The sequence below is a fragment of the Streptosporangium longisporum genome, from assembly GCF_039534895.1.
Taxonomy (GTDB): Bacteria; Actinomycetota; Actinomycetes; order Streptosporangiales; family Streptosporangiaceae; genus Streptosporangium; species Streptosporangium longisporum.
Genome location: NZ_BAAAWD010000033.1, coordinates 1 through 43,395, shown reverse-complemented (window position 1 = coordinate 43,395; position 43,395 = coordinate 1). Strand labels below are relative to the sequence as shown.

Below are 43,395 nucleotides of genomic sequence, written 5' to 3'. Positions count from 1 at the left end.
CGGACCAGCAGGCTGAGCGGGATGGCCAGCAGCGCGCCCAGCGGGCCGAGCAGGAACGCCCACAGGATGAGGGACAGCAGGGTCACCGTGGTGGACAGGCCGACGGCGTCCCCGAGGAACTTGGGCTGGATCAGCGACTGCACCACGAAGTTGATCACCATGTAGGCCGCGATCACGAAGATCATGGTCTTGATCCCGCCCTCCAGGAGGGCGAGCAACGCGGGAGGGACCAGTCCCAGCACGAAACCGACGTTGGGGATGTAGTTCGTGATCAACGCCAGCACGCCCCAGAGGAGCGGGAGCGGCACACCGAGGAACCACAGGGCGCCCACGTCCAGTACCGCGCAGATCAGCCCGAACACCGTCGAGACCAGGAGGTAGCGGCGGGTCTTGCGGGCGAAGTTCCGGAGCGCCTCGATCAGCAGGGGCCTGCGCGCCGCTCCCGCCTTCAGCACCCCGGAGAAGGCCCGCGCGTCCAGGCACATGGCCAGGACCAGGACGACGATGAGGATCAGACCGGAGAACGCCCCCAGCAGGCCGCTGACGAACCCCTGGGCGAGCGCGAAGATCTTGCCGGGATCGAACGACTTGATCGCCTGGTTCATCTGATCGGTGCCGATCCCCAGCCCGGCCGCGAACTGCTGCGCCTGCACGACGAGCTCGCCGAACTGTTTCTGGTACGTGGGCGCGAGCCCCGCGAGCTGCGCGACCGCCAGGATGAGGATGGCCATCATGCCGAGCAGGATCAGCAGGACCAGCACCAGCGGGGCCGCGACCAGCGTCCATCCCGGGGCCCCGCGCCCGCGGAGCCAGGTTCTGACCGGGGAGACCGCCAGGACCAGGACGAGTGCGAGCAGCACCGGCCCGACGATCGATCCGACCTCCCGGATTCCCGCCAGGGTGACCACCGCGCCTGCGGTGCAGAGAAGCACGACGAGTGCCCTGGGCAACACTCTTTGGTCCGTCATGTTCGATCTCTACCCAGCAGGCGGAAAACACGTCCGCGCAGGGAGCGCACTTCGATTTGACGGACCCCGGCGTCGTACATAGAGTTCACAGGCCCGAGGGAGCCGGTGAAGATCACCAGCACTTCGGGACCATCCCTCTGATCATCTCCCTTCGTCGGGGCGTTCGCGTCACGACGGAGACCGGTTGGACATCGACCGGATGTTGGAGTAAGTTAGAGGGGTTGCCCTGGAAGCAGGGCGGTCGACATCCTAGCGGTTGCGACGGGTTCGGGTCGAGGGTCGGGAAAACCGACAGTTTGACACGAATCACGCGGATTCACTAGAATGGTAGTACGAAATGGAACGCCCCTGGCGGTCGGCCCGAACGGGTCCGGGTGGCCGGGTGTACGCGTCCGTTTCTTGAGAACTCAACAGTGTGTTAAAAGCCAGTGCATGAAGCACAACCCTGTCCTAACCACTCCTTTGCGGGGTGGGGGACGGATTCCTTTGGTTGAACATCCATCGCGTTCCCGGGCCTTGTGGTCGGGGATGGTGGTGGGCTTTCAGCCGGGTAAGGACTGTTCAGACATTGTTTGGAGAGTTTGATCCTGGCTCAGGACGAACGCTGGCGGCGTGCTTAACACATGCAAGTCGAGCGGAAAGGCCCTTCGGGGTACTCGAGCGGCGAACGGGTGAGTAACACGTGAGTAACCTGCCCCTGACTCTGGGATAAGCCCGGGAAACTGGGTCTAATACCGGATATGACACATGTCGGCATCGATGGTGTGTGGAAAGTTTTTTCGGTTGGGGATGGACTCGCGGCCTATCAGCTTGTTGGTGGGGTAATGGCCTACCAAGGCGACGACGGGTAGCCGGCCTGAGAGGGCGACCGGCCACACTGGGACTGAGACACGGCCCAGACTCCTACGGGAGGCAGCAGTGGGGAATATTGCGCAATGGGCGAAAGCCTGACGCAGCGACGCCGCGTGGGGGATGACGGCCTTCGGGTTGTAAACCTCTTTCAGCAGGGACGAAGTTGACGTGTACCTGCAGAAGAAGCGCCGGCTAACTACGTGCCAGCAGCCGCGGTAATACGTAGGGCGCAAGCGTTGTCCGGAATTATTGGGCGTAAAGAGCTCGTAGGTGGCTTGTCACGTCGGGTGTGAAAGCTTGGGGCTTAACTCCAGGTCTGCATTCGATACGGGCTGGCTAGAGGTAGGTAGGGGAGAACGGAATTCCTGGTGTAGCGGTGAAATGCGCAGATATCAGGAGGAACACCGGTGGCGAAGGCGGTTCTCTGGGCCTTACCTGACGCTGAGGAGCGAAAGCGTGGGGAGCGAACAGGATTAGATACCCTGGTAGTCCACGCTGTAAACGTTGGGCGCTAGGTGTGGGGACCTTCCACGGTTTCCGCGCCGTAGCTAACGCATTAAGCGCCCCGCCTGGGGAGTACGGCCGCAAGGCTAAAACTCAAAGGAATTGACGGGGGCCCGCACAAGCGGCGGAGCATGTTGCTTAATTCGACGCAACGCGAAGAACCTTACCAAGGCTTGACATCGCCCGGAAAGCTTCAGAGATGGAGCCCTCTTCGGACTGGGTGACAGGTGGTGCATGGCTGTCGTCAGCTCGTGTCGTGAGATGTTGGGTTAAGTCCCGCAACGAGCGCAACCCTTGTTCAATGTTGCCAGCAACATCCTTCGGGGTGGTTGGGGACTCATTGGAGACTGCCGGGGTCAACTCGGAGGAAGGTGGGGACGACGTCAAGTCATCATGCCCCTTATGTCTTGGGCTGCAAACATGCTACAATGGCCGGTACAGAGGGTTGCGATACCGCAAGGTGGAGCGAATCCCTAAAAGCCGGTCTCAGTTCGGATTGGGGTCTGCAACTCGACCCCATGAAGTCGGAGTCGCTAGTAATCGCAGATCAGCAACGCTGCGGTGAATACGTTCCCGGGCCTTGTACACACCGCCCGTCACGTCACGAAAGTCGGCAACACCCGAAGCCCGTGGCCCAACCAGCTTGTCTGGGGGGAGCGGTCGAAGGTGGGGCTGGCGATTGGGACGAAGTCGTAACAAGGTAGCCGTACCGGAAGGTGCGGCTGGATCACCTCCTTTCTAAGGAGCACCGGCCCTTCACCGATCCCTTCGGGGATCGTGGGGGTCCATGTCGTGTTCGTGAGCGAACGTCTCACGCTCGGCGCGCTCATTAGTGGAGCACTGGCTACTCAACCGGGCCTGATCGGCCGGATCTTGCTAGTACCGCCCCTTGGTTCGCTAAGGGAGTGGGAGCGTGAGAGTCGGGGGTCGTCCTGGGTTGAACACACTGTTGGGTCCTGAGGAAACGGACACCAAGGCTGGCCCGCTGAGGCGGGCTTGCTGTCTGTTTGACCCTCATGCAGGACCGATCATCTGCCAGACCAGCTCGTCACGCGTGTCGTGAGGGGTGTTGGTGGCAGGTTCGAGAGGTTGCTGTTTGTTGTTTGAGATTTGCATAGTGGACGCGAGCATCTTTGTGGCCAAGTTTTTTAGGGCACACGGTGGATGCCTTGGCATCAGGAGCCGATGAAGGACGTGGGAGGCTGCGTTAAGCCCCGGGGAGTCGCCAACCAGACTTTGATCCGGGGATGTCCGAATGGGGAAACCTAGCACCAGTCATGTGGTGTTGCCTCCGCCTGAATGTATAGGGCGGTTGGTGGTAACGCGGGGAAGTGAAACATCTCAGTACCCGTAGGAAGAGAAAACAAATAGTGATTCCGTGAGTAGTGGTGAGCGAAAGCGGATCAGGCTAAACCGTAGGCGTGTGATAGCCGGCAGGCGTTGCGTTTACGGGGTTGTGGGACCCTCTTACGGTTTCTGCCGAGACCGTGAACAGTAAGAAATCCTTCCGATAGTCGAAGCTTCTGGGAAGTGGCGCCGTAGACCGTGAGAGTCGGGTAGGCGAAATTGGTTGGACTGTTGGAGGGGATCCCAAGTAGCACGGGGCCCGAGAAATCCTGTGTGAATCTGCCAGGACCACCTGGTAAGCCTAAATACTCCCTGATGACCGATAGTGAACAAGTACCGTGAGGGAAAGGTGAAAAGCGCCCCGGTGAGGGGTCGTGAAATAGTACCTGAAACCGTGTGCCTACAAGCCGTAGGAGCGTAAACACTTTTCGGAGTGTTTGTGATGTGACTGCGTGCCTTTTGAAGAATGAGCCTGCGAGTTATGGTGTGTGGCGAGGTTAACCCGTGTGGGGGAGCCGTAGCGAAAGCGAGTCTGAAGAGGGCGTTTGAGTCGCATGCTGTAGACCCGAAGCGGAGTGATCTAGGCATGGGCAGGTTGAAGCGCGGGTAAGACCGCGTGGAGGACCGAACCCACCAGGGTTGAAAACCTGGGGGATGACCTGTGTTTAGGGGTGAAAGGCCAATCAAACTCCGTGATAGCTGGTTCTCCCCGAAATGCATTTAGGTGCAGCGTCGCGTGTTTCTTGCCGGAGGTAGAGCACTGGATGGCTAATGGGCCCGACAAGGTTACTGACGTCAGCCAAACTCCGAATGCCGGTAAGTGAGAGCGTGGCAGTGAGACTGCGGGGGATAAGCTCCGTAGTCGAGAGGGAAACAGCCCAGACCACCGACTAAGGCCCCTAAGCGTGTGCTAAGTGGGAAAGGATGTGGAGTCGCAGTGACAACCAGGAGGTTGGCTTAGAAGCAGCCACCCTTGAAAGAGTGCGTAATAGCTCACTGGTCAAGTGATTCCGCGCCGACAATGTAGCGGGGCTCAAGTACACCGCCGAAGTCGTGGCATTCACACTTTTAGTCTGGCAGCTTGTCTGTCTAGGTGTGTGGATGGGTAGGGGAGCGTCGTGCGGCCGGGGAAGCAGCGGAGTGATCCAGCTGTGGAGGCCGTGCGAGTGAGAATGCAGGCATGAGTAGCGAATCAGAAGTGAGAAACTTCTGCGCCGGATGACCAAGGGTTCCTGGGGCAGGCTAATCCGCCCAGGGTAAGTCGGGACCTAAGGCGAGGCCGACAGGCGTAGTCGATGGACAACGGGTTGATATTCCCGTACCCGCTACGATGCGCCAATACTGAATCCAGTGATACTAAGGGTCCTTAAGTCCCCTGTTGGCCTTCGGGCTTGGGGTGAGGCTGAACGCCTGGCCTGAACTGGTAGTAGGTAAGCGATGGGGTGACGCAGGAAGGTAGCCCAGCCCAGGCGATGGTTGTCCTGGGGTAAGCATGTAGGACGTGTTGTAGGCAAATCCGCAACGCATTAAGTCTGAGATGTGATGCCGAGCCGATTGTGGCGAAGTGGGTGATCCTATGCTGCCGAGAAAAGCCTCTAGTGAGTGTCGTGGCGGCCCGTACCCTAAACCGACTCAGGTGGTCAGGTAGAGAATACTAAGGCGATCGGGTGAACTGTGGTTAAGGAACTCGGCAAATTGCCCCCGTAACTTCGGGAGAAGGGGGGCCTTCGCTGGTGATCACACTTGCTGTGTGAGCTGGTGGGGGTCGCAGAGGCCAGGGGGAAGCGACTGTTTACTAAAAACACAGGTCCGTGCGAAGTCGTAAGACGATGTATACGGACTGACGCCTGCCCGGTGCTGGAACGTTAAGGGGACCGGTTAGTTGTTCTTCGGAGCAGCGAAGCTGAGAACTTAAGCGCCAGTAAACGGCGGTGGTAACTATAACCATCCTAAGGTAGCGAAATTCCTTGTCGGGTAAGTTCCGACCTGCACGAATGGCGTAACGACTTCCCCGCTGTCTCAACCGCAGACCCGGCGAAATTGCACTACGAGTAAAGATGCTCGTTACGCGCAGCAGGACGGAAAGACCCCGGGACCTTCACTATAGCTTGACATTGGCGTTTGGAACGTCTTGTGTAGGATAGGTGGGAGACTGTGAAGCTGTCACGCTAGTGGTGGTGGAGTCATTGGTGAAATACCACTCTGGTCGTTTTGAACGTCTAACTTCGGTCCGTGATCCGGATCAGGGACAGTGTCTGGTGGGTAGTTTAACTGGGGCGGTTGCCTCCTAAAGAGTAACGGAGGCGCCCAAAGGTTCCCTCAGCCTGGTTGGCAATCAGGTGTCGAGTGTAAGTGCACAAGGGAGCTTGACTGTGAGACCGACGGGTCGAGCAGGAGCGAAAGCTGGGACTAGTGATCCGGCGGTGGCATGTGGAAGCGCCGTCGCTCAACGGCTAAAAGGTACCCCGGGGATAACAGGCTGATCTTCCCCAAGAGTCCATATCGACGGGATGGTTTGGCACCTCGATGTCGGCTCGTCGCATCCTGGGGCTGGAGTAGGTCCCAAGGGTTGGGCTGTTCGCCCATTAAAGCGGTACGCGAGCTGGGTTTAGAACGTCGCGAGACAGTTCGGTCCCTATCCGCTGCGCGCGCAGGAGACTTGAAAGGAGCTGTCCCTAGTACGAGAGGACCGGGACGGACGAACCTCTGGTGTGCCAGTTGTTCCGCCAGGAGCACGGCTGGTTGGCTACGTTCGGAAGGGATAACCGCTGAAAGCATCTAAGCGGGAAGCTCGCCTTGAGATGAGGTCTCCCACCACGAGAGTGGGTAAGGCTCCCGGGAGACGACCGGGTTGATAGGCTGGAAGTGGAAGCGCAGTAATGTGTGGAGCTGACCAGTACTAATAGGCCGAGGACTTGACCACAAAGCAACATGGCTTGGTCTGTGCAGCGCTCTGTCCCTTCGCCGGGTCCGGAGCAGCGCCAGACCAAGGTATTGCTCGCGTCCACTATGCAATTCTGAGACAGCAAACAGTGTTTGTGTGTTTCATAGGGTTACGGCGGTTATGGCGAAGGGGAAACACCCGGTTACATTCCGAACCCGGAAGTTAAGCTCTTCAGCGCCGATGGTACTGCACCGGGGACGGTGTGGGAGAGTAGGTCACCGCCGGACAATCTTTTGAAGGCCCCCACCGTTGGTGGGGGCCTTCGTATTTCCAGGTTGCTTCATTTCCCCCGAGTAACCTTTCCGGGGTGATTCTTCTGGCCCCGGTGTGGCTCTTCTCCTGCGAGCTTCTGGCGTGCTGTCAGCCGTCAGGTCTTTCATCCGTCGGCGGCACCAGAAGGCACCAGGGACGCCGATTGAATCGATGTCAGGAACCGGCGCCGGTCACCGGCACATGAGTCTTCCCGCTGCGGCGATGGCCTGTCCCACCGCCGGGGAGTTGAGCTGGATCACCACCTGCCGGCGGCCGTCCTCGCTGGTCATCGCGATCCCGGAGTACCCGTAGATCAGCCCGGAGTGGTTCCACACCTGGGTGCCGCAGGTCAGCTTGTCGGCGTACACGCCCATCCCGCCCGCGCGCTTGAAGTCGGCTCCTTCAGGCAGGCGTCCCGGTGCAGCCACTTCGACCGTCCCCTTGCCGGGGGGCCGCGTCCGTGTGCCGGAGGAAGAGCCCGCACCCTTACCGGAGCCTGTTCTGAAGATGGCCTCGTAGAGGGCGCCCACGTCCCGGGTGGTCGACACCAGCCCTCCCGCGGCCCAGAAGATGGAGGAGCTCACGGTCGTCGACCCGGGGCCGTCGCCCTGCCTGCCCCGGGCGAGTCTCTGTGGCAGAAGCTCCCGGGGGAGCTCGGTGTCACGCAGCCGCAGGGGGCCGGTGATGCGCTCGGACAGCGCCTCGGAGTAGCTCTTGCCGGTGACCTTCTCTATGACCAGGCCGAGAAGGATGAAGTTGCTGTTGGAGTAGCGGTTGACGCCCCTCTTGCCGGGCTTTCCGCCGTAGCCGAGCAGCTCGCTTGGCGGCCAGTCACGGGTGTGCAGGCCACGGTCCACGACGGCGTCCGTGAAGCGCGAGTCGGTGAGGTAGTCCGGTATTCCGCTGGTGTGGGTGAGCAGCTGCTCGACGGTCACCCCGTCCGCGCCGGGAAGGACACCGGGGAGGAGCTTTCCGAGCGTGTCGCCGAGAGTCAGCCGCCGCTCGCGTACCAGCTGCAGCACGATCGCGGCGGTGAAGGTCTTGGTGACGCTCGCGATCCGGAATCGGTGATCGACCCGCATGGGAGTCCTCGTCGCGAGGTCGGCGAACCCGGCGGCGGCCTCCCGGATCCTTCCGTCGTCACGGACGTGCACGACGGCTCCGGGGGACCCGGCCGACACCAGGTCGTCCGCCATGGCCTGGACCTCGGGAGCCGCTCCGGGCGAGCCGGCCGAGGGGGAGCGTGGCGTGCCGGAGGGCTGTGGCGTGCCGGGGGCGGCGGTCGTGGTCGTACGGGTGGAAGGGGAGCAGGCGGTCACCGCGATCACGAGTGAGATCGCGCCCAGAAGGGCCGCACGCATCCGATGTCCCCTTCCCGTACCCCCGCACCGTCGAGGTCCTGACGGTACAAGCCCGCGGACCGGAAGGGAACATCGCGGTGGAGCGGAGGAGGGAACGGCTCCCGTGAACCGGCACGGGGCCTCCTCGCCGCGGAGAGACGGCAGGAAGGCCCCGTGTGATGGGGTACCTGGTAGAAGCCCTGGGGTCGCGGGTACAGGAACCTGAGGCCCCGGGCGCAGGGGCCCCAGGTTCCGGACGCGAACCCCGGAAGGCCGCGGTCAATGGCGAGCCCCGGAAGAGGCCGCGCCAGTGGCGCGAGCCCCGGGAGAGGCCGTCAGTGGGGAGCGAGATCCAGGTCCTTGATCCTGGGGTCGCCCTCGTCGGCGAAGTAGTGGTCGGGCTTGGTGGTGTCGTCCCCGTCGTGCGCCTTGGCGGCGCGCGCGATGAGCGTGCCGATCGCGGCGACGGCCAGGTTGACCGCCAGCGCGACGATGCCCGCGTAGATCGTCATCTTGGTGTCCAGGCCCAGCTTCTCCAGCGGGAACGCGGACCCGGCGAAGTGCAGCTTGCCGGTGACCGGGTTGCCGATGTTGTAGAGCATGAGCATCCCGGCCCCCATGCCCGCGGCCCATCCGGCGATCAGGCCGATGCGGTGGAACCAGCGGGTGTAGAGGCCGAGCGCCACCGACGGAAGCGTCTGCAGGATGATGACACCACCGATGAGCTGCAGGTCGATGGAGAAGCCGGTGTCCAGGAACAGGATGCACAGCACCGCGCCGACCTTGACGAGCAGCGAGGTGATCTTCGAGACACGGGCCTCGTCGGCGTCGCTCGCGTCCGGCTTGAGGTACTCCTTGTAGATGTTGCGGGTGAACAGGTTCGCCGCGGCGATGGACATGATGGCCGCGGGGACAAGTGCGCCGATGCCGATCGCGGCGTACGCGACGCCGGTGAACCAGTCGGGGAACATCTTGTCGAACAGCTGCGGCACGATCGTGTTGTTGTCCTTGCCGATGGGCGTGATGCCGGCCGCGATGGCCATGAGGCCGAGCAGCGCGATCAGGCCGAGCAGCAGGCTGTAGGCCGGCAGCGCCGACATGTTCCGCTTGATGACGTCGCGGTTCTTGGACGCGAGCACACCGGTGATGCTGTGCGGGTACAGGAAGAGCGCGAGCGCCGAGCCCAGGGCCAGCGTGACGTACTGGAGCTGGTTGTTGGCGTTGAGCAGGATGCCGTCACCGGGAGCGGGGCTGGCGGTGAACTTGGCCTGGGCGGCGTCGAAGATGCCCGACCAGCCGCCCTCGATCTGGGCGGGGATCGCGAAGATCGCGACCAGGATCACGATGTAGATCAGCGTGTCCTTGACGAACGCGATCAGCGCCGGGGCACGCAGGCCCGACTGGTAGGTGTACGCGGCCAGGATCGCGAACGCGATGATGATCGGCAGATGGCCCGTCACGCCCATCGACTTCAGCACGGCCTCGATGCCGACGAGCTGGAGCGCGATGTAGGGCATGGTCGCCACGATGCCGGTGATCGCCACCAGCAGCGCCAGCGTGGGGGAGCCGAACCGGGCCCGTACGAAGTCGGCCGGGGTCACGAAGCCGTGCACGTGCGAGACCGACCAGAGACGGATCAGCACCAGGAACACGATCGGGTAGACCACGATCGTGTACGGCACCGCGAAGAAGCCCATCGCGCCCGCGCCCCAGAGCAGGGCGGGCACGGCCACGAAGGTGTAGGCGGTGTAGAGGTCGCCGCCGACCAGGAACCAGGTGACCCAGGAGCCGAAGTTCCGGCCGCCCAGGCCCCACTCGTCGAGGCTGGCCAGGTCGTTCGGACGCCGCCAGCGCGCGGCCATGAAACCCATGCCGCTGACCAGCAGGAACAGCGCCGAGAAAACGATGATCTCAGTCAGATGCGCTTCCATCGGGTCACCGCCGCCGCTTCGTCATCTGGTAAACGATCGTGGTGCAGGTGACGCCGATCAGGATGAAGGCGAGCTGGAGCCAGTAGAACAGCGGAAAGCCGAGAAGCCGTGGTTCATCGGAGTTATACAGGAACGGCAACAAAGGTAGGATGATCGGTACGATGAGCAGCCAGTTCCATGGGCTGTGATCGCTCCGGCCACCGTCTGGAGTGGTCAACACGGTCTCCTCGTAGTGGAGAAGGGACGTCCGGACAGGATCGTCCCGTTCGGCTGACCGGCAGCGTAATTACACGACCATTTCATTGAGGTCACCGAGCGCCGAGCGGATCGGTTCACGCGACGAGCGGTAGGTGAGCCATCACATTCCGCCCTTTGCTGACGTCACGGCGACCTGTCCCGACGGCACCTGCAATTCGGCGACGGATTCTTACCGGTCACCGCGCGGGATATTCCACCTCTTGACACGGGAGCGGGCGCCCCGAAAGCGCAGGCCACACCCGATCGCGATCTTCCGCGCTACCTCCACCGGCCGCGACGGCGACACCCGGCCGTACACTCTCCGCGCGGCCGGCTCCCGCTCGGACGTCCACCCGGACGTCCTCCGCCGGCCTGGTCCCCGCCGGTCGTGCGGAGGCGCCGAGCAGGACCGCGCCGAGAACCCCGGCCGCCCCGGCGAGCTGGCCGGCCGACAGGGCCTGCCCGAGCACCGCCCAGCCGAGCCCGGCGGCCACCACCGGGCTGAGCAGCCCCAGCAGGGTGAGCCGGATCGGGGCCAGGGAGGTCACCCCGCGGAACCACAGGAAGTACGCCAGTGCCGTGCCGACGACGGACAGGTAGCCGAAACCGGCGAGGTTCGTCCCCGTCAGGGCGGGCGGGGGGCCCTCGACGACGAGCGTGGCGGGCAGCAGGAGCAGCCCTCCGGCGGCCAGCTGCCACCCGGTGAGGGCCAGCAGGGCGGTGCTCCGGTTCGCGTACCCCTCGGGGGTGCCCCAGCGCCGGCCCAGGACGGTGCCCAGCGACATGGTGACCACCCCGCCGACGGCGGCGGCCAGCCCGAGCGGGTCGAGGACGACGGCCGAGCGCAGCACCAGCAGGGCCACCCCGATGATCCCGATCACCGCGGCCACCATGGCCCGGGGGGCCGGGCGCTCCCCGAGCAGCGGGAACGCCATGGCTGCGACCGCGAAGGGGGCCAGGCCGCCCAGCACGGACGCGACCCCGCCGGGCAGCCGGTACGCCGCCACGAAGAGCAGGGCGAAGAACAGGCCGATGTTCAGGGTGCCGAGAACGGCCGAGCGCCACCACCAGGCCCCCCGCGGCAGCGCGAGCCGCCCGGCGAACACGGCGACGGCCGCGCAGAGGAGCAGCCCGGCCGGCAGTGCCCTGACCGCCCCCGCCAGCAGCGGGCGGTGGGCCGGCAGCAGCTCCGTGGTCACCAGGTACGTCGTGCCCCACACCACCGGGGCGACGGCGCTGGTGACGATCGGCCGAATGTCTCTCATGAATAAGTATCTTATCACTAAGCTAATTATCGGCAAGCTAACATGGCGGCATGGCAGGGGACACGGCCCGCGACGACGTCGACCGCATCGTCACGCAATGGGCGCGCGAGCGCCCGGAGCTGGAGACCGGGGCGATGGAGGTGTTCGGCCGCATCAACCGCCTCGCCCGGATCGCCGGCGACCTCCAGGAGGAGGTGTACGCCCGGTTCGGGATCAACCGCGGGGAGTTCGACGTGCTGGCGACCCTGCGCCGGTCGGGTGAGCCCTTCCAGCTCTCGCCCAAGGAGCTGTCGGCCTCGCTGATGCTGACCTCGGGCGGCATGACGGGACGGCTCGACCGGCTGGAGCGCGCCGGGCTCGTCACCCGCTCGCCCGACCCGGACGACCGGCGCGCCCTGGTGATCACCCTGACCGGCCGCGGGCGCGAGGTGGCCGACGAGGCGGTGGTGGCGGGCCTGGCGGCCCAGCGTGAGCTGTTCGACCGGCTCCCGGTCCGCAGCCGCGAACGGCTCGCCGACCTGCTGCGCGACCTGCTCGCGGCGGCCGGTCCCGGCTGACCGTGCCGGCCGGGGCCGGGCCCTGCCTTCCCGCTCCCGTCCGGCCCGCCTCTCCCGTGCGACTTGACCGGTAGGACATTTCCTACCTATTGTCGGCGCATGACGATAACCCATGTCCAGCTGCTCTCCCTGCCCGTCGCGGACCAGGACCGGGCGAAGAGCTTCTACGTCGACACGCTCGGCTTCGACCTCGTCTCGGACAACCCGATGGGCCCCGACCGCCGCTGGGTGCAGGTTGCCCCCAAGGGCGCCCGTACCTCGATCACGCTCGTGACCTGGTTCGACACCATGCCGCCCGGCTCCCTCAAGGGCCTGGTGCTGGAGACCGACGACCTCGAGGGCGACGTGGCCGCGCTGAGCGACCGCGGCGTGGCCATCGAGGGCGACATCCAGCGGTCGCCGTGGGGGCGCTACGTCACCTTCGACGACCCCGACGGCAACGGGATCGTGCTGCAGGCCACCGCGGCGGACGCGTCCGCCCGTGGCTGAGGCGGACGTGTTCGCCGCGGTGGCCAGCCCCACCCGGCGCAGGCTCCTCGGGCTGCTCCTGGAGAACGGGCCGAAACCGGTCCAGGAACTGGCCGAGCACTTCGACATGCGCCGCCCGAGCCTGTCGGAGCACCTCAAGGTGCTCAAGGACGCGGGCCTGGTGGTCGAACGCAGGGCGGGCAGGCAGCGCCTGTACTCCCTGCGCCCCGAGCCGCTGCGGGAGATGTCCGCCTGGCTCACCCCGTACGAGCGCTTCTGGCGGGAGAGACTCTCCAGCCTTCGCGACCTCCTGGACGCCGAGGACGACGACCTCCCGGACACCGAGGACGACGATGGCCTTTCGAGCACCGAGGACGATGACCGCGATGTCTGACCCCACACTGATCAGGACCGACCAGTACCTCGCCCACCCGCCGCGCAAGGTCTGGCGCGCGCTCACCGACCCCGGCCTGCTGGCGCGCTGGCTGATGCCCGGCGACTTCAAGCCGGTCGTCGGCCACCGGTTCACGTTCCGGACCGAGCCTCGGCCGAACCGGGGGTTCGACGGCGTCGTGCACTGCGAGGTCCTGGACCTCGAACCGGAGCGGCTGATGCGGATCTCCTGGTGCGGCGGAGGGCTCGACACCACGGTCACCTGGACGCTGGAGGCCGAGGGACGGGGCACCCGGCTCCTGCTGGAACACGCCGGGTTCGACCCGGACGACCCGATCCAGCAGAGCACCTACGTCATCCTCGACGGCGGCTGGCGCTCGCACGTCCTGAGCCGGATGGAGAAGGTGCTGGCGGACGCCTGAGTCCCTCCCCGCGGCCTCTCCTTCCGGGAAGCCCGGAAAACCGCCCTCCCCGGGAGCCGCGAAAACATGACAAGAGGTGTCCCCTTTTCCTGCCAGGCTCGCCGCATGAACAGAACGCTGGAAGGAAAGGTCGCCCTCGTCGCGGGGGCGACGCGGGCGACGGGCCGGGGGATCGCGGTCGAGCTGGGCGCGGCGGGCGCCACGGTCTACTGCACCGGCAGGAGCACCCGGCAGGGGGCCTCGGAGATGAAACGGCCGGAGACGATCGAGGAGACGGCCGAGCTGGTCACCCGCGCGGGCGGGCAGGGCATCGCGGTCCAGGTGGACCATCTGGAGAGCGAGCAGGTACGAGCCCTGGTGGAGCGGATCAGGAGCGAGCGGGGAAGGCTCGACCTGCTCGTCAACGACATCTGGGGCGGGGACCCGTTGACGGAGTGGAACGTCCCCGTCTGGAGCCACTCCCTCGACGACGGCCTGCGGATCCTCCGGCTGGCCGTCGACACCCACCTGATCACCAGCCACCACGCGCTGCCCCTGCTGATCGAGAACCCCGGTGGCCTGGTGGTCGAGGTGACCGACGGCACCCTGGAGTACAACCTCGCCAACTACCGGCTCTCGGCCTTCTACGACCTGGCCAAGCTCTCGGTGAACCGGCTGGCGTTCATCCAGGACCACGAGCTGCGCCCGCACGGCTGCGGCGCGGTCTCACTGACCCCGGGCTGGCTCCGCTCGGAGAGCATGCTGGAGGGCTTCGGCGTCACCGAGGAGAACTGGCGGGACGCTACGGTCGCGCAGCCGCACTTCGTGATCTCCGAGTCGCCCGCCTACACCGGCCGCGCGGTCGTCGCCCTGGCCACCGACGAGGACCGGACGCGCTGGTCCGGGCAGGCCGTGTCCAGCGGTCAGCTCGCCCAGGTGTACGGCTTCACCGACCTCGACGGCAGCAGGCCCGACGCCTGGCGCTACATCGAGGAGGTGGAGAGCAAGGGCAAGCCCGCCGACGCGACCGGCTACCGCTGAGCGACGACCACCCCCACGGGCCGGCCCCACCGGCCCTGCCGTCCCCGTCGATCTGACCGGCTCCGTCGACCCCACCGGCTCCGTCGCCCTCCGGCGGCCGCCACCGCCTCCCGGCACCGCAGGCCGTGACGGCCCCGTCAGCCGTACAGGTCGCGCAGGCGGGTGGCGGCGTCGGCGAAGCGGGCGCGCAGGGCGGGCGGGCCGAGGACCTCCGCCTCCGGGCCGAAGCGGAGGATCTGGCCGAAGGCGACCTCCAGTGACTCGACGGGCAGGCGGATCGTGACCCACCCCTGCCCGTCGGGCTCGCCCGCGGACGCCAGCGCCTCACCGAGGGCCGCGGGGTCGGCGAAGATCGGGAGCAGGCGGTGCCCGGCCGGGCTGAGCCGGACGACGACCCGCTCGGCCAGCAGGGAACCGGCGAACCGGGCGGCCCTCTCGCTCCAGAACGCGGCCAGGTCGAAGGTCTCGTCCCGCTCGAAACGCCGGTCGGAGTGGATCTCGATCTCGCCGAAGCGATCCACCCGGTAGATCGCGAACCGGGTCGCCAGGTACCAGACCCCCGCCTTGAGCACGAGCCCGTACGGCTCCATGGGCCGCCGGTCGGCCTCGGGGCGCCCGGCGGCCGTCGCCGGTGCGGCCGTCCCGTCCCGTACGGGACGCCGGTAGACGGCGGTGATCGGATGGTCGCCCCAGACCGCCCTGGCCAGCGGGGCCAGTGCCGCGGGCGGGGGCCGCTCGCTCACGAACCAGCCCGGGGCGTCCAGGTGGAAGCGCTGCGCCGCGGTCGCGGGGGCGTCCCGCAGGCCGGGGGACAGCGCGGCCGAGGCCTTCAGCCGTGCCGTGGCGGCCACCTCGCCCAGCCCCATCTCCCGCAGGGCCTCCGGAACGCCCGACAGGAACAGCGCCTCGGCCTCGGCGCGGTCGAGCCCGGTCAGACGGGTGCGGTACCCGTCCAGCAGCCGGTAGCCACCGCCGCGCCCGCGGTCGGCGTAGACCGGCACGCCCGCCTCCGACAGGGCCAGCACGTCACGGTGGACGGTCCGCTCGGAGACCTCCAGCTCCCCGGAGAGCTCCGCCGCGGTCATCCGGCCGCGCGCCTGGAGCAGCAGCACCAACGACATCAACCTGGCCGCGCGCATCCCCCGACCCTAACGCGGCGCGTCCCGCGCGCGAGCGGGGAGCACCGGGGCCCGTCCGGTACCGGAGCGCGGGACGGCGCGGCCATCTTGCATGATCACCGCTGACGCGGGTACCCTGGCCCCATGCGACACCCTCTCACCCAGCAGTGGTGGCGCCGCTTCTAGGCGGCGCAGGTTTCGCATTTTCGCGAGCAGACAGACGGCCGCCCGGAGAGGCGGCCTTTTCTGCGTCCGCTCCCTCTGGGCATCAGTAGATCAAAGGGGCGATACCGCAGTGGAGACGAGCCGATATACCACCGCCGGCGGCATAGGGGTCGAGGTCACCGCGTCCGACGTGCCGGAGACGGTGCTCGAGGACGTCGTCACGACCCTCGGGGAACGCCGTGGCGGCGTGCTCTCCTCCGGGATGGAGTATCCCGGCCGCTACAGCAGATGGCATCTCGCCTACGTCGACCCGTGCCTGGAGATCGTCGCGCGGGGGCGCAGGATCTCCGCCAGGGCGTTGAACGCCCGCGGCAGGGTGGTCCTCCCGGCCATCGTCTCCTGCCTGCTGGCGGCCGGAAAGCCGGTCGAGGAACCGACCGCCGACCACGTCGAGGTCCACGTGGCCGAGTCCGAGGAGATCCTCCCCGAGGAGATGCGCAGCCGCCGGCCCACGGTCTTCACCGCGATCCGCGAGGTCATCGCCGCCTTCCGCGGCGAGAACGAGCACCTCGGGCTGTACGGCTCCTTCGGCTACGACCTGGCCTTCCAGTTCGAGCCGATCCGGCAGGTCCTGCCGCGCGCCGCCGACCAGCGCGACCTGGTGCTGCACCTGCCCGACCGGATCATGGTGATCGACCGGAAGCGGGAGACCAGCAAGGAGTTCCGCTACGAGTTCACCGTGGACGGCGTCTCCACGCACGGGCTGGACCGCGAGGGAGAGGTCGTGCCGCTGCCCCCGGCGCCGTCCGAGCTCCCCGCCGACCCCGTGAAGGGCTCCTACGCCGAGGTCGTCGCGGCGGCCAAGGAGAAGTTCGCCCGCGGTGACCTGTTCGAGGTCGTCCCCGGCCAGGTCTTCCACGCCCCCTGCGCCGACCCGGCCGCCTTCTACCGGGGACTGCGCAAGGTCAACCCGGCGCCGTACGAGTTCCTGTTCAACCTCGGCGAGGGCGAGCACCTGGTCGGCGCCTCCCCGGAGATGTACGTCCGGGTCAGCGGCGACCGCGTCGAGACCTGCCCCATCTCCGGCACCATCGCCCGGGGCGGCAACCCGGTCGAGGACGCCGACGCGATCCGCACCCTCCTGTCCAGCGTCAAGGAGGAGTCGGAGCTGACCATGTGCACCGACGTGGACCGCAACGACAAGTCCCGCATCTGCGTGCCCGGCTCGGTCCAGGTGATCGGCCGCCGCCAGATCGAGATGTACTCCCGCCTGATCCACACCGTCGACCACATCGAGGGCCGGCTGCGGCCCGGATTCGATGCGCTCGACGCCTTCCTCACCCACATGTGGGCCGTCACCGTCACCGGCGCGCCCAAGACCTGGGCGATGCAGTTCATCGAGGACCACGAGGCCACCACCCGCCGCTGGTACGGAGGGGCGGTCGGCTACATCGGGTTCGACGGCTCGATGAACACCGGCCTGACCCTGCGGACCGCGCAGATCCGCGGCGGGATCGCCACCGTCAGGGCCGGGGCCACGCTGCTGTTCGACTCCGACCCCGAGGCCGAGGAGCGCGAGACCGAGCTCAAGGCCAGCGCCCTGCTCGGCGCCCTGGCGGCGGTCGGCGCGGCCCCGCAGGAGCAGGCCGCGCCCGCCCCGGCCGCCGAGAGGCCGGGCGAGGGCATGAAGGTGCTGCTCGTCGACCACGAGGACTCCTTCGTCAACACCCTCGCCGACTACTTCCGCCAGCAGGGCGCCGAGGTCGTCACCCTGCGCCACGGCTTCCCGGCCGAGATGATCGACGAGATCGACCCGTCCCTCGTGGTGCTCTCACCCGGTCCCGGCTGGCCCTCCGACTTCGGCCTGCCCGGCCTGGTCGGCGCGCTCTACGAGCGCGACCTTCCGGTGTTCGGCGTCTGCCTCGGCCTGCAGGGCATGGTGGAGCAGGCCGGCGGCGAGCTCGAACTGCTCTCCTACCCCGAGCACGGCAAGCGCGGCAGGGTGCGCAGGCTGGGCGCCAGCGCGCTGCTCGACGGGCTCCCCGAGGAGTTCACCGCGGCCCGCTACCACTCGGTCCACGCCAAGCAGCCGGGTGTGCTCGGCTTCACCGCCACCGCCCTGACCCCGGACGGCGCGGTGATGGCGATCGAGGACGTGGAGCGGCGCCGCTTCGCCGTGCAGTTCCACCCCGAGTCGATCCTCACCGCCGAGGGGGACGCCGGGGCGAAGGTCATCGCCAACGTCCTGCGGCTCTGCCGCACGCCCGGGTAAAGAACCCGTACAGCCCGTCCCTTCCCCGCCCGGCCCTCACCCGGGGCGACCGTAGAGTTCTCCCGGACGAGAGCCGGGCGGGGACGACGGGCGTACCGGCGGATCCTGCGGGATGCTGCGAGATGCGGCGGCGCGCCGCGGGCGGGGAGGAGCGGGCATGAGGCCGGACGGCGTGCTGCCCGTCGAGCTGCCCGACGTCGTCCGGGAGGCGCTGCTGGCGCCGCTGGTCGACCAGAGCTGCCACGGCGTGCGCCGCGACGACCTGACCCGGGCCCGGTTCGAGACGCTGCTGTCCGAGACGGGCGTCCCGGCGCCCCCCGGCACCACGCACTTCGACACCCCGGCCGGTGCCGCGGTCCGCCGCTGGTGCGCGCCCGTCCTCGACCTTCCCCCGCACGTGCCGCCGGCCGTCTACCTGGCCCGCCGGGCCGAGCTGGGAGCCGCCGAGGTGAACCGGCGGCTGCTGGGCGCCGCCGGGATCGCCACCTTCCTGTTCGACGACTCCGCAGCCCCCGGCGGGCCCGAGGTGCTGCCGCCGGACGAGATGGGCCGGACGGGCGGGGCGGGCACCGTCGCGGTGGCGCGGATCGAGCGGGCCGAGGAGGAGGTCGCCGCGAGCGCGGTCTCCGCGGTCGCCTACGTCTCCGCCCTCGCCCAGAACCTCGCCGCCCGCGCCGCCCGCGCCGTCGCCCTGAAGTCGGTCAGCGCCCACCGCGCCGGCCCGCACCCCGACGAGGCCAGGCCGAGCCGGGGGACGGTCATCGCGGCTGCCGCCCGCAGGCTGGCCCGTCCCGGGGAGCGCCTCACCGACCCGGTGCTGCTGCGCCACCTGCTGTGGACGGCCGTGGACGTGGCCAGGGAGTACGGGAGGCCACTGCAGTTCCACACCGGGCCCACCGGCTCGGGCACCGGTTTCGTCGTGGCCGTGCAGCCGATGGGCGTGCCCGTCGTCCTGCTGCGCTGCCACCCCTTCCACCGCCGCGCCGCCCACCTGGCGAGCACCCTTCCGCACGTCTACGTCGACGTGGGAGCCGCGCCGGCCCGCGGCGCCACCGGCTCGGCCACCGTGATGGCGGAGCTGCTGGAGTCGGTGCCGTTCCACCGGCAGGTGTTCGGCTCCGGCGGCCACGGCGTGGCGGAGACCTGCCACCTCGGCGCCCTGCACTACCGGCGCGGCCTGGCCGGGGCACTGGCCGCGCGGCTGGCCGACGGCGAGTGGAGCGTCGCCGACGCCGCCCGGGTGGCCCAGATGATCGGCTCCGGCAACGCCCGCAGGCTCTACCGGCTGTGACGGCTCCCGGGGGGAGCCCGCGGATCGCGGGGACGCGCGGATCCGGGGGTCTTCCCGGGCCCGCGGGCCTGCCCCGTTACGATATGGCGCGACCGACGACGTGATGAGGGGGACGCAGGTGGCGGGCGACGAGACGGGCGACGGCACACAGGCACGTTTCCTCGACGACGTGAGCGTGGAGCTGGTCAAGCACAGCGCCTCCGACTCCGACGTGCTCTGGGCCGCGCGGGTCTCGACCGCGGGGGAGCAGTCGCTGGAGGAGATCGGCAAGGACCCGGCGCGCTCGAAGGGCCTGATCAACTTCCTGATGCGCGACCGGCACGGCAGCCCCTTCGAGCACAACTCGATGACCTTCCTCGTCTCCGCGCCGATCTTCGTCTTCCGCGAGTTCCACCGTCACCGGGCCGGTTGGTCCTACAATGAGGAGAGTGGGAGGTATCGCGAGCTTCGTCCGTTCTTCTACGTGCCCGGCCCGGAACGCAGGCTCGTCCAGGAGGGCAAGCCCGGGCAGTACGTCTTCGTGGAGGGCGACGCCGGGCAGCACAAGCTCGTCACCGAGGTGATGGAGGGGTCCTACCGCGCCTCCTACGCCGCCTACCGGGAGATGCTGGAGGCCGGGATCGCCCGGGAGGTGGCCCGGGCCGTGCTGCCGGTCGGCCTGTTCTCCTCGATGTACGCCACCTGCAACGCCCGCTCGCTGATGCACTTCCTGTCGCTGCGCACCAGGAACGAGCAGTCGGCGGTCCCCTCGTTCCCGCAGCGCGAGATCGAGATGGTGGCCGAGAAGATGGAGGCCGCCTGGGCGGAGCTGATGCCCCTCACGCACGCGGCCTTCGTGGCCGCCGGCCGGGTCGCCCCCTAGGGTTCCGTACGGCGTTGGTAAGGAGAGTGGCGGGCCCGGTCAGCCGGTGGTCTCCTGGCGGCGGGACAGGGCAGGCAGGACGAAGATCTCGGCGGCGGGGGGCAGCGCGCAGTCGAGACCGCCGAGGTGAAGGGCGTTCTCGCCGCAGACGAACATGGTGATGTGGCGCCGGATGCCGCCGTAGTCGTCACGCAGGCGCTGTTCCAGGGACGGGTGGACGCGGCGCAGCGTGTCCAGGGCGGAGCCCAGCGTCGGCTGGCCCCCCTCCCGGTCGGCGACGGCGAAGACGCGGATCTCGGTGCTCTCGCCCGCCCAGTGCCGGAGCGCGACGGGGAGCACGAAGGTCACGAGCGTGACGGGGCGGGCCATCGGCTCAGCGCGCCGGAGCGGGCGGGACGGGTGACGGGCCCGCCGGGCGGGTGCGACGGCCGCGAGGCGGCGCGTACCGGGGGAGGGGAAGGTCCCGGTCTCGCGCGGGCCGTCGCCGCGGGGGGCCGGGGGCGGGCTCACGCGGTGGAACGCCTCCCGCCGGGACCCGGTGCGGGCGGCGGGATCCGTGCGGATGGCGGTCGTGAGGGGGACACGGGCTGGGAGGGGGGCCCTGGCGCATGACCATCTCCTTTCGGATTGGGCCTCATGCTGCCATGCCGTGCCGCGTCTCGCCGGGCTCTGCGAAATTTGCGTGAGTGATTCGCGGTGTTGATCCTGGTTGTCGCCTGGGACTCACGGTGCGGGGTCACCGCTCGGGGTCCGTCGTGCGTGACGTGTGCGGGGTCGCCGCTCAGGGGTCCGTCGTGCGTGACGTGTGCGGGGTCTGCTCAGGGTTCGTCGTGCGTGACGTCCCGGTGGATGTTCGCCGGTGGCATCCCGCCGCGTACGAGCCGCTGGACCGTCTCGCAGACCATCGCGGGCGGGCCGCAGACGTAGGCGTCGTGGTCGGCCCAGGAGTGGAAGCGTTCCATCGCCTCGGCCACCCGGCCGCGCATGCCGTCGTAGCCGGGCTCGTCCGAGACCACGGGGATCACCCGCAGCCAGGGGAAGCCCTCCTCCATCCGGGTCAGGTCGGTCAGGTCGTAGAGCTCCCGGGCGGTACGGGCGCCGTGCAGCAGATGCACGTTCCGGCGGCGGCCGGAGGCGATCACGTGCTCCACGATCGCCTTGATCGGCGCCAGCCCGGTGCCGCCCGCCACGCACAGCAGGTCACGGCCGGAGTCGGTGGGCACCATGGTGCCGATCGGGGGACCCAGCGTCAGGGTGTCCCCGATCCGGGTGTGCTGGACCAGCGTGGTGGAGACCCAGCCGCCGGAGATCGCGCGGACGTGCAGCCGTACGGTGTGGTCCGGCCGGGGCGCGTTCGCGATGGAGAACGTGCGCCAGACGCGGGGCCAGCGCGGGGTCTGCACCGTGACGTACTGGCCGGGCAGATAGGGCATCTCCTGGGCGAGCCGCAGGGTGATCACCGCGATGTCCGGCGTGCGGCGCTCGTGGTCGATCACCTCGGCGGGCCACCAGGCGGGTGACACCCCGGAGGCGGCCTCGGCCGCCTCGATCATGAGGTTGGCCGCGGCGGTGTACGCGGACACCCAGGCCGCCTCCACCTCGCTGTCCCAGACCTCGGCGGCGAAGCGCCTGACCGTGGCCAGCAGCGCGTTGCCGATGGCGGTGTAGTGCTCGGGGAGCACCCCGTACTTGCGGTGGTCGCGGCCGAGCTGGCCGAGGAACGAGGCCATGCCGTCCGGGCTGTCCAGGCTCCACACGATCCTGGTCAGCGCCCCGAACAGGCGGTCGCGCTGGACGTCCATCGCCGGCGGGAACATCGCCCGCAGGTGCGGGTTCTCGGCGAACAGGCGCCCGTAGAAGTACGCCGCGGCCTTGCTCGCGACGGGTTCGACGAGGGCGAAGCTTTCCTTGACGAGACGCGGATTCAATGACATTTAACGAACCCACCCTAATTGATCGGATCAGCGTCCGACCATGAAGATCCACCTCCCTGACGGTTCCGGGTGACGAGCGACCGGCGGCCCCGGCGCACCTGGTCACTCGATATTTGAGTCTTCCATCACCATGCGACTGTCACAACCGTTTCTCGTCAATATAGTGGGAAATCTAACTTTCCGTAATTGGAAAGTTATTTTGTGTCATTACCGAATCCGGCTCGCCCGATAAACTTGAAAAGGAATCACGTTCGCCTTTACAGGCGTCTTTACAGGTGGTGAGGGGATTCGTCGGCTCTGCGTTCCCGGTGGCCGGAGGGGTGAACGCGCCCCGCGGTGACGGTCAAGGGCTCCGGGCGAGACGACACTGATACCTCTGATACATGACATGACCGAAATACGGTGCGCCATGATAGGGGATCTGCTGGAGATGGGATCGGTACCGTCCGAAACAGGGGTGCCGGCTCGCGTACGGCCCTGGGGAGAACGCATGTCCCGACCCTTGATCGGTATCACCGCCCACCTGGAGGCCGCCCGCTGGGGTGACTGGGTCAGGGAGGCCGTGCTGTCGCCGGCGTCGTACGCGCGGGCCGTGGAGAAGGCGGGCGGCGCGCCGGTGCTGCTGCCCCCGCTCGGCCCGGCCACGGCCGACGACCACGTCCGCGGCCTGTCCGGCGTGATCCTGGCCGACGGGGGCGAGCTGGACCCGGTCCTGTACGGGGCCGGCCGCGAGGAACGCGTCGACGCCCCCCAGCCGCACCGCGACCGCTTCGAGCTGGCACTGGCCCGCGCCGCCGTACGGGACGGCCTGCCGCTGCTCGCGGTGGGCCGGGGCATGCACGTGCTGAACGTCGCCCAGGGCGGCACCCTGATCCCCTGGCTGCCCGACGTGGTCGGCCACGACCGGCACGCCGCCCCCGGCGCGCACCTCGTCCGGATCGGCGCCTCCAGCAGGCTCGGCACGGCGCTGGGCGACCAGATCGAGGTGACCGCCCCGCACCACCAGGCGATCAGGCGGCTGGGCACCGGGCTGCTCGCCGTGGCCTGGGCCGACGACCAGATCGTGGAGGGCGTCGAGCTCCAGGGGCACCCCTTTTGCGTGGGCGTGCAGTGGCCGTCCGCGCGCACCGGGGACGACCGGCTCGTCGAGGCGCTGCTGCGGGCCGCCCGTCCCTGACCGCGCGCGGATCGGGCGGGTAGGGTGCGTCCATGCCCTTGCACCCGCAGGCCGAGGCCTACCTGAACGCCTTCCGGACCGACCTCGGGGTTCCCCTGTCGACCCTCACCCCCGAGACGATCGCGCAGCTGCGGACGATGGACGCCTTCGCCGAGCAGCGCGGCCCGATCGTCCCCCTGGCGCGGGTCAGGGACGACGTGGCCGCGGGCGTCCCGGTCCGGGTCTACCGGCCCGAGGAGGGGGACCGCCCCCTTCCCGCGCTCGTCTACCTGCACGGCGGAGGCTGGGTCTTCGGGAGCGTCGACCGCAACGACGCCCTGGGCCGCGACCTCGCGGCGCGCACCGGCGCGGTGGTGGTCTCGGCCGACTACCGGCTCGCCCCCGACCACCCCTTCCCGGCCGCGGCCGACGACGCCTGGAGCGTCGTGCGGGACGTGTTCGAGCGCCCGGACGCCTACGGGGCCGACCCCGCCCGCGTCGCGGTCTGCGGCGACAGCGCCGGGGGCAACCTCGCGGCCGTGGCGGCCTGGCAGGCCAGGGACGCCGGGCTGCGGCTGGTCCACCAGGTGCTCGTCTACCCGATCGCCGACGTGGCGATGGACACCCCGAGCTACCGTGACCACGCCACCGGCTTCGGCCTCGGCGCCGACGAGATGGCCTGGTTCATCTCCTGCTACGCCGGGGACCCGGCCGATCCCCGGCTCGCGCCGGTCCGGCTGGCCGACAAGAGCGGGCTGGCCCCGGCGACGGTGATCACGGCCGAGTGCGACCCGCTGCGCGACGAGGGCGAGACCTACGCCGCCCGGCTCGCCGAGGCCGGGGTGCCGGTCGAGACCAGGAGGTACGAGGGCGCCATCCACGGCTTCTTCGGCCTGCCCGGCTTCTTCGACCAGGCCGCCGAGGCGCGCGAGTACGCCGCGGCCCGGCTGAAGGAGGCGTTCCGGTGAGGGAGTACGAGAAGCTCAAGACCGACTGGGCGGCCCCCGGCGTGCTCAGGGTCGTGATCAGCGAGCCGCGCAGGCTCAACGCGGTGGACATGACCGGTCACCGCGAGCTGGCCGAGATCTGGCGCGAGGCCGACCGCGACGACGAGGTGCGCGCGGTGCTCGTCCGCGGCGAGGGCGAGGCGTTCTCCGCGGGCGGGGACCTGTCCATGATCGAGGAGATGACACGCGACCACGCCGTCCGCATGCGCGTCTTCACCGAGGCCCGCGACATCGTCTACAACGTGATCAACTGCTCCAAGCCCGTCGTCTCGGCCATCCACGGCCCGGCGGTGGGCGCCGGGCTGGCCGTAGCCCTGCTGGCGGACATCTCGGTCGCGGGCCGCACCGCGCGCATCATCGACGGCCACACCCGGCTGGGGGTCGCGGCCGGGGACCACGCCGCCATCGTCTGGCCGCTGCTGTGCGGCCTGGCCAAGGCCAAGTACCACCTGTTGCTCTGCGAGCCGGTGACCGGGGAGCAGGCCGAGGCGATGGGCCTGGTCAGCCTCTGCGTCGACGACGACCTGGTGCACGAGCGGGCCCTGGAGATCGCGGTCCGGCTGGCCGAGGGCTCCGCCGAGGCGATCCGGCTGACCAAGTACTCCCTCAACAACTGGCTCCGCCTGGCCGGTCCCTCCTTCGACGCCTCGCTGGCCATGGAGTTCCTCGGCTTCACCGGGCCGGACGTGGCCGAGGGCGTGCGCGCCCTGCGCGAGAAGCGCCCGCCGTCCTTCGGCTGAGCCTGGAGCGCGTGCCCCGGGTCGTCTCCCCGGGGCCCGGTGGCGGGCCGCGTACCGGCACGCGCGGGGCCGGGGCCATCGTGCCCGGGGCGTCGTGCGGGACCGGGTCACGCGGGACCCGGTCAGGTGCCGGGACGGAACCGCCCGTGCAGAGCGGTCAGCCCGGGTTCGAAGACGCCCTTGACGATGACCCTGTTCATCTTCGCCACGTCGTCGGCGGCGAAGGTGGCCGACCACTCCACGAACGCCCGGCCGCTGTCGGTGACCGGCGACACCCGGTAGACCGCGCGGTAGTCGCTGACCGGCAGCGGCCCCTCCAGGATCTCGTACGTCGCCGAACGGGAGTCGTCGTCGAGGGTGAGCAGGCGCTCCCTGAAGACCCCGCCGAGCCCCTCCAGCCTGCGCACCGTACCGGGCCGGGAGCCGCCGCCCTCCTCGACCTCACAGCGGTCGATCCCCGGCAACCACTCGGCCACGTTGCCGAAATCCCTCAGATAACCCCACACCTCGTCGGCGGAGGCGTCGACCACCGTGCTGGCGTACGCGGACATCGGCCACTCCTTCGTGCTCGTCCGGATACCGACCGTGGTCATGCCCGCCCGTCCCGCCCGGCAACCGGTCAGAAGCTCCGGGGGAGCCCGAGCACCTGGGTGGCCAGGTGGTTGAGCAGCAGTTCCTCGGTCACCGGGGCGACCCTGCCGATGCGGGCGTCGGCCAGCAGCCGGGCCACCGGGTACTCCAGCGAGTAGGCCATGCCCCCGTGCGTCTGGAAGGCGTGGTCGGCCGCCTCCCACGCCGCCTGGGAGGCGGTCAGTTTGGCGATGTTGGCCTCGGTGCCGCAGGGCAGCCCGCGGTCGAACAGCCAGGCCGCCTTGTAGAGCATCAGCCTGGCCAGCTCGATCTTCGCCTTGACCTGGGCGAGCGGGAAGGCGATGGCCTGGTTGGCGCCGATCGGGCGGCCGAAGACCTCGCGCTCCTTCGCGTACCGCACGGCGACCCGCAACGCCACCTCGGCGCCGCCGAGCGCGGACGCGGCCAGCAGGATGCGCTCGGGGTTGAGGATGTCCCACAGCACCCGCGCGCCCTGGTCGACCTCGCCCACCACGTTGCGCTCCGGCACCCGCAGCTCGTCGATGAAGACCATGTTGGACGGGGTGGTGTTGGCCCCCATCTTGGGGATCGGCCGGAAGGACAGCCGCCCGGCGGCGACCGCCTCGGGGACGTTCACCAGCAGGACGGTCATGCCGTTGCTGCGCGGCCTGGCCTCGGCGGCCGGGACGGTCCGGGTGACCAGCAGCATCCAGGTGGCGCGCTGCACGCCGGTGATCCAGATCTTCTGGCCGGTGACGACGAACTCGGCACCGTCGCGGCGGGCGAAGGTGGAGATGCCCAGGGCGTTGGACCCGGCGTCCGGCTCGGTGAGCGCGAAGCAGGTCTCCAGCTCGCCGGTGGCCAGGGAGGGCAGCAGCTCGTCGCGCTGCCACGCGCTGCCGTGCCTGGTCAGGGTGAGCGCGCCGAACCCGGGGGTGAGCACGTAGGTGAAGGCCGACCCTCCGGCCGAGCCGGAGGCCGAGAGGGTCTCGGTGGCCACGGCCAGCTCCAGCAGGCCCTGGCCGCCGCCGCCGTACTCCTCGGGGACCGCCAGGCCGAGCCAGCCGCCCGTGGCCAGGTCCCGCCACACCTCCTCCGGCCAGCGCTTCTCGCTCTCGCAGCGCTGCCAGTAGTCGAGGTCGTAGCGGGCGCAGATGTCGCCCACGCCGCGCTGGACCGCCAGGGCGCTCTCCGGAAGGGTGAAGTCCACGGTGTTCAACTCCGTTCTCGTCGGGGCGCAATGATAGAACCAGATTCGGTTCCCTTCCGGGGACACGCCTCCCGTTCCGTCAGGTCCCCCGGGTCACGCGCCCGTCCGGCAGGCCCTTCACGGGCCGTCCCTTCACGGCCCGCCCCGCGCCGACCGTGAGCCTTCCCGTCCCCGAGCCCCGTCACCGCCCCTTCGCCGTCCCGCCGTCGCGACCCCGCGCCGTCCCGTACCGTCCCCGGTCCGCGCCGTCACCGCTCCGCGACCCCGCGGGGCTGCGGATCACCGGGTCAGGCCGGTGAGCCCGATGAACCCGGTGAGGCGGCCGAGACCGCCAGGCGGGGCCGGCGCGCGTGGTAGACGAAGGCCGGGGGCACGTTGCGCCAGACCGTCCGGCCCGGCACGACCTCCTCGAACGTCTCCGTCAGCCGCCTGCGGAAACGCCGCGCCGGGGGCAGGCGCTTGGCGAAGCTGTAGGCGAAGGTGGTGAAGGCCGTGTGCGGCGTCATGACCGCGGTGACCGCGTCCAGCAGCAGGGTCTGCGTCTCCTCGGAGAACGCGGCCCAGGGCAGCCCGCTCACCACCACGTCGGCGCCGGCCAGGCCGCGCTCCCGCAGCAGCTGCGGCAGCCGTGCCGCGTCGTCGACCACGACCTCCACCCCGGGGTTCCTGGAGGCCAGGAAGTCGGCCATCCGCGGGTTGATCTCGATGGCCAGGTGGTGGCCCCGCCCTCCCAGCCGGCGCTGGATCTCCGCGGTGAACGCCCCCGTGCCGGGGCCGAGCTCGACGATCACGGGGTCGCCCCGGTGCGGGACCGGTGAGGTCACCGTCTCGGCGAGCCGCCGCGAGCTCGGTGCGACCGCTCCGACCGTGCCCGGTGAGCGGATCCACTGCCTCAGGAAGAGCGCGGTGTCATTGGTCATGGTGTGAAGGCTAAGGGGTCGGACGGGAGATCTGGCGCGTCATCGGCGGTTGTTTCGGTCGTACCCGGAGGATCCCCTCCTTTCAGGAGGATCGGCCCGTTCCGCTTCCGACCTCCTGTTCCGCTCCCCGCCTCCGGCCCGGCGCCCGTCCCCGTCGCCGGCGGAGCCCTCCGTCCCCGTCCGTTCCGGGGCCGAAGCGGGGGTGGCCGTAGGGCCGTGCGGGCCCCGCACGGGTAGGGTCGGCATCAGGCGCGGGGGAGGGAGACAGCCGGTGAATCCGGAGGCATCGGGAGCCGAAGATCGTATCTGGACGGTTCCCAACGCGTTGAGCCTGGCCAGGCTCCTGGGCGTGCCCGTCTTCCTCTGGCTGGTGCTCGGCCCGAAGGCCGACGGCTGGGCCGTCGCGCTGCTGATGCTGGCGGGCTTCTCCGACTGGCTGGACGGGAAGATCGCCCGTGCCTGGAACCAGACCAGCAGGCTCGGGCGGCTGCTCGACCCGCTGGCCGACCGGCTCTACATCCTGGCCACCCTGTTCGGCCTCGCCATGCGCGAGATCATCCCCTGGTGGCTGGCCCTGGCCATCCCGCTGCGTGACGTGATGCTGCTCGGCATCCCGCTCATCCTGCGCCGTCTCGGGTACGGCCCGGCGTTGCCCGTGCACTTCCTCGGCAAGGCCGCGACCGCCAACCTCCTCTACGCCTTTCCCCTGCTCTTCCTCGCCTACCACGACCTCTGGTACGCCACGTTCGCCGGGATCGTCGGCTGGTCCCTGGCCATCTGGGGCACCGGCCTGTACTGGTGGTCGGGCGTGCTGTATTGGGTACAGGTGCGTCAGCTGGCACGCGAGGCCAAACGCCTTAAGAGGTGATCTGTGAAGGCCGTCGTCATGGCGGGCGGGGAGGGGACACGGCTCCGGCCGATGACCGCGAACCAGCCGAAACCCCTGTTGCCCGTGATCAATCGGCCGATCATGGAGCATGTGCTGCGCCTGCTGAAGCGGCACGGCTTCACCGAGACCGTGGTCACCGTGCAGTTCCTGGCCGCCCTGGTCCGCAACTACTTCGGTGACGGCGACGAGCTCGGCATGAGCCTCTACTACGCCACCGAGGACACGCCGCTGGGCACCGCGGGCAGCGTCAAGAACGCCGCCGACCGGCTCCGCGACGACCGCTTCCTGGTCATCTCCGGCGACGCGCTCACCGACATCGACCTGACCGACATGATCCGCTTCCACCGTGAGAACGGCGCGATGGTCACGATCGGGCTCAAGCGCGTCCCCAACCCGCTGGAGTTCGGCATCGTCATCGTCGACGACCAGGGCCGGGTGGAGCGCTTCCTGGAGAAGCCCACCTGGGGCCAGGTCTTCTCCGACACCGCCAACACCGGCATCTACGTGATGGAGCCCGAGGTCCTCGACGAGATCGCGGCCGGGGAGTCGGTGGACTGGTCGGGTGACGTGTTCCCCCGGCTGCTGGAGCGCGGGGCCCCGCTCTACGGCTACGTGGCCGAGGGCTACTGGGAGGACGTCGGCACCCACGAGAGCTACCTCAAGGCCCAGGCCGACGTCCTGTCGGGACGGGTCAGGGTCGACATCGACGCCTTCGAGGTCTCGCCCGGCATCTGGGTCGCCGAGGGCGCCTCGGTGGACGCCGACGCCGTCCTGAAGGGCCCGCTCTACATCGGTGACTACGCCAAGGTCGAGGCCGGGGCCGAACTGCGCGAGTACACCGTGCTGGGCAGCAACGCGGTGGTGCGGGAGGGGGCCTTCCTGCACCGCGCGGTCGTCCACGACAACGTCTACGTCGGGCCCAGCGCCCACCTGCGCGGCTGCGTGATCGGCAAGAACACCGACCTGATGACCGCGGCCCGGGTCGAGGAGGGCGCCGTCGTCGGGGACGAGTGCATCATCGAGGCCGAGGCGTACATCTCCTCCGGGGTCAAGATCTACCCGTTCAAGACCATCGAGGCCGGGGCGGTGATCAACAACAGCGTCATCTGGGAGCCCCGCGCCCAGCGCAACCTGTTCGGCCCGCGCGGGGTCTCCGGCCTGGTCAACGTGGAGATCACCCCCGAGCTGTGCGTACGGCTGGCCAGCGCCTACGCCACCACCCTGAAGAAGGGCGCCTCGGTCATCACCTCCCGCGACTCCTCCCGCGCCGCGCGGGCGCTGAAGCGGGCGGTGATCAGCGCGCTGAACGCCAGCGCGATCAACGTGCTCGACCTGGAGGCGGCCCCGCTGCCGGTGGCCCGCTTCCACACCGCCAGGGAGAAGGCGGTCGGCGGCATCGCGCTGCGCACCACCCCCGGCGACCCGCAGAGCGTCGACATCGTCTTCATGGACGAGAACGGCGCGGACCTGTCCCCGGCGGCCCAGCGCAAGCTGGACCGGGTCTTCTCCCGCCAGGAGTTCCGCCGCGCCTTCCCCGGTGAGATCGCCGAGCTGAGCTTCCCGGCCAGGTCGGTGGAGGACTACACGCACGAGCTGCTGCGCCTGGTGGACATCAGCGGGGTCCGCGACGCCGACATGAAGGTCGTGGTCGACTGCGCGGGCGGGACGTCCTCGCTGGTGCTGCCCAGCCTCCTGGGCCGGGTCGGGGTGGACGTGCTGACCGTCAACAACCGGCTGGACGACGCCTCGCCCACCGAGACCCTGGCCGAGCGCCGCCGCGACCTGCAGCGCCTGTCGGAGCTGGTCAGCTCCTCCAGGGCGGCCTTCGGGGTGCGCTTCGACCCGGTGGGGGAGCGGGTCGCGCTGGTGGACGAGATGGGCCAGCTGATCAGCGAGGAGCGGGCCCTGCTGGTGGTGCTCGACCTGGTCGCGGCCGAGCGCCGCGGCGGCCGGGTGGCGCTGCCGGTCACCACCACCCGGGTGGCCGAGCAGGTCTGCAGGTTCCACGGCGTTCAGGCCGAGTGGACCGCCACCGCGATCGACGCGCTCACCGCCGCGGCCAGGGGGCCTGAGATGATCTTCGCCGCGGACGGGCGCGGGGGCTTCATCGTCCCGGAGTTCGGGCCCACCGTGGACGGCCTGGCGGTCTTCCTGCGCCTGCTGGGCCTGGTGGCAAGGACCCGGCTCTCGCTCAGCCAGATCGACGCCAGGATCCCCGAGGCCAGGCTGCTGCGCCGTACCGTGCCGACCCCGTGGGCGGCCAAGGGCGCGGTGATGCGCTCGGTCATCGAGGCCGCCGAGCACCACCTGATCGACACCACCGACGGGGTACGGGTGGTCGCCGAGGACGGCGGCTGGGCCCTGGTGCTGCCCGACCCCACCGAGGCGGTCACCCACCTGTGGGCCGAGGGCTTCGACGTCGACTCCGCCCAGGCCATGATCGAACGCTGGGCCCGGGTGGTCGAGGAGGCCGCCGGGGGCTGACGGCCCCCGGGGCGTCCCCGGTGGGAGGCCTCAAAAGAAACGGACATCAAGAACGAAGAGCGCTTCAGCCCCGTTGTCGGGCGTTGTGGACCGAGCGAATGCGACAAACACAGCGCGGCACCATGGACCGGGGACGTACCCCGCTGTAACTTTGTCACCGACCGTACCCGCGGTTCAGCGTCAGCCTTGACCTTCGCGTCTCATCACTGTATGTTGCGGCATTCGCAGTCTGAGAAATCCCTTGAGAAGCGAAGAAGCGAGGCGCGCGCATCACTGAGCACCGTTGCCGCGTCTTCGCGGTAGGAGGCCGAGCCGATCGATGCCGAGCGTCTACTGCACGCAGTGCGGTCATGCCAATCCTGAGGATGCCCGTTTCTGTTCACGATGCGGGTCGCCGCTTACCAGGTCCGACACACCCGGAGACAGCACGTCGACGATCTCCCTCTCCGGGATCGAGGCCTACGAGGCGGAGACCGGGGAGACGCTTCTCGCCGAACGGCAGGCCGTGGAGCAGTTGCCTCCGGGCAGCGCGTTGCTGGTGGCGATGCGCGGCCCGAACGCCGGCAGCCGATTCCTGCTCGACAGCGACCTCACCACCGTGGGCCGTCACCCCGAGAGTGACATCTTCCTCGACGACATCACGGTCTCGCGCCGCCACGTGGAGTTCTACCGGCGCGGCGGCGGGGTCTTCACCGTCCGCGACGTCGGAAGCCTGAACGGCACCTACGTGAACCGCGAGCGCATCGAGGAGGTCCCGCTCTACGGCGGGGACGAGGTGCAGATCGGCAAGTTCCGCCTGGTCTTCCTCACCCGCGGCGCCGCTGGAGGATGATGAGCTCGCAGGCCGCTCGTGCGCACATGAGCATCGGGGAGGTGCTCGCCCTCCTTCAGGGCGAGTTCCCCGATGTCAGCATCTCCAAGATTCGCTTCCTGGAGGGCGAGGGGCTGATCGAACCGGAGCGCAGTCCCTCCGGGTACCGGAAGTTCACCTACGCCGACGTCGAGCGGCTGCGCTACATCCTCAGCGAGCAGCGGGACCGCTACCTGCCGCTGCGCGTGATCAAGGACCGGCTGGAGGCCGCCGACCGCGAGGAGCGCCCCGTGGCCCGGCCGCGGGCCGTCCCGGACGAGGGGCCCGGCGAGATCCGCCTCACCCGCGACGAGCTGTTGAGCGCCGCCGAGCTCGACGAGGAGACCCTGGCCGAGCTGGAGGACTACGGGCTGCTGGCCGCCGTGGCCCGCTACTACGACGCCGAGGCGCTCGCCGTGGCCCGCAGCGTCGGGGCCCTGGCCGCCTTCGGCCTGCGCGCCCGCCACCTGCGGGCCGTCAGGGCCGCCGCGGAACGCGAGGCCGGGCTGGTGGAGCAGGCCGTGGCGCCGCTGCTGCGCCGCCGCGGGCCGGGCGCGATCGACCAGGCCGACGAGACCGCCAGGGAGATCTCCGGCCTGTTGCTGGAATTGCACGCCTCGCTCCTGCGTTCGGGCGTTCGTGGGGCGCTGGGCCGGTGAGAACCTGACCAGGCACTCGTACCCCACGAGTGTTACGTTGAACAAACCGGTCGGAATCCAGCGAAGCGGAGCAGCCCGTGTTGCAGATGGAGGTCGTGGGCGTTCGAGTCGAGATGCCCTCCAACCAGCCGATCGTCTTGTTGAAGGAGGCGCAGGGAGAGCGTTACCTGCCCATCTGGATCGGCATGACCGAGGCCACGGCGATCGCCATGGCCCAGGCCGAGGAACCACCGCCTCGGCCGCTGACCCATGACCTGTTCCGGGACGTGCTCGAGGGGCTCGGCGTCCGGCTGAACACGGTCAACATCGTCGCCCTGCGCGACGGGATCTTCTTCGCCGACCTCGTCTTCTCCAACGGGGTGGAGGTGAGCGCGCGTCCCTCCGACTCGATCGCCTTGGCACTGCGCACCGGCGCACGTATCTTCGCGAGTGAGGAGGTGGTCCGGGAGGCAGGGGTGATCATTCCCGACGACCAGGAGGACGAGGTGGAGAAGTTCAGGGAGTTCCTTGACACGATCACGCCCGAGGACTTCGGCCGCGCGGGGTAGGAATTTCGGTGCATTTACGCTTCACGACGCGCCGGGTGGGGTCGTTGACTGGACTTGGCCCCAGTCCTACGGTGCAAGTGAAACCCACGGCCGTGCGTAAACCCCCAGATCAGGCCGTGGGATGAGAGAAAGCCGGAGGTCCGCGTGGCGGTCAGCAGCGGCGAGGGTAGAAACGCCGACCAGGATGACCCGGAACGGCGCCAGTCGGCACGTCAGCGCGCGGGTGAAGAGGGTCTGCTGTTCGACGGGGAACCGGTGAACACGCCCGCCGACCTCGGCTACCGGGGCCCGACGGCCTGTTCCGCGGCCGGGATCACCTACCGGCAACTCGACTACTGGGCCCGTACCGGCCTGGTCGAGCCCACCGTGCGGGCCGCGCACGGCTCGGGTTCCCAGCGGCTGTACGGCTTCCGCGACATCCTGGTCCTCAAGGTCGTCAAACGCCTGCTCGACACCGGCGTCTCCCTTCAGCAGATCCGCATCGCCGTACAGCACCTGCGCGACCGGGGGGTCAACGACCTCGCCGGGATCACCCTGATGAGCGACGGGGTCAGCGTCTACGAGTGCACCTCGCCCGACGAGGTCATCGACCTGCTCCAGGGCGGTCAGGGAGTCTTCGGCATAGCGCTCGGACGGGTGTGGCAGGAGGTGGAGGGCTCCCTCGCGGATCTTCCCGGCGAACGCGCGGAGTCGGGCGGGGGCCCTTTAGGCGATCATCACGCCGATGAGCTCGCCCGGCGTCGCAGAGCACGACGAACAGGGTAAACTCGGACTCGCCACTGACCCTGTGCGGGAGAGTCCCCGGCACGACCGGGGCGCCGAAGGAGCAACCTCCCCGGAATCTCTCAGGCACCCTGTACCGCACGGACGAGGCAACTCTGGAAAGCAGGCACACCGGCCAGGTGTGCCTCACCGACGGTGCAAGCCTCCCCTCATGGGCAGGTGAAGCTCTCAGGTCGCGGCCCAGGCCGCGATGACAGAGGGGGAGACTCCGGTCGCACGCCCGCGCCCGGCGCCGGTCTCCACCCCGTCTGGGAGGCTTTCCATGACCGATCTGTCCCCGCTCGGCGAGCTCGCCGCCCCGCCGTTCGCGACCCGTCACATCGGGCCCGACGACGCCGAGCAGACCCGCATGCTGGAGGCGGTCGGCTTCGCCTCCGTCGCCGACCTGGTCGCGGTGGCCGTGCCCGAGGCGATCCGCTCGGCCGAGCGGCTGAACCTGCCCCCGGCGGCCTCCGAGGCCGAGGCCCTGGCCGAGCTGCGCGTCCTGGCCGGGCGCAACACCGTGATGACCTCGATGATCGGCCTGGGCTACCACGACACGATCACCCCGGCCGTCATCCGCCGCAACCTGCTGGAGAACCCGGGCTGGTACACCGCGTACACGCCCTACCAGCCGGAGATCTCCCAGGGCCGGTTGGAGGCCCTGCTCAACTTCCAGACCGTGGTCTCGGACCTGACCGGCCTGGACGTCGCCGGCGCCTCCCTGCTGGACGAGGCCACCGCGGCCGCCGAGGCGATGACCCTGGCCCGGCGCGCGGGCCGCAGCCCCTCGAAGGTGTTCGTGGTGGACGCCGACGCCCTGCCGCAGACCAAGGCGGTGCTGCGCACCCGCGCTGAGCCGCTCGGCATCGAGCTGGTCGAGAGCGACCTGGCCGGCGAGCTGCCCGACTGCTTCGGCGTGCTCGTGCAGTACCCCGGCGCCAGCGGCCGGATCCGCGACTTCCGCGGTGTGTCCGAGGCCGCCCACGCCCGCGGCGCCCAGGTGGTTGCCGCCGCCGACCTGCTCGCCCTCACCCTGCTGGCCGCCCCCGGCGAGCTCGGCGCCGACATCGCGATCGGCTCCACCCAGCGCTTCGGCGTCCCGCTGGGCTTCGGCGGCCCCCACGCGGCCTACATGGCGGTCCGGGACGGCCTCCAGCGCCAGCTTCCCGGCCGCCTGGTCGGCGTCTCCCAGGACGCGGACGGCCGCCCGGCGTACCGCCTCGCGCTGCAGACCCGCGAGCAGCACATCCGCAGGGAGAAGGCCACCAGCAACATCTGCACCGCCCAGGTCCTGCTCGCGGTGATCGCCGGCATGTACGCCGTCTACCACGGCCCCGAGGGCCTGCGCAGGATCGGCCGCCGCACCCACCGCCACGCCGTGGTCCTCGCCGAGGGCCTGCGCCAGGGCGGCGTCGAGGTCGTGCACGACACCTTCTTCGACACCGTGCTCGCCCGGGTGCCCGGCCGGGCCGCCGCGATCGTCGCCACCGCCCGCGACAACGGGGTGAACCTGCGGCTGGTCGACGACGACCACGTGGGCGTCACCTGCGACGAGCGGACCGAGCTGCTGCACCTGGAGCAGGTCCTGGCCGCCTTCGAGGTCGCCGGCGTCGTCCCGGCCGACCTGGACGCCGCCGCGCACGACGCGCTGCCCGACGCCCTGGCGCGGACCGGCGAGTACCTGACCCACCCGGTCTTCCACGCCCACCGCTCCGAGACGGCCATGCTGCGCTACCTGCGCAGGCTCCAGGACAAGGACGTCGCGCTCGACCGGTCGATGATCCCGCTGGGCTCCTGCACCATGAAGCTCAACGCGACCACCGAGATGGAGCCGATCACCTGGCCCGAGTTCGCGGGCCTGCACCCCTACGCCCCCACCGACCAGGCCCGGGGCTACCTGGAGCTGATCGCGGAGCTGGAGCGCTGGCTGGCCGAGGTCACCGGCTACGACGCCGTGTCGCTGCAGCCGAACGCCGGCTCCCAGGGCGAGTTCGCCGGCCTGCTGGCCATCCGCGCCTACCACGCCTCGCGCGGCGAGTCCGAGCGCGACGTCTGCCTGATCCCCTCCTCCGCGCACGGCACGAACGCCGCCAGCGCCGTCATGGCGGGCATGCGGGTGGCCGTGGTGGCCTGCGACGACGAGGGGAACGTGGACCTCGGCGACCTGGTCGCGAAGATCGGCAAGCACCGTGACCGGCTTGCTGCGATCATGGTGACCTACCCGTCCACGCACGGCGTGTACGAGGAGACGATCGTCCGGGTCTGCGAGCTGGTGCACGAGGCCGGCGGCCAGGTCTACGTCGACGGCGCCAACCTCAACGCGCTGGTCGGCCTGGCCAGGCCGGGCGAGTTCGGTGCGGACGTCTCCCACCTGAACCTGCACAAGACCTTCTGCATCCCGCACGGCGGCGGCGGCCCCGGGGTCGGGCCGGTCGCGGTCCGCGCCCACCTCGCCGACCACCTGCCCGGCCACCCGCTGCGCGAGGGCACCACCGTCGGGCCGGTCTCGGCCGCCCCGTACGGCTCGGCCGGCATCCTGCCGATCTCCTGGGCCTACATCCGGATGATGGGCGCCGACGGCCTCAAGGCGGCCACCGAGCAGGCCATCCTGTCGGCCAACTACCTGGCCCGCAGGCTCGGCCCCCACTACCCGGTCCTCTACACCGGCCGCGGCGGCCTGGTGGCCCACGAGTGCATCGTGGACCTGCGCCAGATCACCAAGGAGACCGGCGTGACCGTCGACGACGTGGCCAAGCGCCTGGTCGACTACGGCTTCCACGCGCCGACCATGTCCTTCCCGGTGGCCGGGACGCTGATGATCGAGCCGACCGAGAGCGAGGACCTGGCCGAGCTCGACCGGTTCTGCGAGGCCATGATCGCCATCCGCGGCGAGATCGCCAAGGTCGCCTCGGGCGACTACGACAGGACCGACAACCCGCTGCGCAACGCCCCGCACACGGCCGGCAGCCTGACCGCCGACGAGTGGGAGCACGGCTACACCCGCACCGAGGCGGCCTACCCGCTGCCGTCGCTGCGCGAGGGCAAGTACTGGTCGCCGGTCCGGCGCATCGACCAGGCCTACGGCGACCGCAACCTGGTCTGCTCCTGCCCGCCGCTGGAGTCCTACGAGGACTGATCCCGCCCGCGCGGTCGCGGGGGACGTTCGCGGGGGATCCGGCGGCCCCGGGCGCTCCGCCACACGGCGCCCGGGGGGCGTTCCGGGCCGCGCGCGGAGCCGGTCCGGATCGCGCGAACCCCGTGCAGGCCGCAGATCCACGCGGAATGGGCCGGGACGGACGGTGCCCCGAGTCGTTAGGCTCGGGGCGTCTCCGTATCCGGGAAGGACCCTGCATGCCTGAGGTGGACACCCGTCCCTTGGACACCGCGCGAAGACTGGCCGAGTCCGGCGACCTCGACGCCGCCGCCACGATCTTCGCGGAGCTGGCCGCCGACCCCGACGAGCCCGACCGCGCCCAGGCGGCGGTGGGCCTCGCGGTCGTGCTCGAGGAGCGCGGGGACGTGCCCGGCTCCCGCGCGGCCGCGCGCACCGCGCTGGCGACCGGGCACCCGGAGTTCGCCGCCCAGGCGGCCTGCCTGCTCGCCGGGAGCTTCGAACGGGAGGGCCTGACCGCCCAGGCACGCGCCGCCTGGCAGGCCGCCCTGGGCGTCGGCCACCCCGACTACGTCCCCCCGGCGCACATGGGCCTGGCCAGGCTCGCCACCGACGCCGAGGAGGCGGAACGCTCCCTGCGCCAGGCCCTGGCCACCGCCGACCCGGAGATCGCCTCCCACGCGGCCCAGGAGCTGGCCGAGGGGTTCCTGGAGGAGGGCGACCCGGGCGAGGCCGCACGGGTGCTCATGGAGGCCCTCTCGGTGCCCGAGGTGATCGAGGCGGCGCGGCTGAGGGTGATGCTCGGCATCGCCCACCTGGAGCTGGCGTGCGCCGAGTTCTCGGCCGCGATCGAGGAGGGCGGCGACGGCGGCGACGGTGGGGGCGGCGGCGATACCGAGACCGGCGCGCTGGCCATCGAGCTGCTGGCCCGCACGCTCCCGCTGCGGGGGCGGGACGAGGACGCCGAGCGGGTCTGGCGCTACGGCCTCGACAGCGCCGACGCCGACCTGGCCGGGGAGGTCAGGCTCCGGCTCGACCGGGACCTGTGAGCCGGGACGGCGCCCATCGACATCGATCGGCACCGATCGGTACCGGCCGGTGCCGGTCCCTGCCGGTCGCCGGGGCGGGGCGGTCGCGTTCCCGCGGCCGTCCGCGGCGGGGGGACCACCGCGAGCGGGCAGGCGCGTCAGTCGCGTCCCCGCCAGCCGTTCACGGCGTGGGCGAAGTTGATCGCGACGATGCCGGCCCAGGCCAGCAGCAGCCCGGCGGTGCCCGCCTCGGCCGCCGCGACGACGGTCAGCGGGACGCCGATGCCCATCGACCCCAGCGCGATCGCGACCGACGGGTTCCTGCCCCCGCGCCGTGCCTTCGACGCCTCGGCGGCGTACACCTCCGCGTGCACCCGCTGGGCGATGGTCGCGTCGAGGCGCGACACGAACGACTCGATCAGCGCCGCCTCGTACTCCGGGCCGAGATCCCGGCGAGCCTCGACGGTGGCGCGCATGTCCTGGCGGATATCGTGATGATTCTGCACGCTCCGATTGTTCCCCCCGCCCGCCCGCCTGACATCGGTCGTTAGGACGAGATCCGTGTCCCTCTCCCGGCCCCGGTCCCCTGACGGGGTCCCTCCCAGGTCCCACGACGGCGTCCCCGGGGCCGCGTCCCTCCGGACGGTCTCCGTGGAGATCACGACCCCGCACGGGCCGGCCCGGGCAGAGATCGACGAGGTGGCCGGCCCGCGTTTCCTGTTCGTGCTGACCCACGGCTCGGCCGGGGGAGTGGACGCCCCCGACCTGCTGGCCGTACGGGACGCCGCGACGGCGATCGGCGCGACGGTCGCCCGGGTCCTGCAGCCGTTCCGGATGCGGGGGGCTCGCGCGCCCGGCTCGGCCGTCAAGCAGGACGAGGCGTGGCGGGCGCTGGTGGCGGAGCTGCGCGGGCGCTACCCGGGGCTGGCCCTGGCGCAGGGCGGCCGGAGCAACGGGGCCAGGGTCGCCTGCCGTACGGCGGAGGCGGTCGGGGTCCGCGCGGTGGTGGCGCTGGCGTTCCCCCTGCACCCGCCGAAGAAGCCGGAGCGCTCCCGTGCCGCGGAACTGCGCGCGGCCGGGGTCGACGTGCTGGTGGTGAACGGGGACCGCGACCCGTTCGGCGTGCCCGAGGCGGCGGACGCCGCCCGCCTGGTGGTACTGCCGGGCGAGGGGCACGACCTCGCGAAGGATCCCGCGGGCGTGGGCGAGCTGGTCGCCGGGTGGCTCGACGCGACGATGGGATGACGATGGGACGACGACGGGGGTGACGACGGTGTCCGGGGCGGGTGACCCGTCCCTGTGACCGGATCCGGCCGTCACGTCCCCCGGGGAGGGGCCTGCCGGGGCGGGCTCGGTGCGAACCGGCTCCCTCCGGCGGCCCGGCGGGGTGACCCGATGGTCAGCCGACGCCCACCAGGGGCCGGTGTGGCTCGATGACGGCACCGTCGGGGAGGAGCTCACCGGTGTCGTCGAACAGCACCACACCGTTGCAGAGCAGGCTCCAGCCCTGCTCGGGGTGGGCCGCCAGGGTGCGGGCGGCTTCGCGGTCCAGCGCGTCGGCGGACGGACAGGACGGCTCGTGCGGGCACATCGGCGTGCCTCCGGATCTCTCGTGTCGGCTCACCCGGGTCACATCGGGCATGGAGTGGGCATCGGACATCCGGCGGCACCGTCACCGATGGGACTCCGTTCCCACGTGTGACGGGGGACGAGCATCTGAATGTTGACATATGACCATACAGGCGCCCGTAACAGAACGAGGCCCGTACATCAAGCAGATCAAGTGTGCGATCGATCGCACCTTGGCGACATAGCCCGTTAGGACTGTTTGTGAACCGGAGGGGGCCAGTCCGTCGGGGCCGTATCAGGTGATGTGACCTATAACACAGCATGCCTGATATAAGGACATTCGACCAAGGGTGACACGCCGAGCGGAGAGTAAACGATCGATGACGGATCCCTGACACGCCGGGGAACCCGCCCGTGGCCCGTCGTCCGGCCGCTCCCCGCGGGTCCGGGCCCGCACCGGTGCGGCCGGTGTTCCCCGTCCCCGGGCCGGATCGGCGTGGTGCGGCCCCGGCCCCCGCAAGGAGTGGCAGGACGGCCGGGACGGTCCGGCCGGGGCGCGGCGGAGGGGTGGCCGGGACACGCTCATCCCCGGGCGCTCAGGCCGGCCAGCAGGGCCTCCAGCCCGTGCTCGAAGTCGGCGTCCGCGCCGGGGCTGCCGCCGCCCCGGGACGGAGGGCGCCAGGGCTCGTCGTCATCGTCGGCGGGCTCGGCCCAGCCCGACTGCTGCACCTCCACCGCCACCGCCCCGAACACGTAGGCCCGCAGCGCGCGTACCGCGGCCGGGGGCGTCGGCGATACCGGCGTCGGCCAGCTGGTCGGTCTGCTCCCTGATCGCGATCGCGGCCCGGCCCCTGGGAGGCTTGGTCAGGGCCAGCGCCAGCACCCCGGGGTGCTCCCTGAGCGCGGCGCGGCTCGCCGGCACCAGGCCCTCGCGCTCTCCTGCCAGGTCGCGGCGGGCTCGACGTGGACGGTGGTGACGTGCTCGGCCAGGGCGTCCATCAGGGCGTCCTTGCCGAGCGGCAGGTGGTGGTAGATGGCCATGGCCTCCACCTGGAGCGCGTCGCCCAGCCGCCGCATCGTCAGCCGCCGCAGCCCCTGTCCGTCGGCGATGTGCAGGGCGGCGTCGATGATGCGCTCCCGGGAGAGCGGTACGGGTGGTCGCTTGGCAGGCATGTGATCATCCTGCCCACCTTCACCTTACTGCGTAAAGGACGGCGCGCCGGGGAGTCCGGCCTTCCGTCCGTGCCGGTCGGGAGCGCGGGACCGGGATGATGGGCCGGCGCGGGACGGCGTAGGCTACGAGCGGTGATCTGCCGGAGAAGGGCCCGGCGGCCGGTGAGAGAGGGTGGACGATGGCGTTTTTCCGACCGCGCGTGAGCCGGGAGGCGGAGGTTCGTCACCACGCCGACCAGGAGGTCGGGAAGGGCTTCCCCGAGCTTCTGGAGAGAGGGCGCGCGCCGCCGAGGCGGAACTGCGCAGGGTGCAGGCCGCCGCGTCCCCGGTCGAGGTGGTGCGGGCGGCCGGTCTGGCCTTCGACAAGGCGCTGACCGAGGCCCTGCGCGCGGCCGAGGCCAACCAGCGCGCGACGTTCGGGGTCAGGTCCTACGACGACCGGATCCGCCGCCGCAGGGCCAGGGCCACCCCGAGGGGGCCGGGTGGACCGACGAGGTCAACCGGCTGCGCACCATGCGCGAGCGGAACCGGCTGACCGGCATTCCCCGGGTCCCGCGCCCGGTCCAGGCCTCGGCCGCTGACCCCTTCCCCGTCCCCCGCCGTCCGGACGGCGGGGACCGGGTCGTTCGCTCCCTCGCCGCCCGTCACCGCGCTCCGCGCCGGCGGGCGGCTTCGTCGTGCCCGGACGCCTGGACGTGGGCGTTTCCGGCACCGGGCGGAGGGCTGTGATCCGGCTCATGGCGGGGACGCTTGACATCGACGTCGATTCGGTCGATTTTAGGTAAGCCTTTCCTAATGACGGTGCGGCGAACCCGTGACCGCTCGCCCGGTGTCACACCGGAAGAAGCGGGCCGCGGGCCTCACCGTGCCGTCGTGTCCTTTCGCCATGGCGTGCCCGGGTCCTCTCCCGGGCGCGCGTCCCACGCTCCCCGGCCCGGCCGTCCGGGAGCCCGTCGCCGGAGGTACCCGATGACCAACCCCTTCGAGGACGAGGACGCGTCCTACCTGGTGCTGGTAAACGCCGAGGGGCAGCACTCGCTGTGTGGCCCGCGTTCGCCGACGTCCCCGCGGGCTGGGAGGTCGCCCACGCCGAGGACTCCCGCGCCGGATGCCTGTCCTACGTCGAGAGCTCCTGGGCCGACATGCGTCCCCGCAGCCTCGTCGCCCGGATGGAGGGCTGAGCCTCTCCCGGCACCCGGGCCCGGACCCCTGAGGGACCCGACGATCTCGAGGCCCGGGGTCCCTGGGGCACGGGAACCGCCGCAGGGAAGCCCCGTACACGACGAAGGGCGCCGTCGCGGACCGTGAGGTCTCGCGGCGGCGCCCTTCGCGACGGGTCAGGAGACCCGGGGGCCGGTCGTCAGCTGCGCCCAGGTCGAGCACGCGGGCGGGTGTTGCTGGGGTGACGGAGCTTGGACAGCGACTCCTTCTCCAGCTGGCGGATGCGCTCGCGCGTCAGGCCGAGGTGCTTGCCGATCTCGTCGAGGGTGTGGGGCTTCGCCGTCGACGAGGCCGAAGCGCAGGGCCATGATCTTGGGCCTCCCTGGGGGAGAGGTTGCCGAGCACCCCGCGAAGCTGCTCGCCCAGGAGCTGGCGGTCGACGACCTCCGACGCCTCGGGCGAGTCGACGTCCTCGATCAGGTCGCCGATGGTGGTCTCGCCGTCGTCGCGCGATGGTGGCGTTGAGGCTGATCGGCTGGCGGCTGGTGCGCAGCAGCTCCTCGATCTGGTCGGGGGTCTTGTCCAGCTCGACGCCCAGCTCCTCCGGCGTGGGTTCGCGGCCCAGCCGCTGGTGCATGTCGCGCTCGACGGCGCGAGAGCTTGGAGAGCATCTCCAGCACGTGCACCAGGTCAGCCTGATGGTGCGGGCCGAGTCGGCGAAACCGCGCTGGATGGCCTGGCGGATCCACCACATGGCGTAGGTGGAGAACTTGTAGCCCTTGGTGTAGTCGAAACTTCTCTCCACCGCGCGGATCAGGCCCAGGTTGCCCTCCTGGACCACGTCGAGCAGGGCCATGCCCCGGTCGGTTGTACTTTCTTGGCGACGGAGACCACCAGGCGGAGGTTGGCCTCCAGCATGTGGTTCTTGGCCCCGGCGGCCGTCCTCGGCGATCCACTCCAGGTCGTCGCGGGGCGGAGGCGGACAGGCCCGGCTCGGCCTCCAGCTTGGCCTCGGCGTACAGCCCGGCTCGATCGCTTGGCCAGCTCGACCTCCTGGGCGGCGGTGAGCAGGGTGCGGGCGGCCGATCGACTTGAGGTAGTGTGCACCGAGTCGCCCATGACCGAGGACTGGTCGTCCAGGTCCATCGCCGGCTCCGCCTCGAGCTCCTCCACGGCCTGCACGGCTTCCACGGCCTCCAGCTCGGCGGCCTCGGGCACGTTCAGCTCGTCCAGGTCGGCAGGGACGCCGTCGGACACCGTCGACGGTCTCGGCGGTCTTGTCCGTACCCGCGGCGGCCTTGACGGCGCGCCTTGGTCGCGGTCCTGCTCTTGGCGGGAGACGCGCCGGCTCGGTCGCGGTTCTTCCTGGCGGGGGGCGGCCTTGGCCTTGC

At 70.0% G+C, this 43,395-nt stretch carries 38 protein-coding genes, 3 rRNA genes, 1 pseudogene and 1 riboswitch; of the genes and pseudogenes, 25 read left to right on the top strand and 17 right to left on the bottom strand.

What is annotated here, in order from left to right; translation table 11 throughout:
* Positions 1 to 968 (bottom strand): AI-2E family transporter (locus tag ABD832_RS41960; protein ID WP_344908612.1); only part of this gene is annotated, 968 nt, incomplete at its 3' end.
* A 569-nt stretch (positions 969 to 1,537) separates the two neighbouring features.
* On the opposite strand from ABD832_RS41960, the gene ABD832_RS41955 reads away from it, so the two are divergent.
* From ABD832_RS41955 to rrf, 3 genes are all read left to right on the top strand, one after another.
* Positions 1,538 to 3,062, top strand: a 16S ribosomal RNA gene (locus ABD832_RS41955).
* Positions 3,063 to 3,461: 399 nt separating this feature from the next.
* Positions 3,462 to 6,594, top strand: a 23S ribosomal RNA gene (locus tag ABD832_RS41950).
* Positions 6,595 to 6,725: 131 nt separating this feature from the next.
* A 5S ribosomal RNA gene (gene rrf, locus ABD832_RS41945) occupies positions 6,726 to 6,842 on the top strand.
* Together the 16S, 23S and 5S rRNA genes form the textbook arrangement of a ribosomal RNA operon.
* Before the next feature lie 216 nt (positions 6,843 to 7,058).
* On the opposite strand, the gene ABD832_RS41940 is transcribed toward rrf, so the two are convergent.
* The 4 genes from ABD832_RS41940 to ABD832_RS41925 all read right to left on the bottom strand — a co-directional run bounded on the left by ABD832_RS41940 (position 7,059) and on the right by ABD832_RS41925 (position 11,640).
* Entirely contained in the window at positions 7,059 to 8,228 is a 1,170-nt protein-coding gene (locus tag ABD832_RS41940) for a serine hydrolase domain-containing protein (protein WP_344908610.1), read from the bottom strand.
* 314 nt (positions 8,229 to 8,542) lie between these two features.
* Positions 8,543 to 10,138 (bottom strand): monocarboxylate uptake permease MctP, encoded by a 1,596-nt coding sequence (gene mctP / locus ABD832_RS41935; protein ID WP_344908608.1) that lies wholly within the window; start codon positions 10,136 to 10,138, stop codon positions 8,543 to 8,545.
* A gap of 4 nt (positions 10,139 to 10,142) precedes the next feature.
* Positions 10,143 to 10,355, bottom strand: a complete 213-nt coding sequence (locus tag ABD832_RS41930; protein ID WP_344908606.1) for a DUF3311 domain-containing protein — start codon at positions 10,353 to 10,355, stop codon at positions 10,143 to 10,145.
* A gap of 217 nt (positions 10,356 to 10,572) precedes the next feature.
* On the bottom strand, positions 10,573 to 11,640 hold the full coding sequence (locus tag ABD832_RS41925; RefSeq protein ID WP_344908604.1) for an EamA family transporter: 1,068 nt from the start codon (positions 11,638 to 11,640) through the stop codon (positions 10,573 to 10,575).
* 50 nt (positions 11,641 to 11,690) lie between these two features.
* Between ABD832_RS41925 and ABD832_RS41920 the strand changes: the two genes are divergently transcribed.
* From ABD832_RS41920 to ABD832_RS41900, 5 genes are all read left to right on the top strand, one after another.
* Complete coding sequence (locus ABD832_RS41920; protein ID WP_344908602.1) at positions 11,691 to 12,197, top strand: MarR family winged helix-turn-helix transcriptional regulator; 507 nt, start codon at positions 11,691 to 11,693, stop codon at positions 12,195 to 12,197.
* Positions 12,198 to 12,296: 99 nt separating this feature from the next.
* Positions 12,297 to 12,686 (top strand): VOC family protein, encoded by a 390-nt coding sequence (locus ABD832_RS41915; RefSeq protein WP_344908600.1) that lies wholly within the window; start codon positions 12,297 to 12,299, stop codon positions 12,684 to 12,686.
* Positions 12,679 to 13,059 (top strand): ArsR/SmtB family transcription factor, encoded by a 381-nt coding sequence (locus tag ABD832_RS41910; RefSeq protein ID WP_344908598.1) that lies wholly within the window; start codon positions 12,679 to 12,681, stop codon positions 13,057 to 13,059. Before ABD832_RS41915 ends, ABD832_RS41910 begins: the two co-directional genes overlap by 8 nt.
* The gene (locus ABD832_RS41905; protein WP_344908596.1) at positions 13,052 to 13,480 is read left to right on the top strand and encodes an SRPBCC family protein; all 429 of its coding nucleotides are present in this window, start codon (positions 13,052 to 13,054) and stop codon (positions 13,478 to 13,480) included. The genes ABD832_RS41910 and ABD832_RS41905 overlap by 8 nt, the downstream gene beginning before the upstream one ends.
* A 105-nt stretch (positions 13,481 to 13,585) precedes the next feature.
* Entirely contained in the window at positions 13,586 to 14,500 is a 915-nt protein-coding gene (locus tag ABD832_RS41900; RefSeq protein ID WP_344908593.1) for an SDR family oxidoreductase, read from the top strand.
* 137 nt (positions 14,501 to 14,637) lie between these two features.
* Here the strand turns inward: ABD832_RS41900 and ABD832_RS41895 are convergent, their stop codons facing one another.
* Positions 14,638 to 15,639 (bottom strand): helix-turn-helix transcriptional regulator, encoded by a 1,002-nt coding sequence (locus ABD832_RS41895; RefSeq protein ID WP_344908591.1) that lies wholly within the window; start codon positions 15,637 to 15,639, stop codon positions 14,638 to 14,640.
* A gap of 274 nt (positions 15,640 to 15,913) precedes the next feature.
* Between ABD832_RS41895 and ABD832_RS41890 the strand changes: the two genes are divergently transcribed.
* The 3 genes from ABD832_RS41890 to thyX all read left to right on the top strand — a co-directional run bounded on the left by ABD832_RS41890 (position 15,914) and on the right by thyX (position 20,208).
* A complete protein-coding gene (locus ABD832_RS41890) occupies positions 15,914 to 18,055 on the top strand; it encodes an anthranilate synthase component I (protein ID WP_344908588.1) in 2,142 nt (713 codons plus the stop codon).
* A gap of 157 nt (positions 18,056 to 18,212) precedes the next feature.
* Positions 18,213 to 19,346 (top strand): amidohydrolase family protein, encoded by a 1,134-nt coding sequence (locus ABD832_RS41885; protein ID WP_344908586.1) that lies wholly within the window; start codon positions 18,213 to 18,215, stop codon positions 19,344 to 19,346.
* Positions 19,347 to 19,449: 103 nt separating this feature from the next.
* Positions 19,450 to 20,208: an FAD-dependent thymidylate synthase gene (thyX, locus tag ABD832_RS41880; protein WP_344908584.1), complete on the top strand. Its 759-nt coding sequence runs from the start codon at positions 19,450 to 19,452 to the stop codon at positions 20,206 to 20,208.
* Between the two features lie 39 nt (positions 20,209 to 20,247).
* Here the strand turns inward: thyX and ABD832_RS41875 are convergent, their stop codons facing one another.
* Together ABD832_RS41875 and ABD832_RS41870 are read right to left on the bottom strand one after the other, a co-directional pair.
* On the bottom strand, positions 20,248 to 20,718 hold the full coding sequence (locus ABD832_RS41875; protein WP_344908582.1) for a ubiquitin family protein: 471 nt from the start codon (positions 20,716 to 20,718) through the stop codon (positions 20,248 to 20,250).
* A gap of 308 nt (positions 20,719 to 21,026) precedes the next feature.
* Positions 21,027 to 22,142, bottom strand: a complete 1,116-nt coding sequence (locus tag ABD832_RS41870; protein ID WP_344908580.1) for a globin domain-containing protein — start codon at positions 22,140 to 22,142, stop codon at positions 21,027 to 21,029.
* Between the two features lie 490 nt (positions 22,143 to 22,632).
* Here ABD832_RS41870 and ABD832_RS41865 point away from each other — a divergent pair, with 490 nt between their 5' ends.
* Genes ABD832_RS41865 through ABD832_RS41855 form a run of 3 tightly spaced genes read left to right on the top strand, consistent with a single transcriptional unit; the run spans position 22,633 to position 25,045 of the window.
* On the top strand, positions 22,633 to 23,319 hold the full coding sequence (locus ABD832_RS41865; protein WP_344908577.1) for a gamma-glutamyl-gamma-aminobutyrate hydrolase family protein: 687 nt from the start codon (positions 22,633 to 22,635) through the stop codon (positions 23,317 to 23,319).
* A gap of 32 nt (positions 23,320 to 23,351) precedes the next feature.
* Positions 23,352 to 24,266 carry an alpha/beta hydrolase gene (locus tag ABD832_RS41860; RefSeq protein WP_344908575.1) on the top strand — a complete coding sequence of 305 codons (915 nt, stop codon included), beginning with the start codon at positions 23,352 to 23,354 and terminating at the stop codon, positions 24,264 to 24,266.
* Positions 24,263 to 25,045 (top strand): enoyl-CoA hydratase/isomerase family protein, encoded by a 783-nt coding sequence (locus tag ABD832_RS41855; RefSeq protein ID WP_344908572.1) that lies wholly within the window; start codon positions 24,263 to 24,265, stop codon positions 25,043 to 25,045. The genes ABD832_RS41860 and ABD832_RS41855 overlap by 4 nt, the downstream gene beginning before the upstream one ends.
* A 122-nt stretch (positions 25,046 to 25,167) precedes the next feature.
* Here the strand turns inward: ABD832_RS41855 and ABD832_RS41850 are convergent, their stop codons facing one another.
* The 3 genes from ABD832_RS41850 to ABD832_RS41840 form a co-directional block, all read right to left on the bottom strand.
* Positions 25,168 to 25,596 (bottom strand): SRPBCC family protein, encoded by a 429-nt coding sequence (locus tag ABD832_RS41850; protein WP_344908570.1) that lies wholly within the window; start codon positions 25,594 to 25,596, stop codon positions 25,168 to 25,170.
* A gap of 68 nt (positions 25,597 to 25,664) precedes the next feature.
* Positions 25,665 to 26,846: an acyl-CoA dehydrogenase family protein gene (locus ABD832_RS41845; protein ID WP_344908567.1), complete on the bottom strand. Its 1,182-nt coding sequence runs from the start codon at positions 26,844 to 26,846 to the stop codon at positions 25,665 to 25,667.
* A gap of 287 nt (positions 26,847 to 27,133) precedes the next feature.
* On the bottom strand, positions 27,134 to 27,766 hold the full coding sequence (locus ABD832_RS41840; RefSeq protein WP_344908565.1) for a class I SAM-dependent methyltransferase: 633 nt from the start codon (positions 27,764 to 27,766) through the stop codon (positions 27,134 to 27,136).
* A 271-nt stretch (positions 27,767 to 28,037) separates the two neighbouring features.
* On the opposite strand from ABD832_RS41840, the gene clsA reads away from it, so the two are divergent.
* The 8 genes from clsA (at position 28,038) to ABD832_RS41800 (ending at position 38,122) form a co-directional block, all read left to right on the top strand.
* Positions 28,038 to 28,634 (top strand): cardiolipin synthase ClsA, encoded by a 597-nt coding sequence (gene clsA, locus ABD832_RS41835; RefSeq protein WP_344908563.1) that lies wholly within the window; start codon positions 28,038 to 28,040, stop codon positions 28,632 to 28,634.
* Positions 28,635 to 28,637: 3 nt separating this feature from the next.
* The gene (locus tag ABD832_RS41830) at positions 28,638 to 31,139 is read left to right on the top strand and encodes a sugar phosphate nucleotidyltransferase (protein ID WP_344908560.1); all 2,502 of its coding nucleotides are present in this window, start codon (positions 28,638 to 28,640) and stop codon (positions 31,137 to 31,139) included.
* Between the two features lie 319 nt (positions 31,140 to 31,458).
* Positions 31,459 to 31,971, top strand: a complete 513-nt coding sequence (locus ABD832_RS41825; protein ID WP_344908558.1) for a double zinc ribbon and FHA domain-containing protein — start codon at positions 31,459 to 31,461, stop codon at positions 31,969 to 31,971.
* Between the two features lie 26 nt (positions 31,972 to 31,997).
* Positions 31,998 to 32,648, top strand: coding sequence for a transcriptional regulator FtsR (ftsR, locus tag ABD832_RS41820; protein ID WP_344908555.1), 651 nt, complete (start codon positions 31,998 to 32,000; stop codon positions 32,646 to 32,648).
* Between the two features lie 77 nt (positions 32,649 to 32,725).
* Positions 32,726 to 33,196 carry a bifunctional nuclease family protein gene (locus ABD832_RS41815; protein ID WP_344908553.1) on the top strand — a complete coding sequence of 157 codons (471 nt, stop codon included), beginning with the start codon at positions 32,726 to 32,728 and terminating at the stop codon, positions 33,194 to 33,196.
* Positions 33,197 to 33,340: 144 nt separating this feature from the next.
* A complete protein-coding gene (locus ABD832_RS41810; RefSeq protein WP_413224850.1) occupies positions 33,341 to 33,961 on the top strand; it encodes a MerR family transcriptional regulator in 621 nt (206 codons plus the stop codon).
* Between the two features lie 15 nt (positions 33,962 to 33,976).
* A riboswitch (glycine riboswitch) is annotated at positions 33,977 to 34,068 on the top strand.
* Between the two features lie 173 nt (positions 34,069 to 34,241).
* Positions 34,242 to 37,097 (top strand): aminomethyl-transferring glycine dehydrogenase, encoded by a 2,856-nt coding sequence (gcvP, locus tag ABD832_RS41805; protein WP_344908550.1) that lies wholly within the window; start codon positions 34,242 to 34,244, stop codon positions 37,095 to 37,097.
* A gap of 215 nt (positions 37,098 to 37,312) precedes the next feature.
* Entirely contained in the window at positions 37,313 to 38,122 is an 810-nt protein-coding gene (locus ABD832_RS41800; protein ID WP_344908548.1) for a tetratricopeptide repeat protein, read from the top strand.
* Between the two features lie 137 nt (positions 38,123 to 38,259).
* Here ABD832_RS41800 and ABD832_RS41795 read toward each other — a convergent pair whose 3' ends face one another.
* Entirely contained in the window at positions 38,260 to 38,607 is a 348-nt protein-coding gene (locus ABD832_RS41795) for a hypothetical protein (protein WP_344908546.1), read from the bottom strand.
* Between the two features lie 145 nt (positions 38,608 to 38,752).
* On the opposite strand from ABD832_RS41795, the gene ABD832_RS41790 reads away from it, so the two are divergent.
* Entirely contained in the window at positions 38,753 to 39,346 is a 594-nt protein-coding gene (locus ABD832_RS41790) for an alpha/beta hydrolase family protein (RefSeq protein WP_344908544.1), read from the top strand.
* Positions 39,347 to 39,500: 154 nt separating this feature from the next.
* On the opposite strand, the gene ABD832_RS41785 is transcribed toward ABD832_RS41790, so the two are convergent.
* The 3 genes from ABD832_RS41785 to ABD832_RS41775 form a co-directional block, all read right to left on the bottom strand.
* Complete coding sequence (locus ABD832_RS41785; RefSeq protein ID WP_344908614.1) at positions 39,501 to 39,692, bottom strand: DUF5999 family protein; 192 nt, start codon at positions 39,690 to 39,692, stop codon at positions 39,501 to 39,503.
* 560 nt (positions 39,693 to 40,252) lie between these two features.
* Entirely contained in the window at positions 40,253 to 40,405 is a 153-nt protein-coding gene (locus ABD832_RS41780) for a hypothetical protein (protein WP_344908542.1), read from the bottom strand.
* Positions 40,406 to 40,534: 129 nt separating this feature from the next.
* Positions 40,535 to 40,843 (bottom strand): TetR family transcriptional regulator, encoded by a 309-nt coding sequence (locus ABD832_RS41775; RefSeq protein WP_344908540.1) that lies wholly within the window; start codon positions 40,841 to 40,843, stop codon positions 40,535 to 40,537.
* Positions 40,844 to 41,150: 307 nt separating this feature from the next.
* Here ABD832_RS41775 and ABD832_RS41770 point away from each other — a divergent pair, with 307 nt between their 5' ends.
* Both ABD832_RS41770 and ABD832_RS41765 read left to right on the top strand, forming a co-directional pair.
* Positions 41,151 to 41,378, top strand: a complete 228-nt coding sequence (locus tag ABD832_RS41770; protein ID WP_344908538.1) for a hypothetical protein — start codon at positions 41,151 to 41,153, stop codon at positions 41,376 to 41,378.
* Positions 41,379 to 41,812: 434 nt separating this feature from the next.
* Positions 41,813 to 42,024 (top strand): annotated as a pseudogene (locus tag ABD832_RS41765) (MbtH family protein).
* Between the two features lie 179 nt (positions 42,025 to 42,203).
* On the opposite strand, the gene ABD832_RS41760 reads toward ABD832_RS41765, so the two are convergent.
* Positions 42,204 to 42,860, bottom strand: coding sequence for a sigma-70 family RNA polymerase sigma factor (locus ABD832_RS41760; RefSeq protein WP_344908536.1), 657 nt, complete (start codon positions 42,858 to 42,860; stop codon positions 42,204 to 42,206).
* The gene (locus tag ABD832_RS41755; RefSeq protein WP_344908534.1) at positions 42,818 to 43,261 is read right to left on the bottom strand and encodes a hypothetical protein; all 444 of its coding nucleotides are present in this window, start codon (positions 43,259 to 43,261) and stop codon (positions 42,818 to 42,820) included. Before ABD832_RS41755 ends, ABD832_RS41760 begins: the two co-directional genes overlap by 43 nt.
* Positions 43,262 to 43,395: the final 134 nt, after the last annotated feature.

What these genes read in the sequence shown, in the direction of transcription:
- ABD832_RS41940 (WP_344908610.1), bottom strand. Translation starts at nt 8,228, where the DNA reads ATGCGTGCGGCCCTTCTGGGCGCGATCTCACTCGTGATCGCGGTGACC.
- mctP (WP_344908608.1), bottom strand. Translation starts at nt 10,138, where the DNA reads ATGGAAGCGCATCTGACTGAGATCATCGTTTTCTCGGCGCTGTTCCTG.
- ABD832_RS41925 (WP_344908604.1), bottom strand. Translation starts at nt 11,640, where the DNA reads ATGAGAGACATTCGGCCGATCGTCACCAGCGCCGTCGCCCCGGTGGTG.
- ABD832_RS41920 (WP_344908602.1), top strand. Translation starts at nt 11,691, where the DNA reads ATGGCAGGGGACACGGCCCGCGACGACGTCGACCGCATCGTCACGCAA.
- ABD832_RS41915 (WP_344908600.1), top strand. Translation starts at nt 12,297, where the DNA reads ATGACGATAACCCATGTCCAGCTGCTCTCCCTGCCCGTCGCGGACCAG.
- ABD832_RS41905 (WP_344908596.1), top strand. Translation starts at nt 13,052, where the DNA reads ATGTCTGACCCCACACTGATCAGGACCGACCAGTACCTCGCCCACCCG.
- ABD832_RS41900 (WP_344908593.1), top strand. Translation starts at nt 13,586, where the DNA reads ATGAACAGAACGCTGGAAGGAAAGGTCGCCCTCGTCGCGGGGGCGACG.
- ABD832_RS41895 (WP_344908591.1), bottom strand. Translation starts at nt 15,639, where the DNA reads ATGCGCGCGGCCAGGTTGATGTCGTTGGTGCTGCTGCTCCAGGCGCGC.
- ABD832_RS41885 (WP_344908586.1), top strand. Translation starts at nt 18,213, where the DNA reads ATGAGGCCGGACGGCGTGCTGCCCGTCGAGCTGCCCGACGTCGTCCGG.
- thyX (WP_344908584.1), top strand. Translation starts at nt 19,450, where the DNA reads ATGAGGGGGACGCAGGTGGCGGGCGACGAGACGGGCGACGGCACACAG.
- ABD832_RS41870 (WP_344908580.1), bottom strand. Translation starts at nt 22,142, where the DNA reads ATGTCATTGAATCCGCGTCTCGTCAAGGAAAGCTTCGCCCTCGTCGAA.
- ABD832_RS41865 (WP_344908577.1), top strand. Translation starts at nt 22,633, where the DNA reads ATGTCCCGACCCTTGATCGGTATCACCGCCCACCTGGAGGCCGCCCGC.
- ABD832_RS41860 (WP_344908575.1), top strand. Translation starts at nt 23,352, where the DNA reads ATGCCCTTGCACCCGCAGGCCGAGGCCTACCTGAACGCCTTCCGGACC.
- ABD832_RS41850 (WP_344908570.1), bottom strand. Translation starts at nt 25,596, where the DNA reads ATGTCCGCGTACGCCAGCACGGTGGTCGACGCCTCCGCCGACGAGGTG.
- ABD832_RS41840 (WP_344908565.1), bottom strand. Translation starts at nt 27,766, where the DNA reads ATGACCAATGACACCGCGCTCTTCCTGAGGCAGTGGATCCGCTCACCG.
- ABD832_RS41825 (WP_344908558.1), top strand. Translation starts at nt 31,459, where the DNA reads ATGCCGAGCGTCTACTGCACGCAGTGCGGTCATGCCAATCCTGAGGAT.
- ftsR (WP_344908555.1), top strand. Translation starts at nt 31,998, where the DNA reads ATGAGCATCGGGGAGGTGCTCGCCCTCCTTCAGGGCGAGTTCCCCGAT.
- gcvP (WP_344908550.1), top strand. Translation starts at nt 34,242, where the DNA reads ATGACCGATCTGTCCCCGCTCGGCGAGCTCGCCGCCCCGCCGTTCGCG.
- ABD832_RS41800 (WP_344908548.1), top strand. Translation starts at nt 37,313, where the DNA reads ATGCCTGAGGTGGACACCCGTCCCTTGGACACCGCGCGAAGACTGGCC.
- ABD832_RS41785 (WP_344908614.1), bottom strand. Translation starts at nt 39,692, where the DNA reads ATGTGCCCGCACGAGCCGTCCTGTCCGTCCGCCGACGCGCTGGACCGC.
- ABD832_RS41775 (WP_344908540.1), bottom strand. Translation starts at nt 40,843, where the DNA reads ATGCCTGCCAAGCGACCACCCGTACCGCTCTCCCGGGAGCGCATCATC.
- ABD832_RS41760 (WP_344908536.1), bottom strand. Translation starts at nt 42,860, where the DNA reads ATGGCCCTGCTCGACGTGGTCCAGGAGGGCAACCTGGGCCTGATCCGC.